At 51.3% G+C, this 57,671-nt stretch carries 52 protein-coding genes, 4 tRNA genes and 1 other RNA gene (1 of these 57 running past the window's edge); 13 read left to right on the forward strand and 44 right to left on the reverse strand.

What is annotated here, in order from left to right:
* Positions 1-142: 142 nt before the first annotated feature.
* The 4 genes from hemG to pepQ are packed head-to-tail and all read right to left on the reverse strand — an operon-like array spanning position 143 to position 4,127.
* Entirely contained in the window at positions 143-676 is a 534-nt protein-coding gene (gene hemG / locus EC843_RS23265; protein ID WP_133523131.1) for a menaquinone-dependent protoporphyrinogen IX dehydrogenase, read from the reverse strand.
* Between the two features lie 12 nt (positions 677-688).
* Entirely contained in the window at positions 689-2,140 is a 1,452-nt protein-coding gene (gene trkH, locus EC843_RS23270; protein ID WP_064541422.1) for a Trk system potassium transporter TrkH, read from the reverse strand.
* Positions 2,141-2,181: 41 nt separating this feature from the next.
* Complete coding sequence (locus EC843_RS23275; protein ID WP_064541425.1) at positions 2,182-2,796, reverse strand: IMPACT family protein; 615 nt, start codon at positions 2,794-2,796, stop codon at positions 2,182-2,184.
* The gene (gene pepQ, locus EC843_RS23280; protein ID WP_133523132.1) at positions 2,796-4,127 is read right to left on the reverse strand and encodes a Xaa-Pro dipeptidase; all 1,332 of its coding nucleotides are present in this window, start codon (positions 4,125-4,127) and stop codon (positions 2,796-2,798) included. The genes EC843_RS23275 and pepQ overlap by 1 nt, the downstream gene beginning before the upstream one ends.
* Before the next feature lie 193 nt (positions 4,128-4,320).
* Here pepQ and fadB point away from each other — a divergent pair, with 193 nt between their 5' ends.
* Positions 4,321-6,510 (forward strand): fatty acid oxidation complex subunit alpha FadB, encoded by a 2,190-nt coding sequence (gene fadB / locus EC843_RS23290; protein WP_133523133.1) that lies wholly within the window; start codon positions 4,321-4,323, stop codon positions 6,508-6,510.
* A gap of 9 nt (positions 6,511-6,519) precedes the next feature.
* Entirely contained in the window at positions 6,520-7,683 is a 1,164-nt protein-coding gene (gene fadA / locus EC843_RS23295; RefSeq protein ID WP_064541434.1) for an acetyl-CoA C-acyltransferase FadA, read from the forward strand.
* A gap of 187 nt (positions 7,684-7,870) precedes the next feature.
* Here the strand turns inward: fadA and fre are convergent, their stop codons facing one another.
* Both fre and ubiD read right to left on the reverse strand, forming a co-directional pair.
* Positions 7,871-8,572, reverse strand: coding sequence for an NAD(P)H-flavin reductase (fre, locus tag EC843_RS23300; RefSeq protein ID WP_064541437.1), 702 nt, complete (start codon positions 8,570-8,572; stop codon positions 7,871-7,873).
* A 47-nt stretch (positions 8,573-8,619) separates the two neighbouring features.
* Entirely contained in the window at positions 8,620-10,113 is a 1,494-nt protein-coding gene (ubiD, locus tag EC843_RS23305) for a 4-hydroxy-3-polyprenylbenzoate decarboxylase (RefSeq protein WP_133523153.1), read from the reverse strand.
* Between the two features lie 176 nt (positions 10,114-10,289).
* Here ubiD and rfaH point away from each other — a divergent pair, with 176 nt between their 5' ends.
* Positions 10,290-10,778, forward strand: a complete 489-nt coding sequence (gene rfaH / locus EC843_RS23310; RefSeq protein ID WP_064541440.1) for a transcription/translation regulatory transformer protein RfaH — start codon at positions 10,290-10,292, stop codon at positions 10,776-10,778.
* A gap of 42 nt (positions 10,779-10,820) precedes the next feature.
* Here the strand turns inward: rfaH and hemB are convergent, their stop codons facing one another.
* The 10 genes from hemB to udp all read right to left on the reverse strand — a co-directional run bounded on the left by hemB (position 10,821) and on the right by udp (position 19,893).
* Entirely contained in the window at positions 10,821-11,843 is a 1,023-nt protein-coding gene (gene hemB / locus EC843_RS23315) for a porphobilinogen synthase (protein ID WP_121814561.1), read from the reverse strand.
* Between the two features lie 15 nt (positions 11,844-11,858).
* The gene (gene tatD, locus EC843_RS23320) at positions 11,859-12,638 is read right to left on the reverse strand and encodes a 3'-5' ssDNA/RNA exonuclease TatD (protein WP_121814562.1); all 780 of its coding nucleotides are present in this window, start codon (positions 12,636-12,638) and stop codon (positions 11,859-11,861) included.
* Between the two features lie 42 nt (positions 12,639-12,680).
* The gene (gene tatC, locus EC843_RS23325) at positions 12,681-13,472 is read right to left on the reverse strand and encodes a Sec-independent protein translocase subunit TatC (RefSeq protein ID WP_064541450.1); all 792 of its coding nucleotides are present in this window, start codon (positions 13,470-13,472) and stop codon (positions 12,681-12,683) included.
* A 2-nt stretch (positions 13,473-13,474) separates the two neighbouring features.
* Positions 13,475-14,041, reverse strand: coding sequence for a Sec-independent protein translocase protein TatB (gene tatB, locus EC843_RS23330; RefSeq protein ID WP_064541453.1), 567 nt, complete (start codon positions 14,039-14,041; stop codon positions 13,475-13,477).
* 3 nt (positions 14,042-14,044) lie between these two features.
* Complete coding sequence (gene tatA, locus EC843_RS23335) at positions 14,045-14,305, reverse strand: Sec-independent protein translocase subunit TatA (protein ID WP_064541456.1); 261 nt, start codon at positions 14,303-14,305, stop codon at positions 14,045-14,047.
* Between the two features lie 83 nt (positions 14,306-14,388).
* On the reverse strand, positions 14,389-16,029 hold the full coding sequence (gene ubiB / locus EC843_RS23340; RefSeq protein ID WP_064541459.1) for a ubiquinone biosynthesis regulatory protein kinase UbiB: 1,641 nt from the start codon (positions 16,027-16,029) through the stop codon (positions 14,389-14,391).
* A complete protein-coding gene (locus EC843_RS23345) occupies positions 16,026-16,646 on the reverse strand; it encodes an SCP2 domain-containing protein (RefSeq protein WP_133523134.1) in 621 nt (206 codons plus the stop codon). Before EC843_RS23345 ends, ubiB begins: the two co-directional genes overlap by 4 nt.
* A 13-nt stretch (positions 16,647-16,659) precedes the next feature.
* Positions 16,660-17,415 carry a bifunctional demethylmenaquinone methyltransferase/2-methoxy-6-polyprenyl-1,4-benzoquinol methylase UbiE gene (gene ubiE / locus EC843_RS23350; protein WP_133523135.1) on the reverse strand — a complete coding sequence of 252 codons (756 nt, stop codon included), beginning with the start codon at positions 17,413-17,415 and terminating at the stop codon, positions 16,660-16,662.
* Positions 17,416-17,589: 174 nt separating this feature from the next.
* Positions 17,590-18,996, reverse strand: a complete 1,407-nt coding sequence (gene rmuC, locus EC843_RS23355; RefSeq protein WP_133523136.1) for a DNA recombination protein RmuC — start codon at positions 18,994-18,996, stop codon at positions 17,590-17,592.
* A gap of 135 nt (positions 18,997-19,131) precedes the next feature.
* The gene (gene udp / locus EC843_RS23360; protein ID WP_034492150.1) at positions 19,132-19,893 is read right to left on the reverse strand and encodes a uridine phosphorylase; all 762 of its coding nucleotides are present in this window, start codon (positions 19,891-19,893) and stop codon (positions 19,132-19,134) included.
* Positions 19,894-20,150: 257 nt separating this feature from the next.
* Here udp and EC843_RS23365 point away from each other — a divergent pair, with 257 nt between their 5' ends.
* Entirely contained in the window at positions 20,151-20,978 is an 828-nt protein-coding gene (locus EC843_RS23365) for a dienelactone hydrolase family protein (RefSeq protein ID WP_121814566.1), read from the forward strand.
* A 1,050-nt stretch (positions 20,979-22,028) separates the two neighbouring features.
* Here EC843_RS23365 and metE read toward each other — a convergent pair.
* Positions 22,029-24,290 carry a 5-methyltetrahydropteroyltriglutamate--homocysteine S-methyltransferase gene (gene metE / locus EC843_RS23370; RefSeq protein ID WP_133523137.1) on the reverse strand — a complete coding sequence of 754 codons (2,262 nt, stop codon included), beginning with the start codon at positions 24,288-24,290 and terminating at the stop codon, positions 22,029-22,031.
* A 116-nt stretch (positions 24,291-24,406) separates the two neighbouring features.
* Between metE and metR the strand changes: the two genes are divergently transcribed.
* Positions 24,407-25,360 carry an HTH-type transcriptional regulator MetR gene (gene metR, locus EC843_RS23375; RefSeq protein ID WP_064541480.1) on the forward strand — a complete coding sequence of 318 codons (954 nt, stop codon included), beginning with the start codon at positions 24,407-24,409 and terminating at the stop codon, positions 25,358-25,360.
* On the opposite strand, the gene EC843_RS23380 is transcribed toward metR, so the two are convergent.
* From EC843_RS23380 to pldB, 3 genes are all read right to left on the reverse strand, one after another.
* Positions 25,248-26,147 (reverse strand): carboxylate/amino acid/amine transporter, encoded by a 900-nt coding sequence (locus tag EC843_RS23380; protein ID WP_133523138.1) that lies wholly within the window; start codon positions 26,145-26,147, stop codon positions 25,248-25,250. The two genes, metR and EC843_RS23380, sit on opposite strands and share 113 nt — an antisense overlap.
* Before the next feature lie 112 nt (positions 26,148-26,259).
* A complete protein-coding gene (gene yigL, locus EC843_RS23385) occupies positions 26,260-27,066 on the reverse strand; it encodes a sugar/pyridoxal phosphate phosphatase YigL (protein ID WP_064541488.1) in 807 nt (268 codons plus the stop codon).
* Between the two features lie 28 nt (positions 27,067-27,094).
* The gene (pldB, locus tag EC843_RS23390; protein WP_064541491.1) at positions 27,095-28,087 is read right to left on the reverse strand and encodes a lysophospholipase L2; all 993 of its coding nucleotides are present in this window, start codon (positions 28,085-28,087) and stop codon (positions 27,095-27,097) included.
* A gap of 79 nt (positions 28,088-28,166) precedes the next feature.
* Between pldB and rhtB the strand changes: the two genes are divergently transcribed.
* Positions 28,167-28,784: a homoserine/homoserine lactone efflux protein gene (gene rhtB, locus EC843_RS23395; protein ID WP_133523139.1), complete on the forward strand. Its 618-nt coding sequence runs from the start codon at positions 28,167-28,169 to the stop codon at positions 28,782-28,784.
* Between the two features lie 69 nt (positions 28,785-28,853).
* Here rhtB and rhtC read toward each other — a convergent pair whose 3' ends face one another.
* The 3 genes from rhtC to pldA form a co-directional block, all read right to left on the reverse strand.
* Positions 28,854-29,474 carry a threonine export protein RhtC gene (gene rhtC, locus EC843_RS23400; protein ID WP_064541498.1) on the reverse strand — a complete coding sequence of 207 codons (621 nt, stop codon included), beginning with the start codon at positions 29,472-29,474 and terminating at the stop codon, positions 28,854-28,856.
* A 65-nt stretch (positions 29,475-29,539) separates the two neighbouring features.
* Positions 29,540-31,366: an ATP-dependent DNA helicase RecQ gene (recQ, locus tag EC843_RS23405; RefSeq protein ID WP_064541501.1), complete on the reverse strand. Its 1,827-nt coding sequence runs from the start codon at positions 31,364-31,366 to the stop codon at positions 29,540-29,542.
* 30 nt (positions 31,367-31,396) lie between these two features.
* Positions 31,397-32,266: a phospholipase A gene (gene pldA, locus EC843_RS23410; protein ID WP_064541503.1), complete on the reverse strand. Its 870-nt coding sequence runs from the start codon at positions 32,264-32,266 to the stop codon at positions 31,397-31,399.
* A gap of 171 nt (positions 32,267-32,437) precedes the next feature.
* Here pldA and EC843_RS23415 point away from each other — a divergent pair, with 171 nt between their 5' ends.
* Entirely contained in the window at positions 32,438-32,908 is a 471-nt protein-coding gene (locus EC843_RS23415; RefSeq protein ID WP_064541505.1) for a thioesterase family protein, read from the forward strand.
* 51 nt (positions 32,909-32,959) lie between these two features.
* A complete protein-coding gene (gene rarD, locus EC843_RS23420; protein ID WP_064541508.1) occupies positions 32,960-33,856 on the forward strand; it encodes an EamA family transporter RarD in 897 nt (298 codons plus the stop codon).
* Between the two features lie 80 nt (positions 33,857-33,936).
* On the opposite strand, the gene corA is transcribed toward rarD, so the two are convergent.
* The 7 genes from corA to EC843_RS23455 all read right to left on the reverse strand — a co-directional run bounded on the left by corA (position 33,937) and on the right by EC843_RS23455 (position 40,862).
* Positions 33,937-34,887: a magnesium/cobalt transporter CorA gene (gene corA, locus EC843_RS23425; RefSeq protein ID WP_064541513.1), complete on the reverse strand. Its 951-nt coding sequence runs from the start codon at positions 34,885-34,887 to the stop codon at positions 33,937-33,939.
* A gap of 368 nt (positions 34,888-35,255) precedes the next feature.
* Positions 35,256-37,418, reverse strand: coding sequence for a DNA helicase II (gene uvrD / locus EC843_RS23430; RefSeq protein WP_064541517.1), 2,163 nt, complete (start codon positions 37,416-37,418; stop codon positions 35,256-35,258).
* Between the two features lie 55 nt (positions 37,419-37,473).
* Complete coding sequence (yigB, locus tag EC843_RS23435) at positions 37,474-38,190, reverse strand: 5-amino-6-(5-phospho-D-ribitylamino)uracil phosphatase YigB (protein WP_064541519.1); 717 nt, start codon at positions 38,188-38,190, stop codon at positions 37,474-37,476.
* On the reverse strand, positions 38,190-39,095 hold the full coding sequence (gene xerC / locus EC843_RS23440; protein WP_064541522.1) for a tyrosine recombinase XerC: 906 nt from the start codon (positions 39,093-39,095) through the stop codon (positions 38,190-38,192). Before xerC ends, yigB begins: the two co-directional genes overlap by 1 nt.
* Positions 39,092-39,796 carry a DUF484 domain-containing protein gene (locus EC843_RS23445; protein ID WP_064541525.1) on the reverse strand — a complete coding sequence of 235 codons (705 nt, stop codon included), beginning with the start codon at positions 39,794-39,796 and terminating at the stop codon, positions 39,092-39,094. Before EC843_RS23445 ends, xerC begins: the two co-directional genes overlap by 4 nt.
* Entirely contained in the window at positions 39,793-40,617 is an 825-nt protein-coding gene (gene dapF, locus EC843_RS23450) for a diaminopimelate epimerase (RefSeq protein ID WP_064541528.1), read from the reverse strand. The genes EC843_RS23445 and dapF overlap by 4 nt, the downstream gene beginning before the upstream one ends.
* A 38-nt stretch (positions 40,618-40,655) precedes the next feature.
* Positions 40,656-40,862: a lipoprotein gene (locus tag EC843_RS23455; RefSeq protein ID WP_064541531.1), complete on the reverse strand. Its 207-nt coding sequence runs from the start codon at positions 40,860-40,862 to the stop codon at positions 40,656-40,658.
* 125 nt (positions 40,863-40,987) lie between these two features.
* Here EC843_RS23455 and cyaY point away from each other — a divergent pair, with 125 nt between their 5' ends.
* Entirely contained in the window at positions 40,988-41,308 is a 321-nt protein-coding gene (cyaY, locus tag EC843_RS23460) for an iron donor protein CyaY (RefSeq protein WP_064541534.1), read from the forward strand.
* Here cyaY and cyaA read toward each other — a convergent pair.
* Positions 41,305-43,857 carry a class I adenylate cyclase gene (gene cyaA / locus EC843_RS23465; protein ID WP_064541537.1) on the reverse strand — a complete coding sequence of 851 codons (2,553 nt, stop codon included), beginning with the start codon at positions 43,855-43,857 and terminating at the stop codon, positions 41,305-41,307. The two genes, cyaY and cyaA, sit on opposite strands and share 4 nt — an antisense overlap.
* 281 nt (positions 43,858-44,138) lie before the next feature.
* Between cyaA and hemC the strand changes: the two genes are divergently transcribed.
* Genes hemC through hemY form a run of 4 tightly spaced genes read left to right on the forward strand, consistent with a single transcriptional unit; the run spans position 44,139 to position 48,220 of the window.
* Positions 44,139-45,080 (forward strand): hydroxymethylbilane synthase, encoded by a 942-nt coding sequence (gene hemC / locus EC843_RS23470; protein ID WP_133523140.1) that lies wholly within the window; start codon positions 44,139-44,141, stop codon positions 45,078-45,080.
* Positions 45,077-45,817, forward strand: a complete 741-nt coding sequence (gene hemD / locus EC843_RS23475; RefSeq protein WP_133523141.1) for a uroporphyrinogen-III synthase — start codon at positions 45,077-45,079, stop codon at positions 45,815-45,817. Before hemC ends, hemD begins: the two co-directional genes overlap by 4 nt.
* A gap of 22 nt (positions 45,818-45,839) precedes the next feature.
* Positions 45,840-47,021, forward strand: coding sequence for a uroporphyrinogen-III C-methyltransferase (gene hemX, locus EC843_RS23480; protein ID WP_064541546.1), 1,182 nt, complete (start codon positions 45,840-45,842; stop codon positions 47,019-47,021).
* Positions 47,022-47,023: 2 nt separating this feature from the next.
* Entirely contained in the window at positions 47,024-48,220 is a 1,197-nt protein-coding gene (hemY, locus tag EC843_RS23485; protein WP_064541549.1) for a protoheme IX biogenesis protein HemY, read from the forward strand.
* A 630-nt stretch (positions 48,221-48,850) separates the two neighbouring features.
* Here hemY and EC843_RS23490 read toward each other — a convergent pair.
* The 13 genes from EC843_RS23490 to wecB form a co-directional block, all read right to left on the reverse strand.
* Positions 48,851-48,964: non-coding RNA, RtT sRNA (locus EC843_RS23490), on the reverse strand.
* Between the two features lie 36 nt (positions 48,965-49,000).
* Positions 49,001-49,077: transfer RNA gene (locus EC843_RS23495), tRNA-Pro, on the reverse strand.
* 39 nt (positions 49,078-49,116) lie between these two features.
* Positions 49,117-49,203: transfer RNA gene (locus EC843_RS23500), tRNA-Leu, on the reverse strand.
* Positions 49,204-49,219: 16 nt separating this feature from the next.
* Positions 49,220-49,295: transfer RNA gene (locus EC843_RS23505), tRNA-His, on the reverse strand.
* A gap of 73 nt (positions 49,296-49,368) precedes the next feature.
* Positions 49,369-49,445, reverse strand: a tRNA-Arg gene (locus EC843_RS23510).
* A 157-nt stretch (positions 49,446-49,602) separates the two neighbouring features.
* On the reverse strand, positions 49,603-50,343 hold the full coding sequence (wecG, locus tag EC843_RS23515; protein WP_133523142.1) for a lipopolysaccharide N-acetylmannosaminouronosyltransferase: 741 nt from the start codon (positions 50,341-50,343) through the stop codon (positions 49,603-49,605).
* Positions 50,340-51,716, reverse strand: coding sequence for an ECA oligosaccharide polymerase (wzyE, locus tag EC843_RS23520; RefSeq protein ID WP_133523143.1), 1,377 nt, complete (start codon positions 51,714-51,716; stop codon positions 50,340-50,342). The genes wecG and wzyE overlap by 4 nt, the downstream gene beginning before the upstream one ends.
* Positions 51,713-52,792: a TDP-N-acetylfucosamine:lipid II N-acetylfucosaminyltransferase gene (locus tag EC843_RS23525; RefSeq protein WP_133523144.1), complete on the reverse strand. Its 1,080-nt coding sequence runs from the start codon at positions 52,790-52,792 to the stop codon at positions 51,713-51,715. The genes wzyE and EC843_RS23525 overlap by 4 nt, the downstream gene beginning before the upstream one ends.
* Positions 52,789-54,039 carry a lipid III flippase WzxE gene (gene wzxE / locus EC843_RS23530; protein WP_133523145.1) on the reverse strand — a complete coding sequence of 417 codons (1,251 nt, stop codon included), beginning with the start codon at positions 54,037-54,039 and terminating at the stop codon, positions 52,789-52,791. The genes EC843_RS23525 and wzxE overlap by 4 nt, the downstream gene beginning before the upstream one ends.
* Position 54,040: 1 nt before the next feature.
* The gene (gene rffA, locus EC843_RS23535) at positions 54,041-55,171 is read right to left on the reverse strand and encodes a dTDP-4-amino-4,6-dideoxygalactose transaminase (RefSeq protein WP_133523146.1); all 1,131 of its coding nucleotides are present in this window, start codon (positions 55,169-55,171) and stop codon (positions 54,041-54,043) included.
* A 4-nt stretch (positions 55,172-55,175) separates the two neighbouring features.
* Complete coding sequence (gene rffC, locus EC843_RS23540) at positions 55,176-55,865, reverse strand: dTDP-4-amino-4,6-dideoxy-D-galactose acyltransferase (RefSeq protein ID WP_064541632.1); 690 nt, start codon at positions 55,863-55,865, stop codon at positions 55,176-55,178.
* A gap of 25 nt (positions 55,866-55,890) precedes the next feature.
* Entirely contained in the window at positions 55,891-57,153 is a 1,263-nt protein-coding gene (wecC, locus tag EC843_RS23545) for a UDP-N-acetyl-D-mannosamine dehydrogenase (protein ID WP_064541566.1), read from the reverse strand.
* A protein-coding gene (gene wecB / locus EC843_RS23550; RefSeq protein WP_064541569.1) for a UDP-N-acetylglucosamine 2-epimerase (non-hydrolyzing) crosses the window boundary here: on the reverse strand, positions 57,150-57,671 show its final stretch. It continues 612 nt past the right edge of the window; only the last 522 of its 1,134 coding nucleotides appear in the window; its start codon lies beyond the right edge, outside the window; the stop codon is at positions 57,150-57,152. Before wecB ends, wecC begins: the two co-directional genes overlap by 4 nt.

Below are 57,671 nucleotides of genomic sequence, written 5' to 3' on the forward strand. Positions count from 1 at the left end.
CATCTGGCTGACGGGCCGGTTTGTAAGCCGTTGTGCCGTGTCAGTGGAGGCGCAGTATAGGGATTTTCTGGGAGCTGACAAGTGTTTATTGCAAATAAATGACTGAGCGCATCTTTTTTCATCAAACAGGGTGTTTTGGACACTATTTGCTGTTTAAGTGCGCTATCTCGTGGGCGAAACGCGCCACCTGAGGCCAATCTGTATAAACAACTTCTTTGCTGATATCTGTTTCACCGCCCGTCATCTTCATAATCAAACGAATCATCACGCGATCATACCAGCGATAACGCGGATAACGCAGTGCACCCGCAAACACCGCGCAATGATTTGGCTGCCACGGGGAGGTCAGCAAGAACTTACGCGTATAAGAGTTGGTTTGAGGAGAACGCTTCTCTGGTTTACGGGCGACCAGGTTTACGGAAAAGAAAGCGCTGGGAATATTATTCAATGCTTGCTGATGCTTTTTCACAAACGCAGCCACTGACGAATGGAAATGCCCATAGCGAATAGAAGCGCCAATAACGACGCGTTCGTAGTTTCCCCAGGCGATCTCGCCACTGCGATGCAGATTAACCACATCACTCTCGGCGCCCAGCTCTTTAAGTTCAGATGCTATATAAGAAGCAATCTCGCGAGTTTGACCATCGCGGGTCGAAAATAGAATCAACGTTCTCACAGCAGGCTCCGATTACTCTCGCCAGAAGGTTGGCGTAAACAGTACAAGTAAAGTAAACACTTCAAGACGACCAAACAGCATATTGGCTATCAATATCCATTTTGCCACAGGATTCATGCTGGCGAAGTTATCAGCCACAACCCCCAAACCTGGGCCGAGATTATTCAGCGTTGCCGCCACTGAAGCAAAGGCGGAGAAATCATCCACGCCGGTGGCGATAATCGCGAGCATGCTGAGGATAAACACCAGCGCATAGGCAGAAAAGAATCCCCATACTGCTTCAAGGATACGTTCGGGCAGGGCTCGATTGCCAAGCTTGATGCTATAGACCGCATTGGGGTGAACAAGTCGCTTCAGTTCGCGGTTGCCTTGTTTGAACAGCAACAGAATACGGATGACCTTCAGACCACCACCGGTCGAACCAGCACACCCCCCTATAAAAGCAGAGCACAACAACAGCACCGGTAAGAATAGAGGCCAGCGAGCAATACTATCAGTCGTAAACCCGGCGGTCGTCGCCATCGAGACCACCTGGAAGAATGCCTGGTTTAGCGTAAGCAGGGCGGTTTGGTAAGTGTTGTGGAACCAGAGTACTAAGGTACAGATAGCCACCAGCGTCAGTTGCACGCCAATAAACATGCGGAACTCAGGGTCACGCCAATAGACTTTTATATTACGCCCGCTTAATAGAGAGAAGTGCAGGCCATAGTTACAACCGGAAATCAGCAAGAAGATGGCGATAATTGTATTAATGGTTGGGCTGTCGAAATAACCGACGCTGGCATCATGAGTAGAAAAACCACCAATCGCGATAGTCGCAAAGCTGTGACCTATTGCATCAAACGCAGGCATCCCTGCAAACCAAAGTGCCAACGCACAAGCGACAGTTAACAGAACATAAATAATCCACAGAGTTTTTGCGGTATCTGCAATACGCGGGCGCATCTTATTATCTTTAAGCGGCCCCGGCATTTCGGCACGGTATAGCTGCATCCCGCCGACGCCCAGAATCGGCAGAATGGCCACTGCCAGCACGATGATCCCCATGCCGCCAAACCACTGCAACATTTGCCGATAAAACAGAATGGCGTGAGGAAGCGTATCCAGCCCGACAAGCGTTGTCGCACCGGTGGTAGTTAAACCCGAGAACGATTCAAAGAATGCATCAGTAATAGTGAGATTCGGTTGTTCCGCGAAGATAAAAGGCAGCGCACCCACGCTCCCCAACACCGTCCAGAACAAGACGACGATCAGGAACCCTTCTCGTGGTTTCAACTCACTTTTTTGCCGCCGGTTAGGCCACCACAAAAAAGAACCAATCAGTAGCGCTGCGAAGAAAGTCTGGGTGAAAGCTCGGCCAGCACCATCGCGATAAATTAAAGCTACCAACCCAGGAATAATCATGGTCACGGAAAATAGAATGACTAACAGACCAACGATTCGGGTTATGGCGCGAAAATGCATTTCAGCCGCTTCCTTAACTATCAATAAAATACGAGTGGGGATTATTGTTCAGCCGGCAATAAATGCAATGCACCGCGGCTAAAATCAGCAAGTCTGACTGAAAAGTCAGCGAGTTTCGCGTGTGGTAACGCGATAAGTAATAAAACAGACGCCTGAAAATCACTTTGCACCACAACGCCGTCACACTGTTTAAGCAACGCCTCGATTCCGGCAAGCTGCGCGTACTCACATTGCAAAGTATATTCGGTTAACGGAGTTTTGAGCACGGTAGGCAATTGATTTAACGCTGCCTGCACCCCGCCGCCATAGGCTTTCACCAGGCCGCCAGTACCTAGTTTGATGCCGCCAGAATAACGTACGACGACTGCGGTAATTTCACCAATACCACTTCCCATAAGCTGGGCAAGCATCGGCTTACCGGCTGTGCCAGCAGGCTCACCATCATCAGAAAAGCCTAACTGCTGCGAGTCATCTGGCGCACCAGCCACCCAGGCCCAGCAATGATGCCGGGCCGTCGGGTGCTCTGAACGTACTTTTTCAAGAAATGCTTTCGCCGCAATTACGCCAGTCGTATGAGCGACCAGAGTAATAAAGCGGCTTTTCTTGATTTCCTCACTGAACGCAACGGTTTCAGCGGGAATCAGCCAACTATCCATTACGCCAGTTTCAGATCGCGCGTCATGTTTTCAATACTATTTTCATGAACAATCACGTTGTCTTCAATGCGAACGCCACCGAAAGGTTTCATTGCCTCAATGCGCTGCCAGTCAAAGTGCTTGCTGTACTGGCCTTCGCGCCACGGTGCGAGCAAAGATTCAATGAAGTAAATGCCCGGTTCAATGGTCAGAACCATACGCGGTTCAAGAATACGCGTGCAACGCAGATACGGATACTGAGAAGGTGCAGCAAGGTGTGTACCGGAATCATCCTGCATAAAGCCTGCAACATCATGCACCTGCAAACCCAGCGGATGGCCCAGACCATGTGGCATAAATGGCCCAGTGATGCCGGTTTCAACCATCGCTTCTTCGCTAATCCCGGTAACCAAATTATGGCGGCTCAGCAGCTTCGCGATACGTTGATGGAACTGGATGTGGTAATCGGTGTAGCGCACACCTGCTTTCAGGGTATCAATCAGCGCTAGTTGCTCGCTGTTAACGTCTTTAACCAGTTGTGCATAATCGTTATCGCTTTTTGCCGACCAGGTACGCGTTAAATCAGCCGCATAACCGTTATATTCCGCGCCAGCATCCAACAGGAAACTGCGCATTTCGGCAGGTGCGCGGTTCTCAAGTTTGGTGTAATGAAGAACTGCTGCGTGCTCGTTGAGCGCAACAATGTTGCCATAAGGCACATCGGTATCGCGATGTCCGGTTGCGGTCAGATACGCGAGATTAATGTCAAATTCGCTCATTCCAGACAGGAACGCTTCGTGAGCCGCCTGATGACCAACCACTGCGGTTTTCTGCGCTTCACGCATACATGCCAGCTCATAATCAGTTTTATAAGCACGATGATAATGCAGGTAATCAATCACCCCTTTCGGGTTGATGTTAGCGCCCTGGATTTCAAGCTGTACGGCACGCTCTGGAACCGGCCCGATATAACCGATATTGCCACGCGCGGCAGGCAACTGGCTGCCAATGCCATCAGCTTTCGGCAGCGCAATCACTTCAATTTCGTCAGTCCAGAAGGATTCTGGCAGCGGCTCAACGTTGTGCCAGTAATCAACCGGCAGATAGAACCACAGCTTCGGTTTGTTAACACCATCCACCAGCAGCCAGCAGTTTGGCACTTGTGTCACCGGAACCCAAGCTTTGAATTGTGGGTTAACTTTGAACGGATATGGATGATCATCGAGGAAGACGTTGACTAGCTCGCCCGAGTGAATCAACAGCGCGTCAAGATTGAAGCGCGCCAGAACATTGCGGGTGCGCTCCTGCAAAGTTGCCACATGATCTTTATAAAGTGAGGCCAGTGAATCCATGATTTACCCTTCTGGTTTTTTATAAACTGAACGCCACGCATCTTAGCACACCGTAAACAGAGCGAACTTATTTCCAGCGGCTGTGATCATCTTTGCAAATATTTAAAGAGTTATTTGCATTTCATTAACATCAATTCCACACTCACCTTCATCTGGTACGACCAGATCCCATTGCTGGATTCAGGAGACTGACATGCTCTACCAAGGTGAAACCTTACATCTCGACTGGCTGGAAGATGGCATCGCAGAATTGGTATTCGATGCCCCCGGTTCAGTGAACAAACTCGACACCGCGACCGTAGCAAGCCTGGGCCACGCGCTGGATGTACTGGAAAAGCAGCCTGGTCTGAAAGGCCTGCTGCTCAGTTCCAACAAAGCCGCGTTTATCGTTGGTGCGGATATTACTGAATTTCTGTCGCTGTTCCTGGTTCCTGCGGAGCAACTGACTCATTGGCTGCAATTTGCCAACAGCGTCTTCAATCGTCTGGAGGACTTGCCGGTCCCAACCATTGCAGCAGTGAATGGTTACGCCCTTGGCGGCGGTTGTGAATGTGTACTGGCAACCGATTATCGCCTGGCAACACCAGATACCCGTATTGGCCTGCCAGAAACCAAACTCGGCATCATGCCTGGTTTCGGTGGATCTGTACGTTTACCTCGTTTGCTGGGTGCTGATAGCGCGCTGGAAATTATCACCGCCGGTAAAGATGTCGGCGCGGTTGAAGCGCAAAAGCTCGGCTTAGTCGACGGCATCGTTAAAACTGAGAAACTGCGCGACGGCGCACTGGCGGTATTACGCCAGGCGATTAATGGCGATCTGGACTGGAAAGCCAAACGCGCGCCAAAACTGCAGCCGCTGAAGCTGAGCAAAATCGAAGCCACCATGAGCTTCACCATTGCTAAAAGCATGGTGATGCAGATTGCTGGCAAGCACTACCCTGCCCCGATGACGGCAGTCAAAACCATCGAAGCCGCGGCAAGAATGGGCCGTGACGAAGCATTACAACTGGAGACTCAAAGTTTCGTGCCGTTGGCGCGTTCCAATGAGGCCCGTGCGCTGGTCGGTATTTTCCTTAACGACCAATACATAAAAGGTCAGGCGAAGAAGCTGACCAAAAATACCGAAACCCCGAAACAGGCAGCCGTTCTTGGTGCCGGGATCATGGGTGGCGGCATTGCTTACCAGTCTGCCTGGAAAGGTGTGCCGGTATTAATGAAGGATATTAACGACAAGTCGCTGGAGTTGGGCATCAACGAAGCCAGCAAGCTGCTGAACAAACAGTTGGAACGCGGCAAGATCGACGGCATGAAACTGGCCGGTGTCATTGCCACTATTCACCCAACGCTGGATTACGCTGGTTTTGAGCGTGTCGATGTGGTGGTTGAAGCGGTTGTTGAAAACCCGAAAGTGAAGAAAGCAGTTCTGGCAGAAGTGGAAGATAAAGTTCGTGCGGATACCGTTCTGGCGTCGAACACCTCTACCATTCCGATTGGCGAACTGGCCAACAGCCTGAAACGCCCGGAAAACTTCTGCGGTATGCACTTCTTTAACCCGGTGCATCGCATGCCGTTAGTGGAAGTGATTCGCGGCGAGAAAACCTCTGAGCAAACTATCGCGAAGGTTGTTGCGTGGGCCAGCAAAATGGGCAAAACGCCGATCGTAGTGAACGACTGCCCAGGTTTCTTCGTCAACCGCGTGCTGTTCCCGTACTTCGCAGGCTTTAGCCAGCTGATGCGCGACGGTGCCGATTTCCGCCAGATCGACAAAGTAATGGAAAAGCAGTTCGGCTGGCCAATGGGCCCGGCATACCTGCTGGATGTAGTCGGTATTGATACCGCGCACCACGCGCAGGCTGTTATGGCTGCCGGTTTCCCACAGCGTATGCAGAAAGATTATCGCGATGCGGTCGACGCCATGTTTGACGCAGGCCGTTATGGCCAGAAAACCCAGCAGGGTTTCTATCGCTACAAACAAGACAGCAAAGGCAAACCGCGTAAAGAACAAGACGAAGCCACCGATAGCTTGTTGGCTGATGTCAGCAAACCGCGGCAAAACTTTAGCGACGAAGAGATCATCGCTCGCATGATGATCCCAATGGTCAACGAAGTCGTGCGCTGCCTGGAAGAAGGTATTATCGCCAGCCCGGCAGAAGCAGATATGGCACTGGTTTACGGCCTGGGATTCCCTCCGTTCCACGGCGGCGCATTCCGTTGGTTAGACACCATCGGCAGCGCGAAATATCTCGATATGGCGCAACAGTACGAACATCTTGGCCCGCTTTACCAGGTGCCGGACGGTCTGCGTACTAAAGCGTCCCGTAACGAGCCGTACTATCCACCCGTTGAGCCAGCGCGCCCAGCCAGTGACCTGAAAAGTGCCTGAGGAGTGATTATGGAAAAGGTTGTAATTGTTGATGCCATCCGCACCCCGATGGGCCGTTCAAAAGGCGGTGCGTTTCGTAATCTGCGTGCGGAAGATCTTTCTGCCCATCTGATGCGTGGCATTTTGTCACGCAACCCGGCTTTAGAAGCCGCTGCACTGGATGACATTTATTGGGGCTGTGTGCAGCAGACGCTGGAGCAAGGTTTTAATATTGCTCGTAACGCCTCGCTACTGGCAGAAATCCCACATTCAGTACCGGCGGTTACAGTGAACCGCCTGTGTGGTTCTTCGATGCAAGCGCTGCACGATGCTGCTCGTATGATTCAGACCGGTGATGCGCATGCTTGTCTGGTAGGCGGCGTGGAACATATGGGCCACGTGCCAATGAGCCATGGTGTTGATTTCCATCCAGGCCTGAGCCGCAACGTTGCAAAAGCAGCTGGCATGATGGGCTTAACCGCCGAAATGCTGTCTCGTATGCATGGTATCAGCCGTGAAATGCAGGATCAGTTTGCTGCACGTTCACACCAGCGAGCCTGGGCTGCAACCGAAGCGGGTCATTTCAAAAATGAAATTCTGGCAACCAGCGGCCATGACGCAGACGGTGTGCTCAAACGTTTTGATTACGATGAAGTGATTCGCCCGGAAACTACAGTTGAAGGTCTGGCGGCATTGAAACCTGCGTTTGATCCGGTCAATGGCACCGTTACAGCAGGCAGTTCTTCCGCGCTTTCCGATGGTGCCTCAGCGATGTTGCTAATGAGCGAGTCACGCGCCAAAGAGCTGGGCCTGAAGATCCGCGCTTATGTTCGCTCTATGGCAGTCGTTGGCTGCGACCCATCCATTATGGGCTACGGTCCAGTTCCGGCATCACAACTGGCGTTGAAAAAAGCGGGCCTGACTGCCGCCGACATAGACCTGTTTGAGATGAACGAAGCCTTCGCCGCACAGATCCTGCCATGTATTAAAGATCTGGGGCTGATGGATAAGATCGACGAGAAGATTAACCTGAATGGCGGTGCGATTGCACTGGGTCACCCGCTGGGTTGTTCCGGTACACGAATCAGCACCACGCTGCTCAATTTGATGGAACGTCGCGATGCGCAGTTTGGCCTCGCCACCATGTGCATCGGATTGGGTCAGGGGATTGCCACAGTTATTGAACGCGTTTAAGGAATTGATCCAATTTTCAAAGTCATTGATGTTGTAACGCGGCGGCAAATGAGCGAATCCCGATGAGCTTACTAAAGTAAGTGATTCGGGTGAGCGAATGCAGCCAACAAAGTTACAACACCAAGGACGCAGAAAAAAAGTTTAGTTGCCGTTTTTCCCGCCTGTCAGGGGCGGGTTTTTTATTGCATTAGATAAACGAAAACGCGTCGCCAAACATGCGGTCGGCCTGCGCACCACGTTCATTGCAGAACAGGTCACGGGCAATTTTCGCCATTTCAAAACGTCCGGCAATATAGATGTCGTGCCCGGCAAGCGTTCCGTAATCCTGCATCACCGCGGTTAACACAGTGCCAGTGCGCCCACGCCAGCCTGTTTCCGGTTGCTCAACCACCGCTTCAACACGCAGATTCTGGTGAACCACGGACAGCGCTTCTAACTCAGACAGATCATAAAGATGTTTATCTTCACGGCCGCCCCAGTAAATGGCGATTTCACGCTGCGGGTTACGCGCCAGCGCCGTCAGCAAAATAGAACGCACATAAGAGAAGCCGGTCCCGCCAGCAATCAGAATCAACGGGCGATCTTCATCTTCACGCAGCCAGGCATCGCCGTGTGGAATATCAACAACGATTTCTTTCTCTTTCAGAATGCGATCCATCACCGCCATGGCGTACAGATTGATATCTGATGCGCCAATGTGCAGTTCGATAAACTCCTGGTCGCTCGGCGTGGATGCCATGGAGAACGGGCGTTTATCGCGCTCATCCATCACCACCATCAAATACTGCCCGGCCTGAAAGGAGAATTTCGCTTCCGGCAGTAATCGAACGCGATACACCGTGTCAGTTATCGCTTCTACCGAGGTCACTTTACAGCTTAAGGTTGTCATGCTTCCCCTCTGTCGGGTCAATAATGCAAAACGGTAAAACCCGCCGATCAGGCGTTTTTACTGTCGTCAAAAATAGCCAGTTCATCCCAGATAGCATCAATACGCGCACATACTTCTGCATCTTTCTTAATAGGACGCCCCCACTCACGCTGGGTTTCCCCAGGCCATTTATTGGTGGCATCCAATCCCATTTTTGAGCCAAGGCCGGAAACCGGCGAGGCAAAATCCAGGTAATCAATTGGCGTGTTTTCTACCAGAACGGTATCACGTGCCGGGTCCATCCGCGTGGTGATGGCCCAAATTACATCGTTCCAGTCACGCGCATTAACATCGTCATCGCAGACAATGACAAACTTGGTATACATGAACTGCCGCAAGAAAGACCAGACGCCCATCATCACGCGTTTCGCGTGGCCAGCGTACTGCTTCTTGATAGTGACAACCGCAAGGCGATAAGAACACCCCTCCGGCGGCAAGTAGAAATCGACAATTTCCGGGAACTGCTTTTGCAGAATGGGCACAAACACTTCATTCAATGCCACGCCGAGAACCGCAGGCTCATCTGGCGGGCGACCGGTGTACGTTGAATGATAAATCGCATTCTGGCGCTGGGTTATATGCGTCACGGTAAACACAGGGAAGTCATCTACTTCATTGTAGTAGCCCGTGTGGTCACCATATGGCCCTTCAGGTGCCATTTCGCCAGGCTCGATATACCCTTCCAGCACAATTTCAGCGCTAGCTGGCACTTCAAGATCGTTAGAAATACACTTAACAACTTCGGTTTTTGTACCACGTAGCAAACCAGCAAAAGCATATTCTGACAAAGTATCTGGCACTGGAGTGACCGCGCCAAGAATCGTTGCCGGATCAGCACCCAGTGCAACAGAAACCGGGAACCGCTCACCAGGATGTTCAGCACACCACTCCTGGAAATCCAGCGCGCCGCCGCGATGCGATAACCAGCGCATAATCAGTTTATTTTTGCCAATCAGTTGTTGGCGATAAATCCCGAGATTCTGCCGTTCTTTATGCGGACCACGCGTTACCGTCAAACCCCAGGTAATCAGCGGCGCGGCATCTTCAGGCCAACACTGCATAATCGGAATACGAGATAAGTCGACTTCATCCCCTTCCCAGATTTGTTCCTGGCATGGGGCATTACGCAGACGCTTAGTCGGCATATTCAGGACTTGTTTAAACTGCGGAAGTTTATCGAATAAATCGCGGAAACCCTTCGGTGGCTCGGGTTCTTTCAGGAAGGCCAGTAATTTCCCGACTTCACGCAGCGCAGAAACATCTTCTTGCCCCATTCCCATCGCGACGCGTTTCGGAGTGCCGAACAGGTTGCACAGCACCGGCATGTCGTACCCTTTTGGATTCTCAAATAACAGAGCCGGGCCATTAGCGCGCAAAGTACGATCGGCAATTTCAGTCATTTCCAGGTACGGATCGACAGGCATTGCGATACGCTTTAGCTCGCCGCGTTGTTCAAGTAGTTCCAGAAAGTCGCGTAGGTCGTGGTATTTCATGCCATTAATCATCGTCAGGATTTGGCGGACATTATACGGGCTTCATGCAGCGCATGCTGTATTTTTGTTAAAAAGGTGTAGATGGTTGCCTGATGACCAAACAGTCATTGGTTATACTTCTGCTGTCTATCTCTCATACCAGCCTTTTGCTATTCTTCCGCGGCTGATTAGGAAAAAGAGACATTATGGAATCCTGGTATCTTTTGTACTGCAAAAGGGGTCAATTACTGCGGGCGCAAGAACATCTTGAGCGTCAGGAAGTGAATTGCCTCACCCCGATGATCAAAATTGAAAAGATCGTGCGAGGAAAACGCACTGCGGTCGACGAACCATTGTTTCCAAATTACATGTTTGTCCGCTTTGATCCTGAGACTATTCACACCACGACAATACATTCAACGCGTGGCGTCAGCCATTTCGTCCGCTTCGGCAGCCTTCCAGCCACTGTACCGAATGATGTGATTGAACAACTTATCCATCATCAGCCAGAAAACGTGACTGACCCAGACACCCCTTATCAGGGCGATCGCGTGGTGATAACTGAAGGGGCATTCGAAGGTTTGGAAGCTATCTTCAGCGAACCGGACGGTGAAGCCCGCTCTATGCTGCTGCTGAATTTGTTGAATAAACAAGTGATGCAGAGTGTGAAGAATACCGATTTCAAAAAGACGTAAAAAAGGCCAGCGATTGCTGGCCTCTTAGTCTGTATTCCGTTCCTAGCGCTGCATTTGCTCGTCGTGCAGCCATTGTGCGACACGCTTCGAGAAGTACGTCAGCACACCATCTGCGCCGGCACGTTTAAAGCACAACAGTGATTCCATAATGGCCGGTTTTTCTGCCAGCCATCCGTTTTGAATCGCCGCCATATGCATCGCATACTCACCAGAAACCTGATAGGCAAATGTCGGCACGCCGAAAGTATCTTTCACGCGGCGAACCACATCCAGATAAGGCATACCCGGTTTCACCATCACCATATCCGCGCCTTCTTGCAAATCCTGCGCAACTTCCTGCAATGCTTCATCGCTATTGGCCGGGTCCATCTGATAGGTCTTTTTATTGCCGCCTTTCAGGTTGCCGGATGAGCCAATTGCGTCGCGGAACGGGCCGTAATAACAGGATGCGTACTTCGCTGCATAAGACATGATTTGGGTGTTCACTAAACCATCCAGCTCAAGCTGATCGCGAATCGCGCCGATGCGCCCATCCATCATATCGCTTGGCGCGATGATTTCGGCTCCGGCTTCTGCATGAGACAGCGCCTGACGTACCAGAATCTCACGAGTAATGTCGTTGATAACGTAACCGTCTGCATCAATCACGCCGTCCTGGCCGTGAGTGGTATACGGATCAAGCGCAACGTCAGTCAGTAAACCCAGTTCTGGCACGGCATCTTTCAGTGCACGAACCGCACGCTGAACCAGGCCGTTCGGGTTATAAGCTTCTTCAGCATGCAGCGACTTTCCTGCGCTCTCGATGACCGGGAACAGGGACAGCACCGGCACACCCAACTTCGCAACGGCCTCCGCTTCTTTGAGCAGCAAATCGATAGTCATGCGGTAAACGCCCGGCATTGACGACACTTCTTCCTGACGGTTTTGACCTTCCATCACGAACACAGGGTAGATCAGGTCGTTAACCGTTAACTGATTTTCTGCAACCAGGCGGCGGCTGAAATCGTGACGACGAACGCGGCGCATACGGCGGCCAGGAAACGTACCGGGAAATGCATAGCTCATTAATTTTCTCCTGATTTAAGCCAGCCGGAAAAGACGGCGGGCATTGTCATCTGTTACTTGCGCAAGCCAGGTGGGGTCTTCTCGACGCCATTCGGCTACCTTGTTCAGGATATGCGGCAAGTAGCAGGGTTCGTTCCGGCGGGAAGCAGGTTTTGGTTTTAGATCCCGCGGTAACAAATAGGGGGCATCAGTTTCCAGCAACAGTTGATGTGCTGGGATTACCGGTAGCAGCTCACGTAATTCAAGGCCGCGGCGCTCATCGCATACCCAGCCAGTGACACCTATAAAAATGCCTCGGGCCAGGCATTCACGAACTTCATTTTCTGTTCCGGTAAAACAGTGCAAAACCACACCCGGTAACTTATCCAGCCACGGGTCCAGCAGAGCAATAAAGCGTTCGTGTGCTTCCCGACAATGTAAAAATACCGGCATCATCAGGTCTGCAGCAAGGGCCAGTTGTGCGGTAAAAGCGCGTTCTTGTTCAGCTGGCGTCGAGAAATTACGGTTGAAATCCAGGCCACACTCACCAATAGCTACCACTTCCGGCGCACCCGCAAGCTCGCAAATCACAGCCGCAGTTTCATCTTGCCATTGGCTGGCATCATGCGGATGAACACCCGCAGTAGACCAGCAGCCCTGATACTGTTGTGCCAGTAACAATGCCTGCTGACTTTCGTGAATATTTGTCCCGGTAAGCAGCATGCCGCTCACGCCGGCATGATGTGCGCGAGCCACAACGTCAGCGTGGTCTTTAGCAAACTGTGAGCTGGTAAGATTTACACCGATATCAAACATAGCGTCTTCCAAACGACGACCGCCCTAATGGGCGGTCTGAAATTATGATTCTTTTTTAGAGTGATCGTCTTCTGCTTCTGGAGCATCTTCCGGGTCTTCCTCTCCACCTCTGCGCCCTTTACCGACGTAGAAACGAGAGAAAAATACACCAACTTCAAACAGGCAGTACATCGGTATTGCCAGCAGCGTTTGCGAGAAAACATCAGGCGGCGTTAACAACATGCCAACAACAAATGCACCAACCAGAATATACGGACGCTTTTTCTTAAGCGCTTCAGGCGTTGTTACACCCATCCAACACAACAGAATAATGGCAACGGGGACTTCAAAAGCCACGCCAAATGCCATAAATAGCGTCATGACAAAATCAAGGTACTTGCTGATGTCAGTCGACACCACCACACCTATCGGGGCGGTTTTGGTCAGAAAACCAAATGCGAGCGGGAACACCACAAAATAAGCAAAAGCGATGCCGATATAAAACAGCATTGAGCTGGAAAACAGTAACGGCATAACCAGCTTGCGCTCGTGCTTATAGAGCGCAGGGGCGATAAACGCCCAAATCTGATAAAGAATGACCGGTGCAGACAAAAATACCGAAACATAAATCGTCAGTTTGATTGGGGTGAAAAACGGTGACGCCACATCAGTCGCAATCATCGTTGAGCCAATAGGCATCTGCTTAATCAGCGGTGAGGCGACAATCTGATAGATGTCATTGGCAAAGTAAACCAGTGCCAGGAAAATCACCAGCACAGCGATAATGCTATTTAACAGTCGCTTGCGCAGCTCTATCAGATGGCTGATAAGCGGTTGGGTATCTTCAACGGCCATGTTTACTGTTTATCACTCGAAGTTGGGGAAGACGCTGGAGTTTTGACGGGCTCTGCTACAGGTTTAATCTGAGGTTGAATCAGCTCTTCAGAAACCTCTGCTGCAGCTGCAGCTGATGCAGGAACAACTGCTTCAGTTTCAACAGCGGGCGCTTTCTCAGGCGCGCTGGCCTGATGCGCAGCAGTAGCTGGAGTCACGCCATCATGGCTGTCCTGGGCATCTTTCACTAGTGGGTTATGGATGGTGTGAGCTTCGTCACTCGCCTTTTCAGGGTCGAGAGTGTACGAGCGCTTCATCGACTCTGCTGCCTGACGCAGCTCATCCATTGATGCCTTTAGTTCCGGAGTGAGGTTATCCATGCTCGCTTTTTCAACCTTCTTCAGGCTGTCTTGTAGCTCCTGGATTTTCAACTCCTGAACCAGTTCGTTTTGTACAGTTGCTGCCAGCGAACGCAAAGCACGGACCCAACCGACGACCGTTTTAACGGCCACAGGCAAACGCTGTGGCCCGAGTACGATCAAGCCAATCACAAAAACCAGTAGCAGCTCACTGAAACCAATATCGAACACGGTTTACACCTGCTCTTTATCGTTGCTCTTTGCTTCGTCTTTTTTCACATCAGCTGGTTGCTTATCGGCCAGTGTTTTTGCTGTGAAATCAGCATCCTGAGCAGATTTATCTTTCTCTTTGTCTTCATCGTCACTCATGGCTTTTTTAAAGCCTTTGATGGATGCGCCCAAATCAGAGCCGATAGAACCCAGTTTCTTAGTACCGAAAAGCAGAACCACGATGACAGCAATGATCAACAATTGCCAAATACTGATACCACCCATAATGTTGCCTCAAATCACTGTGATGAATAGATTACGGTCTGTATTGTACCGCACGTTGTCCGTTAAAAACGATTAAAAACAGCTCAGGATGAGCGCCGCCAGCCAATCAACCAGGCCACGATGCCACCGGCCATTATCCAGGCGGGCATAAATTCCCACTCTGGCTTATTAATCAACAGCAAAGTACCACTGAGCATCAACACCGCACCAATACCAAACAGATAGCGTGACTGCGACTGGCGTACCTGGTTGCGTTGCAAATCGCGCGTTATTTTATCAACACTGTGCTGCAATTGTTTACCCTGACGCAAACTGTCGTACATCAGTTCTGGAAGTTCTGGCATTTTTTCTATCCAGAACGGGGCTTTTTCTTTAAGTGTACGAATAAGAGCCGGAATACCAACCTGATCTTTAATCCAGTCTTCCAGGAAAGGTTTGGCGGTTTTCCACAAATCCAGCTGTGGATAAAGCTGCCTTCCCAGGCCTTCAACGTAAAGTAGTGTCTTTTGTAGCAAAACCAGCTGTGGTTGCACTTCCATATTAAAGCGGCGTGCCGTATTGAACAGGTTCAGCAGCACATGGCCAAAGGAAATTTCCGCTAATGGCTTTTCAAAAATAGGCTCGCAAACGGTGCGAATAGCAAACTCGAAGTCTTCAACATTGGTTTCTGGAGGTACCCAACCTGAATCAACGTGCAGTTCAGCAACTTTGCGATAGTCACGGTTAAAGAAAGCGATAAAGTTTTCAGCCAGGTAGCGTTTGTCTTCTTTATTGAGCGAGCCGACAATGCCGCAGTCGATACCAATGTATTGCGGATCTTCAGGATGCTCGTAGCTGACAAAAATATTTCCAGGATGCATATCCGCATGGAAGAAGCTGTCGCGGAAAACCTGGGTGAAGAACACTTGCACGCCGCGTTCCGCTAACAGTTTCATGTTGGTGCCTTGCTTGTGAAGCATCGCAATATCTGAAACGGGAATACCGTAAATTCGCTCCATCACCATCATGTCCTGGCTGCAATAGTCAGAGAACACTTCCGGCACATACAGCATCGGGCTGTCTTCAAAATTGCGGCGTAACTGAATGGCGTTTGCCGATTCACGCAACAGATTCAGCTCATCGATTAAGGTTTTTTCATATTCGCGAACCACTTCGAGCGGGCGTAAACGGCGGCCATCCGGCATCAAGCGCGGTACCCAGCGTGCGAGGCGATAGATGAGCTTCATATCCGCTTTAATGATTGGCAGGATGTCCGGGCGAATCACTTTGATGACCACATCTCGGCCATTCTCTTTCAGGCGAGCAGTATGCACTTGCGCGATAGAAGCCGATGCGAGCGGTGTTATGTCGAAATCGTCAAACCAGGTTTCAATGGGAATCCCCCCCATCGCCTGTTCGATTTGTTTCTTAGCCAATGCCCCGTCAAAAGGTGCAACACGGTCTTGCAACATAGCGAGCTGGTCAGCGATTTGTGGTGGGAACAGGTCACGACGGGTAGAGAGCATCTGCCCAAACTTGATCCATACCGGCCCCAGTTCCTGCAATGCCAGACGTAAACGCTCGCCGAGAAGTTTGTCTTTATGGCGGTTTGGCATCCAGAAAAGCATGCGCCGCCAGATGCGTAACGGCAGCGTAATACGAATGCGTGGGATCAGCTCATCCAGACCATAACTGAGAAAAGTACGGATAATGAAATAGAGGCGACGAATTTCTCCAGGCGTCATTTGTTCTCCAGTTTGTCCAGTCGCGCAATGAGTGCGTCAACCTTACGTTCGACTGCTGCCGTTTCCTCGGCAAACCATGCGACTTCCAACGACCCCGGTGCCATTCTCCACTCTTCAGTAATGGCTTCTGAAAGGTATTGTTGGTTACGGGCAAATCCTTTTTTCAACAACTTACCGCCAGCGCGAATCACTTTGCTGATGCCTTCCGCAGCAATATCACCGATATACGGAGCTAATAATTCAGCAGGGTCGAACTCAGCCAGATCCATCAACGCGACCCAATTCTGGACCACCTGAAGATCGCCTTCCACCTCCAGCTCACCGCTGCGAATGAGCGCGGTAAGCTGCTGTCGGTCACGCAATTTCGGTAATGTGCTCAGCCCAGTTTTCACCAGACAGTCGGCTTCGCCTTCCCACTGCGCTAACACATCAAGTTGTTGCTCGCTGAAGACCAGCACAATCGGCGATGAGAACTCTTTGAGTTCAACACGCAACACCTTACCCACTAAGCGCTGACGCGCGGCTTTCAATCCACGGTCACGCCAGAGAAATGTATTGAGGATATTTTCTATTCCAGCAGTGATTAGCGGCGTACCTGAAGAAAGCAGCAATGGCATCACGAGTTCCCTGTCAGAATTTATAACCACGGTGCAGTGCAACCACGCCAGCGGTCAGATTGAAGTAGGTGGTATTTTCAAAGCCAGCCTCTTCCATCATCGCTTTCAATGTTTCTTGATCCGGGTGCATACGAATAGATTCAGCCAGGTAACGGTAGCTTTCGGCATCTTGTGCAACAATTTCACCGATACGCGGCAAAATATGGAAAGAATAGGCATCGTAGGCTTTGCTCAGGGGTTCGATAATCGGTTTGGAGAATTCCAGAACCAGCAGACGACCACCTGGTTTTAATACGCGGTACATTGAACGCAGTGCTTTTTCTTTATCGGTCACATTACGCAGGCCGAAAGAGATAGTGATGCAGTCAAAGAAGTTATCCGGGAAAGGCAAGGCTTCAGCGTTAGCCTGAACATAGTTCACATTGCCAACCACACCGATGTTGCGCAGTTTTTCGCGCCCCATTTTCAGCATTGAGTCGTTGATATCCGCCAGAACCACTTCGCCCGTTTCGCCAACCAGACGGGAGAACTTAGCGGTTAAATCACCGGTGCCTCCAGCTAAATCCAGTACGCGCTGACCACGGCGAACACCACTGCAATCAATGGTAAAACGCTTCCAGATACGATGGATGCCGAATGACATCAGGTCATTCATCACGTCGTATTTTGCGGCCACAGAGTGGAACACATGGGCCACCATATCGGCCTTTTGTTCCTTTGCTACTGTGCGGAAGCCAAAGTGTGTTGTTTCCTGGGATTCTTCAACCATCTCAATGCCTGCTTGTCCAAAAAAATGTTCGTGAAGTGTAACAGAATGAGCCCTAAAGCCCTATGCTTCAAGCTGCAGGGGTGTTGGCTGCACTCACAAACCCCAGTCACTTACTTTAGTAAGCTCCTGGGGATTTGTTCCTTTGCCGCCTACCTGCAACTCGAGTTATTCTCGCTACAAACTGTTTTCCATATTCTTCTCTTCGTCGTTTTCATGCTCATGGCGCTCGATATTATCGCCTTCTTCAAGTCTGGCCTGTTCGACTAAATCAGGATTAATCTCACGTTTAACCTCAACGCCCAGACCGCGAAATGCGTCGGCCTGGATGAGGATATTTCCACGGCCTGATGAGAGTTTTTTCATCGCCTGCCGATAGTTATCCTGGGCTTTATCCAGGCTTTGGCCTATCGCAGACATATCATCAACAAAGAGGCGCATTTTGTCATACAGGCGACTGGCGCGTTCGGCAATTTGTTGCGCATTACGGCTTTGGTGTTCATAACGCCACAAATTGGCAACGGTTCGTAGCGCCACCAGCAAGGTCGTCGGGCTGACCAGCATGATGTTGTTTTTGAGCGCTTCACTGATGAGTTCAGGCTGGCGGTCAATTGCCAGTAAAAACGCAGGTTCGACAGGAATGAACATCAATACATAATCCAGCGAACGCAACCCCGGCAACTGCTGATAATCTTTACGGCCCAACATGCGAATATGGTTACGCATGGCGGCAATATGTTCGTTGAGGGCGCTTTCACGGGTCAGTTCATCGTCACCGTTGTAATAACGTTCGTAGGCCACTAACGTCATCTTGGCGTCGATCACCACATCTTTACCCTGTGGCAAACGCACGATCACATCAGGCTGCATACGGCTGTTATTTTCGAGCTGAATATTCACCTGTGTTTCGTATTCATAACCTTCGCGTAAACCTGACGCCTCCAACACCCGCGTCAAGATCACTTCGCCCCAATTGCCCTGAGTTTTGTTATCCCCTTTCAGGGCTTTGGTGAGATTCAGTGCCTCTTGCGCCATTTGGGCATTCAGCTGTTGCAGGCTGCGGATTTCATGGGTCAGCGTGTGGCGTTCACGAGCCTCCTGGCCAAAGCTTTCCTGAACCTGGCGGCGGAAACCATCCAGTTGCTCACGCAGCGGCGACAGTAATCCGTTCAAACTCTGGCGGTTTTGTTCTTCAACTTTGCGGCCACTTTGCTCAAAAATACGGTTAGCGAGGTTTTCAAACTGTTCGCTGAGGCGCTGCTCGCTGTTGAGCATCTGGCGATGTTTGTCATCGGCATTCAGGCGGGTTTGTTCCAGCAATGTGGAGAGTTCGCGAATATCAGCTTCTTGCGCACTGTTGATTTCGAGCTGGGTGCGTAGCTCGCGATTAAGCTGCTCACACTCCGCTTTCCAGTGCTGATTTTGCTGCAACTCTTGCCGGGCCGCAGTCAGTTCGCCGTAGATTTCTCGTTGTTCTTCATGCAGTGCGGATTGCCGCCCGGCAGCCCGCAAACTTGCCAGCAACCAACCCGTCAAAACCCCCACCAGCGTAACGCCGATGCCGAATAAAATAGAAAGATCCACAGTCACTCCTACAAGCCATGCCAAACCCCAGCAAAATAAAATTCTGCTGTATAAATGTCCAGATGAAAAGGGATTTCCTGCGAGGTGTTACGCAAAGCGTAAAAATTAAGCCGGCTTGCACCGGCTTTGGGGAAACTAGATTAAGCGGCGAGCCGCTTCCACGACGATTTTCACCGCATGGCTTTCGGTTTTCTTCATGGTCTCAGCGTTCGGGATCTCTTGCTGAGTACGGTTTACAATCACACCAGCAACCATACCCGCACGCAAGCCCTGGCTTGCACACATGGTCAGAAGGGTCGCAGATTCCATCTCGTAGTTCATCACGCCCATCTGCTGCCATTCTTCCATGGAGCCTTTGTAGCGGTTAACAACGCGGCCTGAGAAGGTGTCGTAGCGTTCCTGACCCGGGTAGAAGGTATCAGAAGATGCCGTCACGCCAATGTGCGTGGTCGCGCCGATAGATTTCGCGGCTTCAACCAGTGCGGTGGTACAAGCAAAATCTGCAACTGCCGGGAATTCCATTGGTGCAAAGTGCAGGCTGGCACCGTCAAGGCGCACAGACGCGGTGGTCACCAGAACATCACCAACATTAATATGCGGCTGAATAGCGCCTGTCGTCCCGATACGCAGGAAGGTACGAATACCCAGTTGTGCCAGTTCTTCCACAGCGATTGAAGTAGACGGGCCGCCGATACCGGTAGAGCACACGATAACTGGCTTGCCGTCTAATTCCGCACGCCAGGTAGTAAATTCACGGTGGGCAGCCAGTTTGACCGGCTTGTCCATCAGCACAGCGATTTTTTCAACTCGCTCAGGATCGCCCGGGACGATGGCAAGTGTTGCCCCCTGCAGATCACTTTTGGTTAGGCCGAGGTGAAAAACATCAGACTTGGACATAACAGAACTCCTGCGTTGAATAGATTGGCTTGCGCCTCAAGAAGGTACTTTACAGAACCCCTGCAAAAAATTTCGTGACGCATTTCACTTTGAATGAAACAAATTACATCAATTTCATATTTTTTGGTGACACCTGTCACATTTAAGCGTGCTACCTGTTCCTTTTTCAGACAGCGAAAACATTTTAGTCTGGAGATTAGCCTAAATAAATCCTGGCTATAGTTATCGCACTGCGCTAATCAAAAAGGAGAATGCTAATGAAAGAAGAACAAGCCACAGGTCATTTGCCGGGCGGGAATTTTGCGCCAGCGACCTCCCCACCTGCTTCAACAGTACTGCATACCCCAGATGACGCAATTCAGGCCGGGGAAACCTCGATTCCCACCCGGGGCGAGAATATGCCCGCTTATCACGCCCGCCCAAAAGACGCGGCAAGTTCTTTGCCTATCGTAATTGTGGTGCAGGAAATTTTCGGTGTGCATGAACATATTCGCGACATTTGCCGCCGTCTGGCGCTGGAAGGGTATCTCGCCATCGCGCCAGAGCTTTATTTCCGTCAGGGCGATCCTAATGAGTATGCCGACATTCCAACTTTATTCAGCGGGCTGGTATCCAAAGTACCTGATGCACAAGTGCTGGCCGACCTCGATCATGTCGCCAATTGGGCGGCTCGTAACGGCGGTGATGCTCATCGCCTGATGATGACTGGCTTTTGCTGGGGCGGACGGATTACCTGGCTGTACGCCGCGCATAATCCTCAATTAAAAGCAGCGGTAGCGTGGTACGGCAAGCTGGTCGGCGAAAAGTCGTTAAATTCACCGCATTACCCTGTAGACGTTGCCATTAATTTGAACGCGCCGGTTTTGGGATTGTATGGCGCAGAAGATACCAGTATTCCGCCTGAAACTGTGGAGACCATGCGTCATGCGCTGCGCGCCGCAAATGCCAACGCAGAAATCATTGTTTACCCGGAAGCGGGCCATGCGTTCAATGCTGACTACCGCCCGAGCTATCATGAAGAGTCCGCAAAAGATGGCTGGCAACGCATGTTGCAGTGGTTCGTACGCTATGGTGCGAAGAAGTAACGAATACGACCCTGGCCATGGTCAGGGTATTAACCAAAGGAGGGATGAAGGAAATAGCGTAAATGAGATAAACAACATGTCACTCTGATTAGAATAATAAATAGAAAACTACATTCCCGCCATGACAATACATACCATCCACCAATGAATTATCACTTAATTATATAAATATTTCATTGTTGATAATTCATTTATAAAAATGTTGCATCTCAATATTATCGGGAACAAAATAAAAACATTAAAGTTTGTGGGTGGCATTGCAATTTTGTTAAGTGCACCAATAGTTCTTACAACATTTTTTATTATTGCAATAGGTATCGGTCTAAATGTAGGGTTAAATACGTTAGATAACGAAATGGGTTTATCTGCCAGCCTAAAAGAAAAATTTCGCATTGCACTCGAACAAGAACAGCGAATAAAGGAATGGAATAGCCAACATACGTCGCTATTTTTCAATCTATTCTCTAATGCATCGAGCTAAAAAATGAGTAAAGAGACTATTTTACGTTGGATTATTATTAAGTTCGCTAATGTAGCATTGCTGCTTTCAGCATCAGCTTTATTGTTTATTCCGTACCAATGAATGATCTACACTCACTGTATATACAAGGTGATATTATCGTTTACCATGCTAAATCCATCGCTTGTGTAGGCGCAATCCACCTTTGTATCTATTTTATATTTTTATCCCTGCGAGTATTTTTTGCTAAAGGAGTTGCACCACCAACAAAGCAAACATTTATTGGTACTATTTGGGGGGGCATTTAGTGTTTTCACATTTCTTATATTTTTAATTATCGCATTCCTGCTCCCTATATGGTTGATGTTCTCACCTTATAGCAACTGCCCTCAGGAAAGACTCGGCGCCTATTATGTTACCGATTTAGAACTCTGTAAGACCATCGACCCGAGAAACTGGAAAATCGAAAAAATAAACCAGGGTTGACGATGGTGATCGGAGCAGGAATATCAATAATTGGCTGAGTCGACGGTATGTACGAATACCCTCTCCCTGAGGGAGAGGGTTAGGGTGAGGGTGAGGGCAAAAAATCAAGCGCTACGCAGGTTCTGTGCCGCTTTTACCATGTTTGCCAACGCCTGGCGGGTTTCCGGCCAGCCGCGGGTTTTCAGCCCGCAGTCCGGGTTCACCCACAAGCGCTCAGCCGGAACAGACTCTGCCGCTTTCTTAAGCAATGCTTCAATCCATTCCACACTTGGCACGTTTGGCGAGTGGATGTCATACACGCCCGGCCCAATTTCGTTCGGGTATTCGAACTCTTTAAACGATTCCAGCAAGTCCATATCCGAACGTGAGGTTTCGATAGTGATCACGTCTGCATCCAGCGCCGCAATGGAATCCATGATGTCGTTGAACTCGCAGTAACACATGTGAGTGTGGATCTGCGTGTCGTCGCGCACTACGGCGGCATTCAGGCGGAAGGCTTCCACGCCCCATTCCAGATACGCCTGCCAGTCGGACTGGCGCAGCGGTAAACCTTCGCGCAGTGCGGGTTCGTCAATCTGGATGATGCCGATACCTGCAGCTTCCAGGTCTGCCACTTCGTCACGCAGCGCTAAGGCGATTTGTTTGGCGATGGTTTCACGGCTCACGTCTTCGCGGGGGAATGACCAGCAAAGAATGGTGACCGGGCCAGTTAGCATGCCTTTCACTGGTTTGTCGGTCAGGGATTGCGCGTACTTCGCCCATTCCACCGTGATAGCTTCCGGGCGGCTGATGTCACCAATAACAACCGGTGGTTTCACGCAGCGAGAACCGTAGCTTTGCACCCAACCGTTTTGGGTAAACACGAAGCCGTCGAGGTGTTCGCCGAAATATTCCACCATGTCGTTACGCTCGGCTTCACCGTGAACCAGCACGTCCAGACCTAAACGTTCCTGCTCAGCAACAGCCTGTTTGATGTGTTCAGCAATACCGGTGCGGTAGTTGTTGGCGTCCAGATTGCCTTTTTTGAAATCGAGGCGTAGGCCACGGATTTCAGTGGTTTGCGGGAACGAACCGATCGTCGTTGTCGGCCAGGCTGGCAGATTGAAGCGCTGACGCTGAGCCTGAGCACGAACGGTGTAGTCGTTCTGGCGTTGGCTGTCTTGCGCAGTGATCGTCGCCAGGCGCTGTTCTACTGCCGCATTATGTACGCGTTGTGAATGACGGCGAGCCTGAATCGGCGCACTCCACTCAACCAGTTTTTCTGTGTTACCGCTGTTCAGCGCGTCAGTCAGCAAAGACAATTCGGCACATTTTTGCAGAGCGAAGGCAAACCAGCTTTTCACTTCTGAATCCAAACGTGTTTCAACGCTCAGGTCGATTGGGCTGTGCAGCAGTGAGCAAGAAGAGGCAACCCACAGATCACGTTTACCAACCAGGTCTTTAAGCTGCGCATATTTCTCAATCAAATCCGCACGCCAGACGTTGCGGCCATTAATCACGCCGGCTGACAGCAGCCAGCCAGCAGGCAATTGCTGATGCAGCGCGTTGATGTCGTCTTTGCCATGCACGAAGTCAACGTGCAAACCCTGCACAGGCAGCGCGGTGATGGTATTCAGGTTTGGCGTCACGCCTTCAAAATAGGTGGTTAGCAGCAGCTTAACGTTGCCAGCCAGCGCGTCGTAAGCCGGTTTGAAAGCATCCAGCCAAACTTGCGGTAACTCCAGCACCAGCGCTGGTTCGTCAATTTGCACCCATTCGATACCGCGTTTTGCCAGTTCAGCCAGCACCTGCTGGTAAACCGGAAGAATATATTTCAGCAGGCTCAGGCGGTCGAACTGCTTGCCTTTCACTTTACCCAACCACAGATAAGTGACCGGGCCAAGCAGCACAGGTTTCACGTTGTGGCCGAGTGCCAGCGCTTCGTCGACTTCATCCAGAAGCTGCGTCCAGGTCAGTTTGAACTGCTGGCCTTGGGTGAATTCCGGAACCATGTAGTGGTAGTTGGTGTTAAACCATTTGGTCATTTCAGCGGCTGCGGCAGGTTCACCCGTTGGCGCACGGCCACGGCCCAGGCGGAACAGGGTATCGAGACTGACGCTGCCGTCCGCGTTCTGATGACGAGCCGGCACATTGCCAAGCAGCAAGCTGGTGGTCAGAACGTGATCGTACCAGGCGAAGTCGCCTACAGGCAGTAATTCCACACCCGCTTCTTTTTGTTGTTCCCAGTGGCGGGCACGCAGTTCGCGGCCCACCGCCAGTAATTCTTCCTGAGTGGAGTTGCCCGCCCAGTAACTTTCTTGTGCTTTTTTCAGTTCGCGACGCAGGCCAACACGGGGGAAGCCGAGGGTGTGATTAAGTATTGTCATTTTATGCCCCTTGATGAATTTTCAGATTTAGCCATCCAGATGTTTACACCGCTATCTTGCAAAGGTACTGTATAATCCTCAAGCGCAATTTGCTCATGCCGAAGTGAAGGACATTCATGATCGAGATCAAACACCTGCGGACGCTACAGGCGTTACGAAATTGCGGCTCTTTAGCCGCCGCCGCCGCCGCGTTGCATCAAACCCAATCGGCGCTTTCTCATCAGTTCAGCGATCTGGAGCAGCGCCTTGGGTTCCGCTTGTTTGTTCGTAAAAGCCAGCCACTGCGCTTTACTCCGCAGGGCGAAGTGCTGTTACAACTGGCTGAACAGGTGCTGCCACAAATAAGCCGTGCCCTTCAGGCTTGTAACGAACCACATCAGACTACGCTGCGAATCGCCATCGAATGCCATAGCTGTATTCAGTGGCTGACACCGGCGCTGGAGAACTTCCACAAGAGCTGGCCGCTGGTGGATTTGGATTTCAAATCAGGCGTGACGTTTGACCCACAGCCTGCTTTGCAGCAGAGCGAACTAGATATCGTTTTAACCTCGGACATTCTGCCGCGCAGTGGCCTGCACTATTCGCCGATGTTTGATTATGAAGTGCGCCTGGTGCTGGCCACGGATCACTCGCTGGCGAACAAAACGCGTATTGAGCCTGAAGATTTGAGCAGCGAAACCTTGTTGATTTACCCGGTGCAGCGCCAACGTCTGGATATCTGGCGCCATTTCTTGCAACCGGCTGGAGTTAGCCCATCGCTGAAGAGTGTCGATAACACATTGTTATTGATTCAGATGGTATCAGCACGCATGGGCATTGCCGCACTGCCGCATTGGGTGGTGGAAAATGTTGAACGCCAGGGTTTGGTGGTGACCAAAACCCTGGGCGAGGGATTGTGGAGCCGGTTGTATGCCGCCGTGCGCGATGGCGAACAGCGCCAACCAGCTACGGAAGCGTTTATTCGCTCGACGCGTTCACACGCGTGCGAGCATCTGCCATTTGTGCGGAACGCGGAGCGACCCAACGGCGATGCACCCATAGCGAAGCCATTATCACCGTCCCACCAATAATGAAACTCGGCCAGTGGGGTTGCTCTTGCCAGATGGCGAGGTTAACCAGCAGCCCTGCCGGAACATGCACGTTGTTCATGATGCCGAGTGTCCCCGCATCCACTTGAGTCGCGCCATAGTTCCACATGAAGTAACCCAGCCCGGATGCCACCACGCCGAGCCATACCAGGATGCCCCATTGCAGATGGGTCGTTGGGAGCTTTTGTGGGTTCCCCAGCGCAAACCATGCCGTCACCGCCACCATAAAAGCGCCAAGATAAAACCATGAAAATGCGCAGTGCTGCGGCATCGGGCGCGTTTCCATCAGGCGTTTGTAGCCGACCATACCGATGGCGAAACAGATGTTTGCCGCCTGTACCAAAAGCAGGCCAATCCAGAAGTGATCGCTGACTTTGTCATAGCGAATAATCGCCGCACCTATCACCGCCAGTCCTGCACTCAATGCATATCCCCAGCGCAATTTATTACCGCTTATCAAATCGTAAATCAGCGTGACATACAGCGGCGTCATCACCGTAAACAGCAGGAATTCCGAAACGGTGAGGTAGAGATAAGCCTGGAAGCTAAACAGGTACATCACACCAAGTTGCAGCGCACCCACCAGCATATAAAGCAGCAGTGTTTTCACGCTGTAGCCTTTAAAACGCAGGAACGGCAAGAACACTAACGCCGCAAGCCCGACGCGCATCAGCACGGAAAAATAGCTGTCGACATGCCCGGCAAGGTATTCGCCAATCAGGCTAAAAGAGAAGGCCCACAGAATAGTGGTGATGATGAGTAACGGCACGATGAAGTCTCTACAACAGGCAATTTATTCACCATTGTAGCGAAGGGTATGACGCGGAGTTGAATTATTTGGTTGACGAGTGGTGATTAATTCACCACTCGTTTTTCACGAATTAATCTTTACCGAGGAACATTTTACGCAGGTAATGTGGAACGGCGTTATCCGCGTTGGTACCAATCACTTCCAGCTCTGGCAACAAGTCTTTCAGGCGCTGGTGAGCGTTGCCCATGATGCAGCCTTTACCCGCCATGCTGAGCATTTCAGCGTCGTTCATGCCGTCGCCAAAAGCGATGCACTCTTTCAAGCTATAACCCATCGCTTTGGATACCGCTTCCAGTGCGTGGCCTTTCGATACGCCACCCGCCATCACTTCCAGGCAAGTCAGGGTTGAGAAACTCACGTTGACGCGGTCACCCCAACGGGCAATTAACGCTTGCTCAAGCGGCAGCAGTTTTTCGTGCGAATCGCAGGTAAAGAACACTTTGCTGACGCCATCGGATTCCAGCAAACCAGGCTCAAACAGGCTGTAATTGAACACCGCTTCTTTAAAATATTTCATCTCTTCCGGGCGGTGGCGGTTCATAAACCACTGGTCGCCACGGTAGACGTTGGTCACGATATCTTGATTGGTATGCACCACACCAAACAGATCATGAGCGATGTCGGTATCAAGGTCGTGACTGAACACCAGGTTGCCGTCTGTATCGTGAACGCGCGCACCGTTTGAGGTGATCATGTAGGCTTTGATTTCGAGGTTGTCGCGGATTTGCCCGACATCAATATGGTGACGACCGGTCGCGAAAACGAAGTGAACGCCTTCAGCGGTGAGCAGTTTCAGCGTTTCTTTAGCATACGGGGTCAGAAGGTGGTCGGGGGACAGCAACGTGCCATCTAAGTCAGACGCAACGACATGGTACATAGGATTAGTAAACCTCTGGTGAAGAAAATTAACGATGCCGATCAAAAAACGCGATGATGGCATTCAGCGCTTCGGTTCGCATATCGTCCTTTTCGAACAGGATCTCATGATACGCACCGTTTATGACGTAAGGTGTTTCCCCCTCACAAGGGTTGCCCGCCGCAGCTCGAAGTTCACAGAATTGGTCATGCGCGCGGTTATCAACAACGCGCTCCTCTTCTGCTTGCAGGATAAATATCGGCGTGGTGATAGCAGTGGCTCCCGCTAAAACCTGTTCTCCTGCGAGTATCCCTTCTCTTACCCAGTGATTCGTTGGCCCACCCAACCGCAATGCTGGCTCATCAGCATAAAAACGCAGATTGCGGCGGTAACGTTCACGGCTATGGGTCAGGACATTAACGCTAAATGGTAATGCGCGCCAGCGGCCAGTTCCGATTGCATAACCCTCGCGAATACGTTGATGGCCTTCCGCCCAATCAAGAATATGGCGCACCATCCAGTCAGGCCAGCGCAAGGCGATACCAAACATCGGTGCACACAGCGCAACGGCATCAAAGCATTGTGAATTTTTTTCAAGCCACAGGGTGATAATTGCCCCGCCCATAGAGTGCGCTAAAGCGTAGCGTTTTCTCCACGGGCCATTGGCGACTTCGTGCTGATAAAAGCGGTCAAAGTCGTCAACATAGTCGCTAAACTTCGCCACGTGCCCGCGATGTGAATCCGATAGCATTCGCCCGGATCGCCCTTGGCCACGGTGGTCGATAATTAAAACGTCGAACCCACAGTGGAACAAGTCATAAGCCAGTTCAGCGTATTTTACGTAGCTTTCGATACGCCCAGGGCAAACCACAATCACTCTGTCATGATCCTGCGCGCGAAAGCGTACGTAGCGTACCGGCACTTCATCGACGCCTGAAAATTCACACTCTTCGCGCTGCCGCCAGAAGTCCATCAGTGGACCGGTGGTGAAAGCTGCAAAGGCGCTTTCCCTGTTTGACCATCCATTTTTATGCTGAGTCATATCGCTTTTTTGTGATTCGTAGCACGCTCATCAACAATAGCGTATTGTGGCATAAAAGTGTTCTTTCAGGGAATTTCACATGAGTGTTGAGTGGTGGTTTACCTATCTTGTGACCACAATAATCCTGAGTCTTTCCCCCGGTTCTGGGGCGATTAATACCATGACCACCGCCATCAGCCACGGCTATCGCGGCGCGGCTGCGTCCATTGCCGGGCTGCAAACCGGCCTGGCGATTCATATCGTGTTGGTGGGGATTGGACTGGGCGCTATTTTTTCGCACTCGCTGCTGGCATTTGAAATATTGAAATGGGCGGGTGCCGCTTACCTTGTCTGGTTGGGTATTCAGCAATGGCGTGCCGCAGGGGCGATTGATTTAAATACGCTCGCCACCAGCCAGCCACGTAGCCGCCTGTTTAAACGGGCGATTTTTGTGAATCTCACCAACCCTAAAAGCATTGTCTTTCTCGCGGCACTTTTCCCGCAATTTATCGCACCAAATCAGCCGCAAGCGGCGCAGTATTTAATACTCGGTGTCACCACGGTGGTGGTCGATATTATTGTGATGATTGGCTATGCGGGGCTTGCGACACGCATTGCGGGCTGGATTAAAGGGCCACGTCAGATGAAAGCGTTGAACCGCGTGTTTGGTTCGCTGTTTATGTTGGTTGGCGCACTCCTCGCCTCAGCACGCCAGTAATACCCGTCATACTTCAAGTTGCAGGGGTGTTGGCTGCAACTCGAATTATTTTGGGTATACAAGGAAGGATTAGCGGGAAATAATCAGGTGGATGCCGAATCCGGCAAACAATGCACCGGCAACACCATCAATCCACTTCGCAAGGCGCTGATAACCCCGGCGCATTTGCGGCAGTGCGAACAAGCTGGCAACGATGGTAAACCAGGCGAAAGTTTCCAGCGCAATCATCACAAATAATCCCCAACGCTCAGCGCTTCCTACATCATTGCTAACAAACAGCGAGAACACGCTCCCGAAGTAAATAATAGCTTTAGGATTCGACAGGTTGGTGAGCAGACCTTTCAGGAAGCTGCGCCCGCCATGTGCTAATTCGACCGCTGGCAATTCCTGGGTGACCTTTTCTTTCTTCAGTGCGCTACGCAGCATCTGATAGCCCATCCAGCACAAATACAAGCCACCACCAATCATGATGATGTTATGCAGCCAGGCCATTTTTTCGAGGATCAGGTTAAGGCCGAGCAGCGCCACACCTGACCAGACCATCACGCCACCGGTAATACCCAGCACGCCCATCATCGCTTCTTTACGGGAACGGCTCACCGCGGTCTGCGAAACAAAAAAGAAATCCGGGCCGGGAGTGACCAGCGCAACTATATGCAATACCGCTACGGTCAGAAAAAGCGTCAACATAGGAAATAACTCGCTGGATTATTATTTTGGAGAATAACTATACGAGTTGCAGCCAGGGCTGGCTACTACTCATCTTCGCCGTCGACATGGCTACGAATAAGTGCCATAAACTCGCGCCCAAAGCGTTCAAGCTTCCGCGTACCCACACCGTTCACACCCAGCATTTCACCCGGCGAGAGCGGCATTTGCTCGGCCATTTCAATCAATGTGGCATCGTTGAATACCACGTATGGCGGGATGTTTTCTTCATCGGCAATGGCTTTGCGCAGTTTACGCAGCTTGGCAAACAGCTTGCGGTCGTAGTTGCCACCGAACACTTTCGGGCTGGATTTCGATTTGATGGCCACAACGCGAGGCACTGCGAGCATTAAAGGTTCTTCACCGCGTAAAAATGGACGAGCGGCTTCGGTTAACTGCAACGCAGAGTGTTGAGCAATGTTTTGCGTCACCACACCAAGGTGAATCAACTGACGAATAACGCTAACCCAGTGCTCGTGCGTATGATCGCGCCCTTCGCCGTAGATCTTGAGTTTGTCGTGCCCATATTCGCGAATACGCTGGTTATTCGCCCCGCGCAGCACTTCGACTACATACCCCATGCCGAAGCGCTGACCGACACGATAGATACAGGATAGTGCTTTTTGCGCGTCCATCAGCCCGTCGTAACGGCGCGGTGGATCGAGGCAAATATCGCAGTTGCTGCAAGACTGCTGGCGACCTTCGCCAAAGTAATTCAGCAGTACCAGGCGGCGGCAGGTTTGCGCTTCAGCAAACGCGCCCATCGCATTCAGTTTATGGCGCTCGATGTCCTGCAATTGCCCGACGGGTTTTTCTTCGAGGCATTTACGCAGCCAGGCCATATCAGCCGGATCGTAAAATAGCATCGCTTCCGCAGGCAGGCCGTCACGCCCGGCGCGGCCCGTTTCCTGATAATAGGATTCAATATTACGTGGTATGTCAAAGTGCGCGACAAAACGGACGTTGGGCTTGTTGATGCCCATACCGAATGCCACGGTAGCGACCACGATTTGCAGATCATCACGCTGGAATTTTTCTTGCACTTCAGCACGCACCTGGTGTTCAAGCCCGGCGTGATACGCACCAGCGCTGATCCCTTTGCTTTGCAGGCGTGCGGCGGTGTCTTCGACTTTTGCGCGGCTATTACAGTAAATAATGCCGGATTTCCCGCGCTGTTCTTGCACGTAACGCATCAGTTGATCGAGAGGCTTAAACTTTTCCATCAGCATGTAGCGAATATTTGGGCGGTCAAAACTGCTAATTTCGATATACGGATCTTGCAGACCTAACAGGCGAACAATATCAGCACGTGTGGTGTCGTCTGCTGTAGCGGTGAGGGCAATAAACGGCACCGTCGGCAGGCGCTGGCGCAATTGGCCCAGTGCCGCATATTCCGGGCGAAAATCGTGGCCCCACTGCGAAATGCAGTGCGCTTCATCGACCGCCACCATCGACAAGTGCCAGTGGCTGATTTGCTCGATGAAGTTATCCATCATCAACCGCTCTGGTGCGATGTAAAGCAGGCGAATCTGCCCGGTGCGGCAACCGGCGAGCACGTCTTGTTGCTGCTCGCGGCTTTGTGTGGAGTTAAGACAGGCCGCCGCAACGCCGTTTGCCAGCAGTTGATCGACCTGATCTTTCATCAGGGAAATCAGCGGGGAAACCACCACGGTCAACCCGCCGAATACCAGGGCCGGGATTTGATAGCACAGTGATTTACCACCGCCAGTCGGCATGACAACCAGGCAATCACGCCCTTCCAGCACCGTTTCGATGATGGTTTCCTGACCCGGGCGGAACTGTTGATAGCCAAAGGTATCTTGCAAAACCTGTCTGGCCAGCACTGCCTGATTAATTACTTCCGCCTGTGTCACGCTTTCCCCACCACAAAAACCGCCAAATTTTTAGAACAGATCGTTAAGCATAACGCCGACACCGAAGCGTGTCTGGTTAAAGTTGTAATCAATTAATGACTCGCCGTAGCCGCTATAAAGTTGGGTATAGAGGCGAACGTGCTTAGTGACCGGATAACTAAAGCCAAATTCCGCGCCGCCGTAACCGGTATTCCAGTTGTACTGGCCTTTCATACTCAGGATCGCATCACCAAATTGATAGCCAACGCGCAACTGGTAGTAGCCCATGTATTTGGTGATATCCGGGTTGTCGTCGGTGTCGCCGATGACATACCACGGTTTCACTTCAACCATCCAGTTACCATTTTCAGCCATCAGGCGCGTGTATAAACGGTTCCAGCTACGGGAAGTCGGGTCAGAGCGACCGTTGGAGTCGTGATTATAACCAAACTCCACGTCACGTAATGTCCAGCCCGCAAAGGACTCATCGGTCGCGAAACCGAGGAAAACCTGCGGTTCGTAGTTAGTTTCGCGGAAAGGTGAAGACTCGCCGCTGTTTGATAACTGCCACCAGGATTTCTGGGTATACGACGCACCTAATACCGAGTTTGAGCCGAGAATACCGCGCCAGATAGGGAACGCGAGGCTAAGCTGGAATTTTACTTCATCCTTTCTGGCGTTATCAGACCAGTTGTAACTTTTGATCGCTTCTTTATTGAGGTCATCTGTGACCGTATAAATTAAATAGTTGGTTTCATACGGATACAGTGTGAACGGATTATCGTGTTCCAGCAGCATGTTAGCGATGATACTGCCGCGAACAGCAGGTTTATCATGCACTTCTTTAATCGTGGCTTCCTGTGCGTAAGCCGTCATTGGCAACAGACTGGCAGCCAATAGCCATCCCAGAAACATGCGCATCGGCAATATTCTCCTGAACAAAAAGGTTTCAAATTATTTTCTCGGACACATTCTACATAGATATGGATGCGCAAGCTCTGTCTACATTTCTTAAAGTGGCAATCAACGATTTCGAAGCATAAAATAAACAATTGGTTAACATTATGATTTTGTTTTGATCGAGGATGATCCATGTCTACCGCATTTCTGACCCCTGAAGCTGCCTTGCAACTGGTCGGTGAGATTTTTGTTTATCACATGCCGTTTAACCGCGCGCTGGGTCTGGAGCTTATACGCTATGAGAAAGACTACGCTGAGCTGTGCTTTAATAATCAACCCATGATGGTCGGGAATTGGGCGCAAAGCATCCTGCATGGCGGGGTGATTGCCTCTTCGCTGGATGTCGCGGCAGGCCTGGTTTGCGTCGGTAGTACGCTTACGCGCCACGACAGCATTAACGAAGAAGAGCTGCGCCAACGCCTGTCAAAAATGGGCACTATCGATTTGCGCGTCGATTATTTACGTCCGGGACGTGGGCAACGCTTTACCGCCAGCAGCAGCCTGCTACGTGCCGGGAATAAGGTAGCGGTTGCCCGTGTGGAGTTACACAACGAAGATAAGCTACATATCGCCAGCGCCACGGCGACCTACATGGTGGGGTGAGAAGATAAATCCTGTTACTATTTGCACACTATTTTTCTCAGAGTTTATTTCATGGATGCGAAACAAACCCGCCAGGGCGTGATTCTTGCACTTATCGCGTATTTTATTTGGGGCATTGCACCCGCCTATTTCAAACTGATCCAGGATGTACCGGCTGATGAAATCCTCACTCATCGCATCATCTGGTCTTTCTTCTTTATGGTGGCGCTGATAAGCATTAGCCGCCAGTGGCCGCAGGTGAAAAAATCCTGTCAGAACCGTAAAAAGGTGCTGGCGATGGCGGTTTCTGCGGTGCTAATTGGCGGCAACTGGCTGCTGTATATCTGGGCGGTGAATAATCATCACATGCTGGAAGCCAGCCTCGGCTACTTCATCAACCCGCTGGTTAACGTGGTGCTGGGGATGATTTTCCTTGGTGAGCGTTTCCGTCGCATGCAGTGGGTCGCCGTGGCACTGGCGGCCTGTGGGGTTTTAGTTCAGCTTTGGACGTTTGGCTCGCTGCCGATCATCGCACTTGGTCTGGCGTTCAGCTTCGCATTTTACGGGCTGGTGCGTAAGAAAATTGCCGTGGATGCGCAAACCGGAATGTTGGTGGAAACGCTGTGGTTGCTGCCGATTGCCGCCATCTATTTGTTTGGCATCGCAGACAGTTCGACCAGCCATATGGGGCAAAACTCACTGTCGCTGAACTTACTGCTGATTGCCGCGGGCGTGGTAACAACGATCCCATTGCTGTGTTTCACCGCTGCGGCAACGCGCCTGCGCCTCTCGACGCTGGGTTTCTTCCAGTACATTGGCCCGACGCTAATGTTCCTGCTGGCAGTAACGTTCTACGGTGAAGTAATAGGCAAAGATAAGTTGCTGACCTTTGGATTTATTTGGGCAGCGCTGGCGTTATTTATTCTTGATGCGGTTTATACCCAGCGTAAGTTGCGCAAAATAGCCTAACGGTGGATGACGCTGTCGCTTATCCACCCTACGATCAAATGGTTTTGTAGGTCGGGTAAGCGCAGCGCCACCCGACAATTTCACAACCAGTTCTTGCGCTTGAAGTAGAGATACGGTGCCAGGCCCGCGAGAATCATCACGATAATCGCCGCCGGGTAACCGAAACTCAGTTTCAATTCAGGCATAAACTCGAAGTTCATCCCGTAGCTGGATGCCACAAGCGTTGGCGGCAGGAAAACGACCGATACCACCGAGAAGATCTTGATGATGCGGTTCTGCTCGATGTTGATAAAGCCCATCGCCGCCTGCATCAGGAAGTTCACCTTCTGGAACAGCGATTCGTTGTGTGGCAGCAGGGATTCGATATCGCGCAGGATTTCACGCGCCTGCTCAAGCTGGCCGCTCGGTAAACGTGCTTTACGCACCAGGAAGTTCAGGGCGCGTTGGGTATCCATCAGACACAAACGGACTTTCCAGCCGATATCTTCCAGCTCTGCGAGTGTGGAAAGTGCGGCATCGTATTCATCGCCCTGGTGCCCTTCCATAATCACGCGGCTGAGTTTTTCCAGATCGCTATAGATGTTTTCGATTTCGTCTGCCAGCTGTTCGATTTTGGTTTCAAACAGGTCGAGCAGTAGTTCGTAAGCGTTGCCGTCCACCATGCTCTGGCTACGGGCGCGCATGCGATAAAGGCGAAACGCCGGTAATTCACGTTCACGCAGCGTAAACAGGCGGCCTTCACGAATGGTAAATGCCACGGTGCTGTTGCCCGCGTGATCGTCGGCATCTTCGTAAAAGAAGAATGAGTGAATGTGCAGGCCGTCTTCGTCTTCAAAGAAACGAGCGGATGCTTCGATGTCTTCCAGTTCCGGGCGGGTTGCCAGGCTTTGACCAAGTTCCGTTTGCACGCGCTGACGCTCGCTCTCTTCAGGCTCGACCAAATCAACCCAAACAGAATTGCTCAGGTTATCGGTCTCATCTAATTCAAGACGGGACAGACGATTGTTTTCCAGTTGAAATGCGCTCAGCATGACCGGTACTCCCAATGCAAAAAATATCAGGGACAGTTCGGTTGGCACACAGACAGAAACTAACGAGGTTTCAGACCATTAAAAAGTCTGACTCATTGCGACGGGATATACGAGATATGAGGTCGCCGACAACCACTAAGGCTATCAGCATACGAGGATAGCCTTAGAAGTTGTACCTGGATGACAGGTTATTGAGCCAGTATTTACTGGGTGTGTCCAAGGCGAGTGTCCTCTTAGCGTAATCGTGCGCGCATGTTACGCCAGCAAAAATATGGCGTCAACACGCAACGGGACACCATAGGCTAATAAACTAAGGTGATATTTATAAGGTAGCAAAAGCGTGAAAAACGATGAGTTATTTCGCTAACTTACACCGTTTCCAGTCGCGCATAAGCGGCGACTAACCACTTAATCCCTTGCCCAGGGAATGCCACCTGGATTCGGCTATGTTCACCACTGCCTTCAAGGTTAACGACCGTCCCTTCACCAAATTTGGCATGGCGCACACGCTGCCCGAGGGTAAAGCCAGAATCATTTTCAGAGATTGGCGTGCCCATGCGTTTATGGCTGACCGGGCGGCTGATGCTGGCTCGCAGGCGAACTTCTTCGACGCAGTTTTCTGGCAGTTCACCAACGAAGCGTGACGGGCGGTGATAAACCTCTTTACCATACAGACGGCGGGTTTCAGCATAAGTCAGTGTGAGTTTTTGCATTGCACGCGTCACGCCAACATACGCCAGGCGGCGTTCTTCTTCCAGGCGGCCACCTTCATCCAGCGACATCTGGCTTGGGAACATGCCTTCTTCCATGCCGACGATAAACACTTGCGGGAATTCCAGCCCTTTCGCCGAGTGCAGCGTCATCAATTGCACCGCATCTTGCCAGGTATCGGCTTGCCCTTCGCCGGCTTCAAGTGCTGCATGAGACAAGAATGCCTGCAACGGCATCAAGTCTTCATCTTCATCCTGATAGCTGAACTGGCGCGTTGCCGTGACCAGTTCTTCTAAGTTTTCGATGCGCGTCTGGCCTTTCTCGCCCTTTTCCTGCTCGTACATCATCATCAAACCCGAGTCTTTAATCACCCGATCGGTTTGGACGTGCAGCGGCATATCGATGGTTTCGTGTGCCAGCGCGTCGATAAGCTCCATAAAGCGTTGCAGAGCAGAAGCAGCACGCCCCGCCAGCGCTTTTTCCTGCAGCAACAAACGGCAGGCTTGCCACATTGTCAGTTGCTGGTCGCGCGACGTTTGGCGCACCACGTCTAATGTGCGGTCACCGATGCCACGCGTTGGCGTGTTAACCACGCGTTCAAACGCCGCATCGTCGTTACGGTTGGCAATCAGGCGCAGATAGGAGAGCGCATCTTTGATTTCCTGGCGTTCGAAGAAGCGCATGCCGCCATAGATACGGTATGGCATACCGACCTGTAATAACGCCTCTTCCAGTACACGCGACTGGGCGTTACTGCGATAGAGAATCGCACAGTGCTCAAGCGCACCGCCGCTTTCCTGCCACGTTTTGATGCGGTTAACCACAAAACGCGCTTCGTCTAATTCGTTAAATGCGCAATACAGTGAGATCGGCTCACCGTCACTGCCATCCGTCCATAGCTCTTTACCCAGACGACCAGAGTTGTTGGCTATCAGGGCGTTGGCAGCATTCAGAATGTTGTTGGTCGAGCGGTAGTTTTGTTCAAGGCGAATGGTTTGTGCGCCAGGAAAGTCGGTCAGAAAACGTTGGATGTTTTCAACTTGCGCGCCGCGCCAGCCGTAGATTGACTGGTCATCGTCACCGACGATCATCACTTTGCCCGTTTCACCCGCCAGCATGCGAATCCACGCATACTGGATGCTGTTGGTATCCTGGAATTCATCCACCAGAATGTTGGTAAAGCGCTCGCGGTAGTGGTTAAGAATGTGTGGTTTGTTCAGCCACAATTCATGCGCGCGCAGCAGCAGCTCGGCAAAATCCAGCAAACCCGCACGATCGCACGCTTCCTGATAAGCCTGGTAAATTTTTTGCCAGGTTTGCTCAACCGGATTGCCGTAACTTTCAATGTGATGAGGGCGTAAACCTTCGTCTTTTTTGCCGTTGATAAACCACATCGCCTGGCGTGCAGGCCACTGTTTGTCATCGAGATTCATGGCTTTGATCAGGCGCTTTAACAAACGCAGCTGATCTTCGCTATCGAGGATTTGGAAATCCTGCGGTAGGTTGGCATCCATGTGATGCGCGCGCAGTAAGCGGTGCGCAAGACCGTGGAAAGTCCCGACCCACATGCCGCCCTGGCTGGTGCCCATCAGCTGGCCGATACGGTGGCGCATTTCTGCTGCCGCTTTATTGGTAAACGTCACCGCCATAATGGAATACGGCGAGCAGTTTTCCACGCTAATCAACCAGGCGATACGGTGCACCAATACGCGTGTCTTACCACTGCCCGCCCCAGCCAACACTAGCATGTTGCTTCGCGTGGCTGCGACGGCTTCGCGCTGTTTGTCATTGAGGCTGTCGAGCAGGTAAGAAACGTCCATTGGCACCGCCGTTGAGGAGATAAAAATATACTGGAATTTTATACAGACTTGTTGATTATATCAGCGCGGTGAGGGATGCCAACTGCGAAATTTCCAGATGTGGTAATAAGCGGCTGTCATCTATCTGCATCAGGTCGCCATCACGCAGGTTTATCCAGCACGCCTGCATCCCGCAACGAACGGCTCCGGCGACGTCTGTCGTCAGGTCATCGCCAACATGCAGAATATGAGCAAGCGGCACATCCAGCTTCTCTGCCGCCAGGTGATACATGTCGTTAAATGGTTTGGAGCGGCCATGTGGGCCAGCGCGTAACACAAACTTAAAGTAATGATCGAGACCAAAAAGATGCGGTTCGGCGTTACCGTTGGTGATCGCCACCAGCGGCCACTTTTCAGCGAGTTTCGCTAATGTATCGTGCGTTTCTTGCGGTACGTCGATTTGGCTGCGCCAGTGGGCGAAGTTGTCCATCGAGGCTTGCGCTCCTGCCGCGGCTTCATCGGCTGACAAGCCGACGTCTAACATGGCTTGTTCGACTGCACGACGACGCCATTCCGTGACATCGTGGTAAATATCAGGCTCTGCAAGCCGCAGCGCATGACGGATGCGCAAAAAATCAGGGCGTTGAAGATGGTTAAGCTTTGGATGGTAATTCTGCACAAAGCTCATTGATTCACGTTCGGTACGTTCAATCACCGCGCGGTTGTCGTACAACGTGTCGTCGAGATCAAATGTGAGCGCGGCAATAGTCCCTAACGGGCGATAAAAGTGCATTACGATTTCCCTCGTTTAGCGCGTGGATGCGCAGCATCATACACTGTGGCTAAGTGCTGGAAGTCGAGATGGGTATAGATTTGTGTGGTCGAAAGGTTGGCGTGGCCCAATAATTCCTGCACGCCGCGCAAATCCCCACTGGATTCCAGCATATGCGTGGCGAACGAATGACGCAGTTTGTGCGGATGCACGTGGCTGTTCAGCCCCTGTTTTATTCCCCACTCGCTAAAGCGTTTCTGGACGTTGCGCGTCGAGATACGCTTCCCTTGTTTAGAGAGAAATAGCGCGTCGTCGTCCGGGCCAAAAAGCTCGCGCAGATCGAGCCAGTGCTCAACCCAGCTAACAGCGGATTTCCCCACCGGCACGCGTCGTTCTTTGCTGCCTTTACCAATCACCCAGACTTCGCCCGTGGTGAGGTCGATATGGCGACAATCCATATTAACCAGCTCTGAAAGACGCAGACCCGCGCCGTACATCACTTCCAGCATGGCGCGGTCACGCACCGCAAGCGGATCGTTGATATCGATATCCAGCAGACGGCTAACGTCATCAACATCGATATTTTTGGGTAGATGGCGGCCAGCTTTCGGCGTGGTTATCCCTTTTGCGGGATTGGCTTTGAGTTCGCCCTGGCTGACACACCAGTCGAAGAAACTGCGCAGTGCGGAAAGACGTAATGCGAGGCTTGATGGGCCGAGGCCAGCCTTGCGGCTGCGAACCGTGATTGAACGCACCGCTGCGGCGTCACACTGTTGCCAGGTACTCATTTTCATCTCGCCCGCCAGAGCGATTATTGCACTGAGCTGGCGGCCATAATTGAGAAGTGTCAGCGGGCTTAACTGGCGCTCTACTTTCAGGTAGCGCAGGAAACCATCGACTAAAGATTGCAGCGGAGAGGCCGTCATACTCGTTCGACCCAGCGCTCCAGCAAGTCTGGCAACATCAGCGCCAGTTCATGAAGGAGTTGTGTACCTTGTCCATCCTGATAATGTTGAGGATCGCGACTACTGAAAACCAGCACGCCTAAATCCGCATCGCTGCCCATCAAAGAAACAGCAACCGAACCGATAGCTTTAGCCTGCGGTAAAACAACCAGTAATTCAGGGCCATTTAGCGGCCCGAGATAATGTTGCCTGTCGCCCAGACGCTGAATACGCAACGGCTCGAAAGCCTGTCGATTCAGCGCCAGGTGAGTGAAATCAGAAGGGGCACCAATCCGCCAGCGATCGGCAAAAAGACGCACATTTGCGCCCGCGAGGCCCATTTCACGCGCCCAACGGTGCAGACGATTCAACATTTCCTGCAAACTGGTGGCGGAGGCCAGGCGGCCTTGCAACTTCAGTAAGCGGTAAAACAGCCCTTCGTTGGCACTCGCCTGCTCCATCAGCAGGGTCATGTTTTCCTCAAGAAAATTGATGTGGTTACGGCTACGCGCCATATGCCATTCAACCAACGAAACGGTGCCACGAACCGGGTGTGGCACCTGCATTTGTTCTACATGCTGAGCGTTCCGAATAAAGAAATCAGGATGACGCAGCAGATATTCCGCCACCATACGGTCATCCAGTTCCAGTACGGCTTCTTGCTGTTCCTCGGCGTTCTTCATAGATGTATAAATCCATCATAGACGTGGGCCGCCGGACCGGTCATAAACAGCGGAGTTCCCGGCCCTTTCCAGGCGATATCAAGACGGCCACCAGGCAGCTCTACGCGAACCTGTTCCGCAAGTATTCCTTGCAAGATACCCACAGCAACTGCGCCGCAAGCGCCACTGCCACAAGCTTGTGTTTCTCCGGCACCACGTTCATACACACGCAGGCGGATATGTTCTTTGGTGACAACCTGCATAAAACCGATGTTCGCTCGCTCCGGGAAACGTTCATGGTTTTCCATCACTGGCCCCAGAGTTTCCACGGCCGCTGTCGTCACATCATCGACTTGAATAACGCAATGCGGGTTACCCATCGATACGACGCCGCACATAATGGTTTGTTCGGCAGCACGCATAATATAGGTCTTTTCTGCTTTGTTTGCGCGGAACGGTACGGCAGAGGGTTCGAAATTCGGCTCACCCATATTTACGCACACCAGTTCGTCTTCAGTCACACTGAGAACCATGCGGCCATTGGCGGTGCTGACGCGAATATCGCGTTTGTTAGTCAACCCTTTCAGGCGCACAAATCGCGCGAAACAACGTGCACCATTACCACATTGGGAAACTTCGCTGCCATCGGCATTGAAAATACGGTAATGGAAATCGAGATCAGGATCATAAGGCGGTTCAACCACTAGCAACTGATCAAACCCTACTCCCAAATGCCTGTCAGCCAGACGGCGAATCAGCTCCGGGGAGAAATAGACGTTTTGAGTCACCGCGTCGACGACCATAAAGTCATTACCGAGGCCATGCATCTTCGAAAACTGCATCTTCTGCTCCATATACGCGGCTACTTATCAATAGTTTGCTAGTAGACAACCTGAGTCGGTGCGTTATCCGTACCACGGTTATTTCGGTCTGGGGTCGCCGGTTGCTGCTGTTTTACAGGAGTGACCTGGCTCGTGGGTTTGGTTGTGCCATCGGCAGGTGGAAAGTACAGAGGACCTTTAAGACCGCAGCCAGAAAGACTGAAAAGTGCCAGCATAAATGCCAGTGGGCAGAAAATTTTCTTCATTATTGAGATGCCTGTAATCCAATATTCTGCCTTCTATCATCGCAGGTGATCCCTGAAAAGCAATACTCTTTTCTCTTCGCGACTGTTGCTATACTGCCGTGAAGACGAACAACTGAGAAACAGATATGAATGACAGTGAATTTCATCGCCTGGCCGACGGTCTGTGGTCAACAATCGAAGAACGCCTGGATGACTGGGATGGTGACAGCGATATTGACTGTGAAATCAACGGTGGCGTACTGAGCCTGAGTTTTGAGAACCGCAGCAAGATTATTATCAATCGCCAGGAGCCTTTGCATCAGGTCTGGCTGGCAACCAAAAACGGCGGTTACCATTTTAATTTGCAGGGCGATAAGTGGATTTGCGATCGCAGCGGCGCTGAGTTTTGGGCGTTGCTGGAAGAAGCTTGCACGCAGCAAGCGGGCGAGCCTGTGAGTTTTAGCTAGCTGTTGCTGTACTGCTGAAGCAGCGGCGTATTGCTGTCGTCATGATTAGCTGGCGTCGCTGCTGTAATAGCCTGGTTGCGGAACGGAATAACCTGCGAGCGCCCCTCTACTTTCACAATCTGATAGAACTGCGGCAAGTTGAAGTTGATAAAGCTTGAACCGTAGGTAAAGCGATCGTGTGACGAAGAGTAGAAACGGCTCACGTCACGCACTAAATCTTCTTTGCTTCCTTCGCAGTGGTGGTAAACCTCTGCGCGGTTACTTTCATCAAGAATATAGATATTGAAGCCGTGGTCCTCACTCGCTTCTTCAAAGAAGAACTGAATGATCCCTTCACTGGCAAACCCATCGACCACTGACGGTAGCTGAACCTGGTTGGTTTCAACCTGCACTGACAGGCCATGAAGTTTGTTGTGCGAAATCGCGCCGTAGAATTCGACTGCATTCTCCAGTTTTTGCACTGAAACGCTCAGGCGCTCGAAGAACAGCCCCCACGTTTGGCCAGAAATACGCAGCGCTTTAAAGCGCCCAGGCTCCTGGCGAGTGCTCGATAAACGGAAGTCGATACATTCCGAAACCAGTTGCTGAACACGCGTGCGAATAAGCCCACGCAGATGCTGGCTATAGCAGAACACTTCCACGCTATCCGGCGGCGCGGCATCCTGGTGCATTTTGCCCAGAATGGTTTTCAGCGCCTCAATCATCGATTGCTCACCGTTAAAATGCAGGGTACGCACTTCATTCCAGGAGTTGCGATAAAGCAAGTCAACGCTGCCCACCAGGCACTGCTGCTGCTGCCCGAAACTGAACACATCCAGCTTACGGAAATCGAAATGCACGACCTGGTTGCGGAATGCCGCCGTCGGGTCGTATTCGAGGTTCACAATAATTGCCAGATGGCGAATTTCACATGGGCTGTACAACGCTTTCGCGCTTGGCGCAGGCAAACGCAACGGGAAGTGGTGCGAAACGTCAGCCACCATCTCCTGAAGTTTTGGCAAATCGCAAATACCGTTGCCCTTAATAAACAGACGGGTGCGGGAAGTCAGCAGGCCATTAAAGTAGGCCCAGGCCACCAGCTTATTAAGATAACGGTTATATTCCAGCGGTTGATGGCTGACGATGGAATCCATGTTTGGTGCACGGTTGTAGAGATACCAGCCTGAACGGTTAGCACGGCCTGGCGGCACATGAATAAAGGTCAGGTTCGGTTCTGACAAATCAGGGGAGATCTGCGGGTTAACCAGCGTGACTTTGCCTGGCAGCGCTTCAAACGCGGCATACAATTTACGGGTCAACACCCCGATATCTTGCGGGCTTGCGCTGACGCTCAGGTTATTACGGCGCGCGAAACGAATCAGGTTGCGATAGCTTTGCATCATCGCATCAAGCAACTCGTTGTGTGCATCGCGAACCTGGTCAATTTTCCAGTTAGCGCGGTTATCCAGCATCGCCAGACGTGGCTCGTCCCAACCCCAGTCTTTGACCAGTTGGCTCAGGACTTCACGACGCCAGCCTACGCAGGCGCGTTCACGGGAAAGTTTTTCGCACACTTTGAGATAGAAGCAACGGCGAACTAAATCCAGACGTGCGGTATCTTCTATTTGCGTGAGGTAGTGAGTCACACGCTCCAGCATCATGCAGTAAGGATCAAGCCCAAAGGAGACTATCTCGCCATCATGCAAACGCTGCTTAATGTCTTTTGCCAATAAACGAGTGTTCGGGTATTCCCAGGAATAAGCTTCCAGCAACAGTGTTTTCAGCACCGCTTTATAAGGGGAGTCGATACTTTTATAAAGCTGCCACAGGCTGGCACCAAAGTACTCTTCGGCCGAAAGGGTGCTTAAACCACCGAGATCGAGCCACTCGTTTGGCGTGAGCACACCCTGCGAGTAGAGGCTCATCACGTAATCGTCGTAATGATCTTCTTCATCACCCGGAACCATACTCCAGAGAATACGTTTCCCGGCCAGGCGCACTGCGGTGCGGTAGAATTCATCAAGCAACAAGATGTGTTGTGTTGAACCACAGTCTTCGCCGCCCAGGCTACCACTTTCGTTGTGGCGGAAGCGGTTTTCGTCAATCAGGAAGAAGCTGACTTCAACGCCTAAAGAGGCGGCCCAGCTTTCCAGTACGCTACATTTACGTTGCAGCAACTGGCGCTCGTCGTTATCGAGCCATGACTGGTGACAAACCCAAATATCCAGATCGGAAGAACAGCTTTGCCCAACGGACGATGTGCTGCCCATTGAATAGAGGCCAGTGATCGGCAATTCGCCAGATTCGGTTTTCTGCGGCGGCATACCGCGCATCAATTCGAGTTCGTTGAGGTAGTGGCGTTGGGTTTCATCAGGCGTGTAAATGCAAATGCCGTGTGGAACGTTACCCTCAAGGTAACCTGGCATCAGCGGGTGATGATAATGTAGCAATGTTGGCAGAAGACTGTAGACCTGTTGAAAAGCAGGCCCCATGGCAGCAAGTGCGCGATCTACACGCAGTTGGTTAATGGCATCCAGTCTCTGTTTAAGAGTCTCAATATAGAGGTACAAGACATATCGCCTGATGGTTTCAGTATTTCGAAAAAACCCGTTTCCCGGTTGTTGCCTCTATTATAAACGACAAGGCAAAGAATTGCTGGAAACGTGATCAATTTAACACCTTGCTGGTTGACCGTAAAGAAAGATGCGCTACGCGCCAAGTTCCTTACCGGCTCCCTGCTTTATATTCCATAATACGAAAGACGTCCCTCTTTTCCGCAAAACCGTTGAAACTGACAGTCTTCTGTGAAGAGTGGTAGGATGGTCAGGGACGATAATTACGGTAACTAGCAATGTTAGACAATGTATTAAGAATTGCCACCCGCCAAAGTCCATTAGCACTCTGGCAAGCACATTATGTCAAACAACGCCTCGAGGCGAACCATCCCCAGCTCACGGTTGAACTGGTGCCAATGGTTACGCGTGGCGACATCATTCTTGATACACCGCTAGCGAAAGTAGGTGGCAAGGGATTGTTTGTCAAAGAGTTAGAACTTGCACTCCTTGAAGGGCGCGCGGATATCGCAGTACATTCCATGAAAGATGTGCCAGTCGAGTTTCCTGAAGGCCTGGGTCTGGTGACCATTTGCGAGCGCGATGATCCGCGTGATGCTTTTGTTTCCAATAATTTCACCGACCTCGACTCTCTGCCTGCTGGCAGCGTAGTCGGCACTTCCAGCCTCCGCCGCCAGTGCCAGATTGCTGAGCGCCGCCCAGACCTGGTCATTCGCTCATTACGCGGCAATGTCGGGACTCGTTTGGGCAAGCTCGATAACGGTGACTACGATGCAATTATTCTTGCGATTGCCGGGCTTAATCGACTGGGGCTGCAATCACGTATTCGCTACGCCTTGCCAGCAGAAGTTTCCCTGCCTGCTGTGGGTCAGGGGGCAGTAGGAATCGAGTGCCGTCTTGACGACATACGCACTCAAGAGTTACTTGAGTCGCTGAATCATGAAGAAACCGCGATTCGCGTCAGCGCAGAACGAGCCATGAACATGCGTCTTGAGGGCGGATGCCAGGTGCCAATCGGCAGTTATGCCGAGTTGATTAACGGTGAGCTCTGGCTGCGAGCATTAGTGGGCGCACCAGACGGCTCAATCCTGGTTCGTGGTGAGCGCCGTGGTAAACCAGAAGAGGCCGAAGTGATGGGAATTTCTCTTGCGGAAGAACTCCTTGATAAAGGAGCCCGTGAAATTCTGGCCGCGGTTTATGACGGAGATGCCCCGGCATGACGATCCTTGTCACCCGCCCTTCCCCAGCAGGGGACGAGTTAGTGAGCAGACTGCGCACACTGGGGCAGGTGGCGTATAGCTTCCCTCTCATCGAGTTTTCCCCTGGTCGGCAGTTGGACAAACTGCCGTCTATGCTAGCGAGCCTGTCCACAGGCGATCTGGTGTTCGTGTTATCACAACACGTCATACAGTACGCCCAGCCGCAATTAAGCCAAAATGGTATGCCATGGCCAGCAAATCTTGCCTGGTTTGCTATTGGGCGCACCACTGCGTTAGCGTTTCATACCGTGAGCCATTTGCCGGTTCGCTATCCGCAAGACAGGGAAACAACGGAAGTCTTGCTACAATTACCTGAATTACAGAATATTGCTGGTAAACGTGCACTCATTTTACGCGGCAATGGTGGCCGTGAACTGTTAGGCGAAACGCTGACAGCGCGCGGTGCAGAAGTCACTTTCTGCGAATGTTATCAAAGAAATGCCAGAATTTATGACGGAACGGAAGAAGCCTTTCGCTGGCGCGAACGTGGAGTTTCAACGCTGGTCGTGACGAGTGGTGAAATGCTACAACAGCTTTATGCTCTCGTTCCCGAATGGTATCGAAAAAACTGGTTACTACACTGCCAACTATTAGTTGTTAGTGAGCGTCTGGCAGACCTTGCCCGGGATCTGGGCTGGCAGGATATTCGGGTCGCCGATAACGCAGACAATGACGCGCTGCTTCGCGCGTTACAATAAATCAATAACATGGGACGCCACAATGACGGAACAACAGACTAACTCCGCCATGGTTGAAGAGACCAAACCAGGGCTGGAAAGCGCACCGCTTCCAGAACAACCACCACAAAAAAATCGTAGTGGTATTGCCGGAATTGCGCTGGGTGCTATCGCCATTGCTATTGCGCTGGCGTTAGGTGGCGGTCTTTACAGTTATGGCAAGCATCAGTCGGCGGCGCAAACTGCCAATACCGATGCGCTGGCAACACAATTAATCGCCTTGCAAAAGCAGCAAGAACAGCAGCAATCCGCGCTGGAAACCACTATCAAGCAGCAAGCGTCTGCTCTCGAAGAGTCGAATCGCCAACAAGCGAATCTGGCGCGTGAGCTTGAGGAAGTGCAGCAAAAAGTGGCGACCATTTCCGGGAGTGATGCGAAAACCTGGTTGCTAGCGCAGTCCGATTTCCTGGTGAAATTGGCAGGGCGAAAACTGTGGAGCGATCAGGATGTCACCACCGCGGCAGCACTTCTGAAAAGTGCAGATGCCAGCCTTGCGGATATGAATGACCCGAGCGTGCTGGCTGCTCGCCGTGCGCTAACGGATGATATTTCTGCGTTGTCCGCGATTACTCAGGTGGATTACGACGGGATTATCCTCAAGCTAAATCAGCTATCTAATCAAGTCGATAACCTGCGTCTTGCGGATAATAATACCGATGACACGCCGATGGACTCTGACGGTAACGAGCTCTCAAGCACTGTCACGGAATGGCGTCAAAACCTGGCAAAAAGCTGGCACAACTTTATGGATAGCTTCATTACTATCCGCCGTCGCGATGAAACGGCGGTGCCACTGCTGGCACCAAATCAGGATGTTTATCTGCGTGAGAATATCCGCTCACGTCTGCTGGTTGCTGCGCAAGCTGTTCCACGTCATCAGGATGAAACCTATAAGCAATCGCTGGAGAATGTCTCCACATGGGTTCGGGCTTATTACGATACCAATGACAGCGTCACCAAGTCGTTCCTTGATGAACTGGATTCTTTGAGCCAGCAAAGCATCAATATGGATGTGCCGCAAACGCTGGAAAGCCAGCCGCTGTTGGAAAAGCTGATGCAGACTCGGGTACGCAATTTACTCGCCCAGCCCGCAGCCAGCACGGCATCCCCTGCCCCAGTTGAACCCGCGCCTGCACCGGTTCCCGCACCCACTCAAGGAGAATAAGCATGATTAAAGTCTTATTACTCTTTCTGCTGTTGATCGCCGGGATCGTGCTCGGGCCAATGCTGGCGGGCCATCAGGGTTATGTGCTGATCCAGACAGATAATTACAACGTGGAAACCAGCGTCACAGGTCTGGTGATCATTCTGATCTTAAGTCTGGTTGTGCTGTTTGCCATTGAATGGGTGCTGCGTCGTGTTTTCCGCACCGGTGCCCGTACTCGTGGCTGGTTCGTAGGGCGTAAAAGCAGCCGTGCGCGTAAGCAAACCAAAGCGGCATTGCTGAAACTGGCAGAAGGCGATTACCAGCAGGTTGAGAAGCTGATGCTGAAAAATGCCGATCATGCGGAACAACCAGTGGTGAACTATTTGCTGGCAGCCGAAGCGGCACAACAGCGCGGTGATGAAGTCCGGGCAAATCAGCATCTAGAACGTGCAGCTGAACTGGCAGACCACGATCAATTACCGGTAGAAATTACTCGCGTGCGCCTGCAACTGGCTCGTAACGAGAATCACGCGGCGCGTCATGGTGTAGATAAATTGCTGGAAACCGCTCCGCGTCATCCGGAAGTTCTGCGTCTGGCTGAAATGGCCTATGTCCGTACCGGAGCATGGGGCTCGCTGCTTGATATTTTACCGGCAATGAACAAAGTTCAGGTGAGTGATGAAGCCCATCGTGCAGAGCTTCAGCGCCAGGCATGGATTGGGTTGATGGATCAGGCAATGGCAGACCAAGGTAACGATGGTCTGAAAAGCTGGTGGAAAAACCAAAGCCGTAAAACGCGCCACGAGACAGTGTTGCAAGTCGCTATGGCAGAGCATCTGATTGAATGTGACGATCATGACGCCGCGCAGGAAATCATTCTCGATGGCCTGAAACGCCAGTTTGACGAACGCCTGGTGTTACTGATGCCGCGTTTGAAATCTGGAAACCCAGAGCAACTCGAGAAAGCCCTTCGCCAGCAGATTAAAACGCAAGGCGATCGTCCGTTGTTGTACAGCACTCTCGGCCAGTTGCTGATGAAGCACGGTGAGTGGCAGCCAGCATGCGAGGCCTTCCGCGAAGCCATTAAACAACGCCCTGATGCGTTTGATTACGCCTGGCTGGCTGATTGCCTGGACAGGCTGCATCAACCTGAGGAAGCCGCGACCATGCGTCGCGATGGCCTGTTGTTAACTCTGCAAAATAATCCTAATCCGTAGATCCCAGGGGCGAAATCTTTCGCCCTTTTCCCTTTCTCGCTTTCCCTTACTGCATGCAAAAAAAAACACCTGCCAATTGGCAGGTGTTAAAACAGGTCTGTATGACAACTAAGTGGTGCTTCACTCAACGTTATGTCCATGGTGTCGGATGAGGTCTGAAAGACGACATCTGTCGGTGGACGATAAGCACCGTAATCGGCTCTGCGTCATTCCTGGGTTTATGAAGCCTAAGCAAACATAAGAAGTGGAATGAGCATCTACCTGTATATTATTGCATGATGTGTGCCAGGTTTGAATCCATAATTGCCATGAACCTATAATCGTTTGGTATTCATGTTGTTATCGTTGATAGCACTGGCAGCTGATGGGTTTTGTCTGGACTTTAGGTTTTCCGCAATAGTGTCTCTGTTTAGAGACACATAAACTCAATCCTGGTATTATTCATTTTTATCAATGAGTTAATAGTCACCAAACGGCGACAATCAAAACAGGAATGTCGCGAATAAGAGACTGGGATTGAGATGGACTGTTTTCGCAAGGGTGTCGGATGACGCTGCGCTTATCCGACCTACGAAACGGTAAACTACAGACGTAAAAAAGCCCAATCTTGCGGTTGGGCTTTCTTGAATTTGGTCGGCGAGAGAGGATTATTCCCCTGCGGGCCGTTGCTGAAGCAACGTTGTCTCGCTACGCTCGGCTCAAACCTCCTTCGGAGATTCTCATCCTCTATAAACTACAGACGTAAAAAAGCCCAATCTTTCGATTGGGCTTTCTTGAATTTGGTCGGCGAGAGAGGATTCGAACCTCCGACCCACTGGTCCCAAACCAGTTGCGCTACCAAGCTGCGCTACTCGCCGAAATACTGCTTTTACTTCTTACTGCTTTTAAATTAGAGATGGTGCGAAGAGAGGGACTTGAACCCTCACGTCCGTAAGAACACTAACACCTGAAGCTAGCGCGTCTACCAATTCCGCCACCTTCGCAATATCACTAAATTAATGGGGTGGCTAATGGGACTCGAACCCACGACAACTGGAATCACAATCCAGGGCTCTACCAACTGAGCTATAGCCACCACTGTAAATCTTTTCGCGCGGTCTACCTTCCTAAGAAGAAGTACCGCCGCAGCTCCAGCGCCATTCAATTAATGGTGCGCCCGACAGGATTCGAACCTGAGACCTCTGCCTCCGGAGGGCAGCGCTCTATCCAGCTGAGCTACGGGCGCATAGCGCCGTTGCGGGGTCGGATATTACGGGCTTCATGCCCACCTGTCTAGTGCTTATTTAAATAAAATGCGCATTTGGTTATGCTTTGCACATTCTGATGATTATCCAGCCAAATTCAGCCGTAAAACTCACTTTAACGGTGTGTCGGGTAGCGTTTTATAACCGACCGGTGTAATGCCAGGCCAGATAACGCAGCAACTTTATTTGGCGTGTGATGCGGCTCGGTTGCGACAACAAACGATAAAGCCATTCCAGACCAAGGTTCTGCCATATCTTTGGTGCACGCTTCACATGGCCGGTAAACACATCGTAGGTACCACCCACTCCCATATATAACGCATCAGGATGAACCTTACGGCAATCCCGCATAAAGATTTCCTGCCGCGGCGACCCCATCGCTACCGTCACAATAGCCGCGCCACTGTCCCGAATACGTTCAAACAAAGCCGCTTGCTGTTCCGCTTTGAAGTAACCATCCTGGCAACCGACAATATTAACCTGCCACTGTTCGCGCAGTTTGGCTTCGGTTTGCGCCAGTATTTCTGGTTTGCCGCCAATGAGGAAAACTGGTGTACCTTCTTGCCCCGCACGCTGCATCAAAGCTTCCCATAGGTCAGCACCAGGCACTCGTGACACAACCGCTCCAGGGAATTTTTTGCGAATGGAACGCACCACGCTAATTCCGTCGGCGTATTTGTATTCCGCGGCTTCGATCAGCGTTCGCACTTCCGGCTCACGTTCTGCGGCAAGAATTTTCTCTGCGTTAATCGCCACCAGCGTACCTCTACGCAGTGTTCCTTCTGTGTAGAGGTAATCCAAAGCATGCTGCATATCGCGCCAGCCCAGAAGGTTCAGACCGCGAATGGCATAGGAAGGGGCGGTAGTCAGTCGGTTCATGATATTCCTTGTGATGCTTTTTGGGTGCCTGAGACAGCTTGCGGGGAACGTCTTAACCGTTGATGTATCAGCCCCGCACTATCAAATAACCAGTAGAGCAGTTTAGCCAGCAGCAAGCAGGCACCAAATACCATCAGGAAAAATACAACGCGTGAGACGAAGGAATCCAGGCCCTCTCGTGCCAGAACAATCATGTTAAAGATCGCCCCGAAACAGAAACTATGCAGAATGGCTGCTTTGTACTTGTTGGTTTCCCGATTCCCCAGCTCATACAACCAGTCGAACCATTTGATGATTAGCCCCACTACCACTGCGCCCAACGGGATAAACCACACACCGCCCATCACCACCAGCGAGCCAATTAAGGTTGGTGAAATCGCCAGGCCAGAATGGTTGTTGAGAATTTCCCAGGTAAAGTAGTTCGCACTATTCAGTACAATACCAGGCCTACCGGGCCACAGCCATGTCGGAATAAAGACATAGAAATCACGTACTATCGGTGCCAACCCCTGGAATTCAATTTTGTCGTAATTTTGCAGCAGTAATCCCAGGTTTTCCCACGGAGAGAAGGTATCGCGCGTCAGGTACAAGAAGGTATAAAACGCTTCATCACCACTCACATTGAGACCGTAGCGTTTCAATGCCAGCCAAAACATGCCGACGATACCGAAGACGCCAGCCGCCGCCAGCATCCACAGCGAAATCCAACCGCGAATAATACCGATGAACAAAAAGATGGCGAACGCGATGATGATATTGGCGCGAGTCCCGCCAACAATCATGTAAGTCAGCAAGCCAAACGCTACAGTGCTGACCAGGAAGAACATCCAGGCGCGGCCATCTTGTTTAAGGAAATAGACCACCAGCATGGCGGGGATAAAGAAGTAGAAGAAGCGCTTTAACGCAACGCCCGACACTTCACTGGAGAAAATCTGGCTGTAGGAGTGCAGCTTAAATAACAAAAAACCATTATGCATAAAGAAGATGCCAACACTGACCAGCGCCACCACCATCAACATCACCCACGTCAGATGAGTCTCGACCCGGTTCATGGTAAAGACAGGACGCCGCACCGTTTCAGTTCTCTTCGCACGCAGCCTCGTTTTGTAGGCAACATAGTAGATACCGTAGAAACAGACTGCTGCAAGTTGTGCTTGTAGCAACACATCGGCCGGTACGACCGTTACGCCGAAGCGGAACACCAGCGTGCAGGTAAACGGGAAGCCAAAGAAAAATGTCAGCAGATAAAGCAGCGAGAAGAACACATTAAAATTGAAACGCACCCGGCGAAATTCCTGGTACGTTAACGTGCCAATGAACATCACTGATAAGAACCAGACCACAAACAAACCGCCAAATTGCAGCATACTCATGCGGTTTCTCCCGCAGCGATGTCCAGCGCCCGTTTCCAGCCGTCAATGTAATTAGGGTTGAAGAAGGCAATTTGTTGTTTATCCAGTAAGCGTAGTTGACGCTGCGCTTCGCGGACGATCGACTCATCCAGTGTGTCACCAGCAAAGAGCACGGGAATATGCTGTTCAGCCATATCCTGCCAGAACGGGTTTTTGCGACTCAACACGCACGGAATGCCCGCCTGAATCAGTAAGCAAAGCGTGCCGATTCCTTGCTGGCGGTCAAAAATGAAATATCCCAGCGAGCATTGACGCAACAGCGCCAGATAGTCGTCGAAGTCCATTTTTTCCGTCAGTACTTGTAGGTTCTCTTCGCTGAACAACGCTCGACCTGCTTGCTGTACCTCATGAATATACGCATCGTTGTTAGCGGGATAGCCCATCGGAACCACCACGCGTACCGTGTCGCCAAACTGGGCATGAATCGCTTTCAACGCCACAATGTGTTGATTGCTAAGATCGCCAGAATTGCCCACCAGCAGCGTCATTTTGCCGGTTTTCACGTCACCAGAGTCCAAAGTATTCAGCGACGAATCCATGCGCGTCGGGAAATAAATCAGTTCGCCAGCTACATTCGGGTGACGTTCATGGAAGTAGTTCAGGTCGCCGCGCGTGGCAAAAACTCGCCCCACCCGCCCCTGCGCAATACGGCGCAGCAGGTAAAATACCCGAAACTTGAGGCTCTTCGAGGCCTCGTAAAGATCAGCGCCCCAAATATGCCAGTACATCTGGGTGGGCTTCAAACCACCGGTCAGCAAGGCAATCCATAGCGCACTGTTAAACTGCCCATGGAAGAAAAAGCGTTGTTGGCGATTAGCCCGCGCCTTTTCCACCACGGCCTGCGCCAGCGCTTTTTTAGTTGGGTAAAGCGTTACGGTAAGTGCCGGAAAAGCGGAAAGCAAAGCGTCGTCCTTTGACACCACCATAAACTGGCGGGCATGCAGATTTGAAACAGCCAGTGCGTCATTGAAGAAGCGCAGTACCGTTTGATTATGGTGTGGGATATCCGATCCCAAAACGTGAATCAGTGTCGTCATGCTCGTCTACGATAAATGAGGAAAACGCTGCAACAGAGCGTGAAGTAAATGATGTACGTTGCCATATATGCCTGCGAGGCCCCCAAGGCACCATGCGCAGGTATAAGCCAATGTGAAAAACCGGTCAATAATGTGAACTGGCTGATTTCAGTCAAGATATAGAAGCGAAGCGAGGCTTTGGCTATCACCAGATAACCAAACACATATGAGCCCACTTTCAGCACATCGCCCACCAGTTGCCAGGCAAAAAGATCGCGCATCGCAATGAATTTATGCGAAAAAAGCAGCCAGATAGCAAAGTCGCGTAACAGCCAGACGGTGACGCTTGCCGCCGCAACCGCAGGCAGAACAAACTTCAGAGAACGAACAATCTCGCGGCTGATGTCGGTTTTGTTGGTTAAGCGTGAAAGCGTTGGCAGCAAATAAACGCTAAACGAAGCGGTGATGAATTGCAGGTAGGCATCCGAAATGCTGCTTACGCCCTGCCAAATCCCGACATCTTCCCAACTGTAGTGAGCAGCAAGCAGGTTACGCATCATGACATAAGCCACTGGGAGCGTCACAGAGGTGATCAGCGCCATGATCGTGAATTTACCAAGGCTACTGGCGTAAACTTTATCCCACTGCGGTTTCAGGTAGCCAAATGGTACGTGCTCGCGGCGAACCAGCATGATGCCTGCCGGAATAAGTACCAACGCAGGCACCAACGCAAGCCCCAGCAACGCCCCCTGATATCCGCCCAGGCGATAACAAAGGTAATACGCCATCACGCCAATAAGACTGCCACCAATCAGTGCCAGCGCGTTACCAGCCGCATCACGAAAACCTTTCATGATGGCTAACGACAAGTTCGCCCAGGCGATACCCATCTGCACTAACGCCACCAGACGCACTAATCCCTGGTAATTCTCATGCCCAAATAAACCAAGGCTGATGGGCTTTGCTGCAACCACAAAAATGATGGCTAAAAGTGTTGAGAAACCCAACACCATCGCCGACGACGTGCCGATAACCTTGCGTAATTGCTCGGGCTGATCGTGATACTGCGCGACGTATTTTGTCACGCCGTTGAAGATCCCCGCGCCGGCAAGCACGCCCAATACCGTGACCATCTGGCGGAAGTTTCCCGCCTGACCGACGCCAGCTGGGCCATATGCCACCGCAAGCAGTTTCACCACCAGCAAACCGGCAGCAATTTTTACCAGTGTGGACCCTGCGGTCCACACTGAGGCTTTCGCGAGTGACATATCAGGAGAAGAAGCTTAACAACGTATTGATAACGGTACGTTGGTTCGCTGGAGACAAGTTGTAGAACAGTGGCAAACGCAGCAGGCGCTCGCTTTCTTGTGTGGTGAAACGGTCTTCGCCGTGGAAGTAACCAAACTTCTCGCCAGCCGGGCAATCATGTAATGGGATGTAATGGAACACCGCCATAATTTCTGCCTCTTTGAGATACGCAATCAGCGCGCTGCGGTCTTCGATATCACGCAGCTTGATATAAAACATGTGCGCATTCTGTACACAGTCTTTTGGAATCGATGGCAATTCGATGCGCCCGGCTTTAGCCAGTGGTGCAAGCGCGTCGTAATAGGCATGCCACAGTTTCAGGCGCTGTTGGTTAATCTTTTCAGCGGCTTCCAGTTGCGCCCAAAGGTACGCGGCCTGTAGGTCTGCCATCAGGTAGCTTGAACCAATATCGCGCCAGGTGTATTTGTCCACTTGCCCACGGAAAAACTGGCTGCGGTTGGTGCCTTTTTCGCGAATAATTTCCGCGCGTTCGATAAGTGAAGCGTCGTTTATCAACGTCGCTCCCCCTTCGCCACCGGCGGTGTAGTTTTTGGTTTCGTGGAAGCTGAAGCAGCCAATGTGGCCAATTGTTCCTAAGGCGCGGCCTTTGTAGGTCGACATCACACCCTGCGCGGCATCTTCCACCACAAAGAGTTTATGTTTTGTCGCAATCGCCATAATGGTGTCCATTTCGCAGGCAACACCCGCGTAATGAACCGGAACAATGGCTCGCGTTTTCTCGGTGATGGCTGCTTCAATCAGCTTCTCGTCGATGTTCATGGTGTCCGGGCGAATATCAACAAAGACAACTTTGGCGCCACGTAGAACAAAGGCATTCGCTGTAGAAACAAAGGTATAGCTTGGCATAATCACTTCATCGCCGGGCTGAATATTCAGCAGCAACGCGGCCATTTCCAGCGATGCGGTACAAGAAGGTGTCAGCAGCACTTTTTTGCTGCCAAAACGGTGCTCCATCCATTGCTGACAGCGACGGGTGAAACCACCGTCGCCACAGAGCTTGCCGCTACCCATCGCAGCCTGCATGTATTCGATTTCCGTACCTACAACTGGCGGAGCATTAAATGGAATCATTTTTTCACCTGTATAACCAGAAGGCGGTGCTTTCTATGTTGGCACCGCTTTGAATATAACGTCGCAGAGCTGCGGTATTGCTGGTTTGTGTAGCCACGCGCAGCGTTTGTAACCCACGCTGCTGACACCATAAACGCGCGGTATCCATCAATTCGGCACCCACACCACGTCCCGCCAGTAAACCAATACGCGCCTCGCGCTCATTGAGTTGGCGCATGCTGACAAAGCCTTGTATCACATCACCATTTTTCAATATCAGGCACTCGTGGTCAAAAGTACCAAGCACTGCATTTTCAACCCATTGTGCATAGAAATTTCCACTATCAGCTGGTTGATACCAGGGCGCACGAAAACGGCTTTGTGTGAAAATTTTAGCGGCTAAATCCCGTAATACAGGGATATCCGCATCTGTGGCTAGCTGTAGAGAAGATGGAGCATGTTGCGTGCCAACTTTCAGTGCAAGATCGACTTCTCCTTCAACCAGTTTAAAACCGAGTTGCTGCAAACCATCAAGCAAGAGGGTTTGCTGGGTAGCGATTTTTGCCTGCACACGGGTAAACGCCGCAAGGAGTGGTGGAGTCAGCAAGGGCGCGTCATCTTCAAAACGAAGAATTCCGCTATTCACCGCAAAGAATTGGTTCTCCCAGTCGAGAGATTCAATTCTTGCGTGAACGGGTACAGAGTTAGACGTCATCGGCTTCATCTGCGTCTGGCGAGAACTAGCGCCAGACTCCTTTGGTATCAACAATCCAGCGTTGCTGAACTTGTGTACCCGGAATAACTTTGAATGCCTGGTGATCGACTAACATCACCAACACGTCAGCTTGTGAAAGGGCTTCATCCGTAGTGGCTAATTCACAGTGTCCGAGCAGTTTTTTCGGCAGCTGGTGAATGTTGGGCTCAACTGCCAGAGTTTTACCACTATGCCAGGTGCTGAGAAGCTCAGCGATTTCCATGGCAGGGCTTTCACGCAGGTCGTCAATGTTAGGTTTAAACGCAAGGCCAAAGCAGGCAATAGTGATTTCACTGGCGCGCTTTCCTGTTTCTGACAGGCAGTCAGCTACGGCGGCTTTCACCTGGTTGACAACCCAGTGCGGCTTGCCATCGTTGACCTCACGCGCGGTACGGATCAACTGTGCTTGCTCTGGGTTCTGCGCGACGATAAACCATGGGTCAACCGCGATGCAATGCCCACCAACACCCGGACCCGGCTGCAAGATATTGACGCGCGGGTGACGGTTCGCCAGGCGGATTAATTCCCAGACGTTAATCCCTTGTGCGGCACAAATCAGCGACAGCTCGTTGGCGAAGGCAATATTCACATCGCGGAAGCTGTTTTCAGTGAGCTTACACATTTCAGCGGTGCGGGAGTTCGTCACCACACACTCACCTTCCAGGAAGATTTTGTACAGTTCGCTGGCACGAGCCGAGCAGATTGGCGTCATGCCGCCAATAACCCGATCGTTTTTGATAAGCTCAACCATCACCTGGCCTGGCAATACTCGTTCCGGGCAGTAAGCCACGTTAACATCTGCTGCTTCACCAGCCTGCTGAGGGAATGTCAGGTCAGGGCGAAGTTCGGCTAACCATTGCGCCATTTGCTCGGTTGAACCGACCGGAGAAGTGGACTCCAGAATCACCAAAGCCCCTTTCTTGAGGACGGGAGCGATGGACTCGGCGGCAGCTTTAACATAAACCATGTCCGGTTCGTGATCGCCTTTAAATGGCGTTGGCACCGCAATCAAAAAAGCATCAGCTTCAACTGGCCTGGTACTGGCGCGTAAAAAACCACCTTCCACAGCAGTTTTGACCACCTTATCCAGGTCGGGCTCAACGATGTGAATAGCACCACGATTTATGGTGTCTACAGCATGTTGGTTGATATCAACCCCTACGACGTGTTGCTGTTTAGAGGCAAATGCAGCCGCAGTAGGTAATCCGATATAGCCAAGACCAATCACAGAGATGGTTGCAAAACTCATTGTTGTGTCACCTGATTCTTCTTCAATGCAGCCAAAATTTGTTCACAGGCCTTACCGTTGCCGTAAGGATTATGTGCCCGACTCATCACTTCGTATTCGTTTTGGTCTTTCAACAAACGCGTTACCTGGCGGACAATCTCTTGAGTATCCGTACCCACCAAACGAACGGTTCCTGCATCAACCGCTTCCGGGCGCTCTGTAGTATCACGCATCACCAATACGGGTTTTCCCAGCGATGGCGCTTCTTCCTGGATACCACCGGAGTCGGTCAGAATCAGGTAGGCATGGTTCATTAAATAGACAAACGGCAAGTATTCCTGTGGGTCGATCAGCACCACGTTTTTAACATCACCAAGAATACGCGTCACAGGCTCGCTAACATTTGGATTCAAATGCACAGGATAAACAATCTGAACATCGCTATTTTCTTTAGCAATTTCAGCCAGCGCGTGACAAATACGTTCAAAACCATCGCCAAAGCTTTCGCGGCGGTGACCGGTAACCAGAATCAGTTTTTT

Source organism: Buttiauxella sp. JUb87 (genome assembly GCF_004361975.1).
GTDB classification, from domain to species: Bacteria; Pseudomonadota; Gammaproteobacteria; order Enterobacterales; family Enterobacteriaceae; genus Buttiauxella; species Buttiauxella ferragutiae.

Excerpts from the sequence above, each read along its gene's own strand:
- trkH (WP_064541422.1), bottom strand. The coding sequence starts at position 2,140 with ATGCATTTTCGCGCCATAACCCGAATCGTTGGTCTGTTAGTCATTCTA.
- EC843_RS23275 (WP_064541425.1), bottom strand. The coding sequence starts at position 2,796 with ATGGATAGTTGGCTGATTCCCGCTGAAACCGTTGCGTTCAGTGAGGAA.
- pepQ (WP_133523132.1), bottom strand. The coding sequence starts at position 4,127 with ATGGATTCACTGGCCTCACTTTATAAAGATCATGTGGCAACTTTGCAG.
- fadB (WP_133523133.1), top strand. The coding sequence starts at position 4,321 with ATGCTCTACCAAGGTGAAACCTTACATCTCGACTGGCTGGAAGATGGC.
- fadA (WP_064541434.1), top strand. The coding sequence starts at position 6,520 with ATGGAAAAGGTTGTAATTGTTGATGCCATCCGCACCCCGATGGGCCGT.
- fre (WP_064541437.1), bottom strand. The coding sequence starts at position 8,572 with ATGACAACCTTAAGCTGTAAAGTGACCTCGGTAGAAGCGATAACTGAC.
- rfaH (WP_064541440.1), top strand. The coding sequence starts at position 10,290 with ATGGAATCCTGGTATCTTTTGTACTGCAAAAGGGGTCAATTACTGCGG.
- hemB (WP_121814561.1), bottom strand. The coding sequence starts at position 11,843 with ATGAGCTATGCATTTCCCGGTACGTTTCCTGGCCGCCGTATGCGCCGC.
- tatD (WP_121814562.1), bottom strand. The coding sequence starts at position 12,638 with ATGTTTGATATCGGTGTAAATCTTACCAGCTCACAGTTTGCTAAAGAC.
- tatC (WP_064541450.1), bottom strand. The coding sequence starts at position 13,472 with ATGGCCGTTGAAGATACCCAACCGCTTATCAGCCATCTGATAGAGCTG.
- tatA (WP_064541456.1), bottom strand. The coding sequence starts at position 14,305 with ATGGGTGGTATCAGTATTTGGCAATTGTTGATCATTGCTGTCATCGTG.
- ubiB (WP_064541459.1), bottom strand. The coding sequence starts at position 16,029 with ATGACGCCTGGAGAAATTCGTCGCCTCTATTTCATTATCCGTACTTTT.
- EC843_RS23345 (WP_133523134.1), bottom strand. The coding sequence starts at position 16,646 with ATGCCATTGCTGCTTTCTTCAGGTACGCCGCTAATCACTGCTGGAATA.
- ubiE (WP_133523135.1), bottom strand. The coding sequence starts at position 17,415 with ATGGTTGAAGAATCCCAGGAAACAACACACTTTGGCTTCCGCACAGTA.
- udp (WP_034492150.1), bottom strand. The coding sequence starts at position 19,893 with ATGTCCAAGTCTGATGTTTTTCACCTCGGCCTAACCAAAAGTGATCTG.
- EC843_RS23365 (WP_121814566.1), top strand. The coding sequence starts at position 20,151 with ATGAAAGAAGAACAAGCCACAGGTCATTTGCCGGGCGGGAATTTTGCG.
- metE (WP_133523137.1), bottom strand. The coding sequence starts at position 24,290 with ATGACAATACTTAATCACACCCTCGGCTTCCCCCGTGTTGGCCTGCGT.
- metR (WP_064541480.1), top strand. The coding sequence starts at position 24,407 with ATGATCGAGATCAAACACCTGCGGACGCTACAGGCGTTACGAAATTGC.
- yigL (WP_064541488.1), bottom strand. The coding sequence starts at position 27,066 with ATGTACCATGTCGTTGCGTCTGACTTAGATGGCACGTTGCTGTCCCCC.
- pldB (WP_064541491.1), bottom strand. The coding sequence starts at position 28,087 with ATGACTCAGCATAAAAATGGATGGTCAAACAGGGAAAGCGCCTTTGCA.
- rhtB (WP_133523139.1), top strand. The coding sequence starts at position 28,167 with ATGAGTGTTGAGTGGTGGTTTACCTATCTTGTGACCACAATAATCCTG.
- rhtC (WP_064541498.1), bottom strand. The coding sequence starts at position 29,474 with ATGTTGACGCTTTTTCTGACCGTAGCGGTATTGCATATAGTTGCGCTG.
- pldA (WP_064541503.1), bottom strand. The coding sequence starts at position 32,266 with ATGCGCATGTTTCTGGGATGGCTATTGGCTGCCAGTCTGTTGCCAATG.
- EC843_RS23415 (WP_064541505.1), top strand. The coding sequence starts at position 32,438 with ATGTCTACCGCATTTCTGACCCCTGAAGCTGCCTTGCAACTGGTCGGT.
- rarD (WP_064541508.1), top strand. The coding sequence starts at position 32,960 with ATGGATGCGAAACAAACCCGCCAGGGCGTGATTCTTGCACTTATCGCG.
- corA (WP_064541513.1), bottom strand. The coding sequence starts at position 34,887 with ATGCTGAGCGCATTTCAACTGGAAAACAATCGTCTGTCCCGTCTTGAA.
- uvrD (WP_064541517.1), bottom strand. The coding sequence starts at position 37,418 with ATGGACGTTTCTTACCTGCTCGACAGCCTCAATGACAAACAGCGCGAA.
- yigB (WP_064541519.1), bottom strand. The coding sequence starts at position 38,190 with ATGCACTTTTATCGCCCGTTAGGGACTATTGCCGCGCTCACATTTGAT.
- xerC (WP_064541522.1), bottom strand. The coding sequence starts at position 39,095 with ATGACGGCCTCTCCGCTGCAATCTTTAGTCGATGGTTTCCTGCGCTAC.
- EC843_RS23445 (WP_064541525.1), bottom strand. The coding sequence starts at position 39,796 with ATGAAGAACGCCGAGGAACAGCAAGAAGCCGTACTGGAACTGGATGAC.
- dapF (WP_064541528.1), bottom strand. The coding sequence starts at position 40,617 with ATGCAGTTTTCGAAGATGCATGGCCTCGGTAATGACTTTATGGTCGTC.
- EC843_RS23455 (WP_064541531.1), bottom strand. The coding sequence starts at position 40,862 with ATGAAGAAAATTTTCTGCCCACTGGCATTTATGCTGGCACTTTTCAGT.
- cyaY (WP_064541534.1), top strand. The coding sequence starts at position 40,988 with ATGAATGACAGTGAATTTCATCGCCTGGCCGACGGTCTGTGGTCAACA.
- hemC (WP_133523140.1), top strand. The coding sequence starts at position 44,139 with ATGTTAGACAATGTATTAAGAATTGCCACCCGCCAAAGTCCATTAGCA.
- hemD (WP_133523141.1), top strand. The coding sequence starts at position 45,077 with ATGACGATCCTTGTCACCCGCCCTTCCCCAGCAGGGGACGAGTTAGTG.
- hemX (WP_064541546.1), top strand. The coding sequence starts at position 45,840 with ATGACGGAACAACAGACTAACTCCGCCATGGTTGAAGAGACCAAACCA.
- hemY (WP_064541549.1), top strand. The coding sequence starts at position 47,024 with ATGATTAAAGTCTTATTACTCTTTCTGCTGTTGATCGCCGGGATCGTG.
- wecG (WP_133523142.1), bottom strand. The coding sequence starts at position 50,343 with ATGAACCGACTGACTACCGCCCCTTCCTATGCCATTCGCGGTCTGAAC.
- wzyE (WP_133523143.1), bottom strand. The coding sequence starts at position 51,716 with ATGAGTATGCTGCAATTTGGCGGTTTGTTTGTGGTCTGGTTCTTATCA.
- EC843_RS23525 (WP_133523144.1), bottom strand. The coding sequence starts at position 52,792 with ATGACGACACTGATTCACGTTTTGGGATCGGATATCCCACACCATAAT.
- wzxE (WP_133523145.1), bottom strand. The coding sequence starts at position 54,039 with ATGTCACTCGCGAAAGCCTCAGTGTGGACCGCAGGGTCCACACTGGTA.
- rffA (WP_133523146.1), bottom strand. The coding sequence starts at position 55,171 with ATGATTCCATTTAATGCTCCGCCAGTTGTAGGTACGGAAATCGAATAC.
- rffC (WP_064541632.1), bottom strand. The coding sequence starts at position 55,865 with ATGACGTCTAACTCTGTACCCGTTCACGCAAGAATTGAATCTCTCGAC.
- wecC (WP_064541566.1), bottom strand. The coding sequence starts at position 57,153 with ATGAGTTTTGCAACCATCTCTGTGATTGGTCTTGGCTATATCGGATTA.